Consider the following 57,671-nt stretch of genomic DNA (forward strand, 5'->3'; position numbering starts at 1 on the left):
ACTTCCGTCTTGAACCGCATCTCGATACGGGGGGCCAAATATTCGAAGATCGACTTCAGAATCTCCAGGTTCTGCTCGGTCCCGAGGTGGCGCACCTGGGCCCGCAGCAGCTTGAGTCCGGCCGCGTATCCCCGCTGTTCGATCTCCCGCACCTGTGCGGTTGTCGGGTCGGTCAGATCCGGCACCGCCCCATGCTGCAGGTTGATCTCATCGACATAGCGGATGAGCTCCAGCACCCGGGAAGGCTGCAGATAGTCGGTCATCCAGCCGCCGAACTCGGTGGTGATGTTGAATTTGCCGTCGCTGTAGGCGCCCGCACCGCCGAAGCCGCTCGTGATCGAGCAGGCCGGCAGGCAGCCGGAGAAGTCCTTTTTGCCCGCGGGAGGCGGACACAGCCGGATCTTCTCCTCGAGAATCGGGCAGCTCCGCTTGTAGATATCATGTCCTTTGTCCACGAGAAGCACCTTGGCTTCCGGACGCTTCAGCGTCATCTCATAGCATGCGAATATGCCGGCAGGTCCGGCGCCGACTACGATCAAATCATACCTTTGACTCACAACTGATCTCCGCCTTTATCATCGAAAATAAAAAATCCCAGCTTCGCCGGGTACCGCAAAAGAACCCGGTCGTAGCTGGGAAGTTAAGGCTCCCCGTAGAGACCTTCGGGCCAATTCCCGAAGATATACGACTGATCGATATGAAATCGTCACTTCAACCTTATAATAGTCGAACGTTACCTGGTCGTCAATAAGGAATGTTCGTTATTTTAAGGACAAGGGGAATAAAAAAAGGCTGCTGAAAATCAGCGGCCTTCTTTGCTGTCGTCTTCTACCGGCTCCGTTGAGAGCTTCATGCTCCCCGGTCCGTCGTGATCGAGCACGAGGTTGACTTCATGGGACTTGCCTGTCTTGGGGTCGACCGAGGTAATTCTTTCTTTCTGCTCATCCATGGGGATCACCTCCGCCTTATAGCATGGACTGGGAGAGGTCGAATTATCCATTAGATCCGGCAGGAGATGCCGGGGGCTCAGTCGTACAGGCGGAAGATGCCCCAGAAGCCCTCCGGGACCTGTTGGGGTCCCCGGAGGCCGGACTAGGTGGACGGACTGCGGTGGCTGCTCCGAAATGCCGGTGCTTGGAGTGGACGCCCCGCCCCCAGAAGTCGAACGGCCGGAATTACTGCGGAATATTGCCGCCCGCGATCCGGTCTCCGGAATTGCCGGACGGATCGGTCTTGTAGTCGTCCGCAGCGGCGTGAATGATCAGTGACTTGCCGAGCAGAGAATGCTCATCGCCGGCGGTCAAGGTGGCGCCTTCGACCAGAAGCTCGGCTTCGGCCGTGCCGTCCGCTTTCACTTCCAGGTTCACGAGGTCGCCGATATGTGCGCCTTCGGGGTTGTCGTGGCCGTGCTTTTTACCTTCGGGATTGAAGTGTCCTCCCGCTGTCTTGAAGTCGCTGCCCTGGATGGCCGACTCATGCACGTGAATGCCGTGGAGGCCCGGCGTCAGGCCGGAGACGCTCACTTTGACGGAGACGCCCTGCGGAGCGGCCGTCAGTACGGCGCTGCCGAGGCTCTTGCCCGCGGCGTCCGTCAGCAGCACGTGCGGCTGGCCGATGGAGACGGAGGACGTATTGCCGTCCCAGTAGACCGCTTCGGTCACCATCTGGCCGACCATGCGCAGCGGTACGTAGGTAGTGCCCTCATAGATCAGCGAGGAAGGAACCTTCGTGCCGTTGTTGTCGAATTCGGCGGCCGGCGTTTTGTCTTCGCCGTTCACGAAGAACTTCAGCTGCGGGAAGGAGACGTCGATGGACTGCGTCGCGGCATAGGATAAGCCGGAGAAAAAGAGCGTGCCGCACAGGAAGGCGGCGGCCAGGTGCTTCTTGCCGTACTTTCGGGACATGGGGAATCCTCCAATTCGCGGGAATATTTAGGAATCTTGTCGGAATCTATCCTACTATACGGGAGGGGGTGCGTTCAACTTTTGCTAGAGATGGGAGGGAGACTATCGTGAAGGTAACTAGGTTTCCCGGAGTTGCGTACTATCCGCGTTCCCAGTGGTAGGCTATAATAGCGCTGAAGTGCAGTGAAAGCGGTATCCAATGGAATGGGAAGTCTGCAAATCGGAAACGGGAAGCTGCAATCGGAGACGGGAAGTCCCCAAAAAATGATGAATGGAACGGGAGAGAGAGGAATGAAATACAGACGCGTAGGAAACAGCGGCATCCAGGTCAGCGAGATCGGGCTCGGAAGCTGGCTGACGTATGGCACGGCAGCCGAGCAGGAAGCGGCGGATGCCTGCATCCGGTCGGCTTTCGACCTCGGCATCAACTTCTTCGATACCGCCAATGCGTATAACCGGGGAGCCGGCGAGGAGGCGGTGGGGGCGGCCCTGAAGCCTTACCGGCGGTCGAGCTACGTGCTCTCGACGAAGGTCTACTTCCCCATGGACAGCGGTCCGAACGACCGGGGCCTGTCCCGCAAGCATATCATGGAGCAGTGCGAAGCCAGCCTGAAGCGCCTCGGCACCGATTATATCGATATCTACTTCTGCCACCGCTACGATGAAGGGACACCGCTGGAGGAGACCCTGCGGGCACTCGACGATCTGACCGCCCAGGGCAAAATCCTCTATGCGGCCGTCAGCGAGTGGAGCGGGCCTCAGATCGCGGAGGCGGCGGAGATCGGCCGGAGGCTGAACCTGCGTCCGCTGATCGCGAACCAGCCGATCTACAACATGTTCGAGCGCTACATTGAGAAGGACGTCATGGGGGTCAGCGCCAGAAACGGCATCGGCCAGGTCGTGTTCTCCCCGCTGGCGCAGGGCATTCTGACAGGCAAGTACAAGCCGGGGGCCGAGCTCCCGCAGGACAGCCGCGCGGCCAACGATCAGGTGAACGGTGTCATCCGCAGCTACCTGCAGGACCGGGTGCTCGAGTGCGTGCAGAAGCTCGAAGAGACGGCGGCCCGTGCGGGCCTGACGCTCTCCCAGCTCGCCCTTGCCTGGGTGCTGCGGCGTCCGGAAGTCAGCTCGGCCATCATCGGCGCGAGCCGGCCTTCCCAGATCGAGGAGAATGTCAAGGCGGTGGAGGCGCAGCTACCGGAGGAGATCCTGACCGAGATCGAAGCCGTTCTGCACGAAGTCCGCGATTTCGCTCCGGCGAGGTAGGACAGAGGCGGAGGCAAACGGGGGAGCTTGGCGTACACTGTGGAGAAAGGAGGCTGCGTATCAACGTGACCAGTCTGACTTACAACGACAAGTGGGGAAAGACCAAGTGGCTGCTGGGCAGCAAAGCGCTGAAGCCCCATGTTCCCGACACGAAGCCTTTTACCAGGAGCGGTCTGCAGACCATGCTGCAGCGCTACCCTTCGTCCGTGTATTTCAAGCCGACCCGTGGCTCCGGGGGGAACGGCATTGCGCGCATTGAGCGCCTGGCGTCCGGCAAGTATCTGCTGCACCATGGTGAGAAGAAGCGGGTGCTGACCTCCCTGGGGAGTCTCCATGCCGAACTGAAGCGGTTTGCCGGCCGGCGTCCCTACCTGCTGCAGCGAGGCATTCATTTGCTGAAGAGCCAAGGGAAGCCGTTCGATCTGCGTGTCATGGTGCAGAAAACGAGCCGGGGCAGGTGGCTGTCGACGGGGATTTTCGCGAAGCTCGGCAGGCCGGGCAAGGTGGTCAACAACTATCATCAGGGAGGCCGGATCGTGCTTCTGCCCACGGCGCTCAAAGGAGCGGGTATCTCCAAGGAGCGGCGGGACCGCATGAAATGGCAGCTGAAGCGGATGGGGACCCATGCCGGACGCTGCTTCGACCGGCACCGCAAAGGCTTCCGCGAGCTCGGGCTCGACGTGGCGATCGACCGCAGCCGGCGCATGTGGATCCTGGAGATCAATACACGCCCGCAGTTCTATCCGCTGAAAGCGCTCAAGGACAAAAGCATGTACCACCGGATCTGCCGGTACGCCAAGCAGTACGGAAGAACGAATGGCCGGTAGGCGGAACTTGTCGGGGCCTGGGGGCCAGTGATCCTATGCGCGCGGAGGGGGGATTCCGCCGGCACTAGAAAGAACGCGGCGGCCGTAGAGCCCTTGACCTACAAAAATTATTTTGCCGCAGGGGTCCGGAGCTTGTTTTCAAACGGCTTCAAACGTGTAATGATGAGTATAACCTCATTCAAAGGAGCCGCATCCATGAACAAAGTACGCCTTGTACTCTACGCGCTGATCCTATCCCTCCTTGTCCCTGCAGCTGCGCTCGCTTCGAGCGGCGGCTATGTCCCTGTCCCCCCAAGTCCTGACACGCATCCGGCTTACATTACCGGTTTGACCTACGGGCAGGATGGCGGTCTGAATCTTACGGCCGACTATATCCAGTGGTTTGAAGGAACCGAAGCCGACCGGGTCTTCGCGGAGAAAGAACCCGATTCGGGCCTGAGTGCGGCGCCGAACGGTTATTATATCGTCAATGAAAATCCGAAGCTGCGTACGCTCCCCGTCCATCCGGATGTGCAGGTGCTGATGCAGATCTACAACCGGACCGGCGAGCCGGGCGGTGCCGGCATCCAGTGGAACGAGGAGGTCTCCCTTCAGCGGTTCACCGAGATTCTGAAGGCCGAGCCTTACCTGCAGGAGTATCCATATCATCTCGTGGTCAAGAACGGTCAGGTGGTACGGATGATTCAGCAGTACATTCCATAAGAGCGGAATGGCCATAAAGTGCGAATGCAATACGCAGTCCAAGCGAGAGCTGCCGGAGAAGGGTCCGGCGGTTCTTTTTGTATGCCGAGGCGCTGGATTTGTCCCTGGGAAGCTTAGGATTGTGCAAATATGGCTTAGCTTTGTCTATGTTCCGGCCGCGGCCGTCCTTCTATAATGGAACCAGAGTCAAGGAGCCAGGAGCTCCGCCATCCGGGAGGGATCGAGATGAACAACGAACGGCAGCCTGTTTTACTTACCGATGAGCAGATGAGAACCTTTATTACGGAAGGGTTCCTCATCCTGAAGACGGATTTCCCTGAAGACTTTCACCGCAGTTTGCTGCAGCAGCTGACGCATGTCTACGAGAACGAGGGCAACCCGGGGAACAACCTGCTGCCGCGGATCCGCGAGGTGCAGATGATCTTCGACCACCCGGTCGTCACCGGTGCGCTGACGAGCGTGCTCGGCCCCGGCTACCTGATGCATACCCACCGGCACGGGCATTTCAACGCATCGCCGAAGGCCGGAGGCTGGCACAAGGACAGCTACTGGGGCTACAAGCGGATGCGCAACCACCACCCGTGGTGGGCGATGATCATGTACTTCCCGCAGGACACGCCGGTGGAGCTCGGACCGACAGGGATTATGCCGGGGACCCAGAACTATGAGTCACGGGTCTTCGAAGCGGATGAAGTGACGGGAGAAGCGCTCGCCAGCGGGGGAGCGGGGACCTTCGCGCTGATTCACTACGACATCTGGCACCGGTCGACAGCGAATATCCTCGGGCAGGAACGCTATATGCTCAAATTCGAGTTCATGCGGACGCAGGCGCCGTCGGCGCCCAGCTGGGACCACCGGGAAGCCGGCTGGAAACGGCCCGCCGCCTTCAGCACGGAGATCCACGAGCATGACCTCCTGTGGGAGGAGACCTGGAACTGGCTCTGCGGCCGGGTCGGCTCACTGGCCGGCACGCAGCCGGCGGATGCCGGCCGCGCGGCGGAGCTGGCGGCACGGCTGGAAGAGGCGTCCGAGCCCGAGGCGCTGAACGCGGCGTACACGCTGGCCGGCATGGGCGCACCGGGCGTGCAGGCGCTGCTCGCGGCGCTCGAGCGGGGCAGCGGGCACGCGTCGCGGCTGGCGACGTACGGCCTGTCGGCCGCCGGCGCCGAAGCCGTGGGCGGCTTGACCGCCGCGCTCGGCAGCCCGCAGCCGCTCACGGCCGAGTATGCCGTGTTCGCGCTCGGCGAGCTGCGGTACCTCGCCGCGGGCAGCGTGCCGGCGCTGAACCGGCTGCTCGAGGCGGGCGCGCCCGCCGAAGTGCGCCGTGCTGTCGCCGAAGCGCTCGGCCTCATCGGCACGCCGGCGGCGGAGGCGGTCGCCGGTCTGACCCGCTGCCTCGAGGACGCCGACGTGCAGGTGCGCTTCACCGCCGGCCTGTCGCTGGCGCGTCTCGGCGCCCCGGCCGAAGCGGCGGTGCCGCAGCTTGCGGCCGCGCTGGAGGACGAGAACCGCTATGTGCGGGGTCATGCCGCCGAAGCGCTGCACTACATCGGAACGGAGCAGGCGAAGGACACGCTGATCCGGTTCCTGATGAATTCGCGCTGGTGCCCGAGCACGACGCCGCAGAGCACGTTCTATCCGTAAGGGGAGCGGGAGCGGCGGGGGTGAGAGAGGGCTGGCCGGCGGCCTGTGCGCCGGTTTCCGCCGGCCCAGCGAACGGCCTGGCCTTGCCGGCAATCGATGCGGCCGTGCTTCAACCTGGCGTTACGATAGACGTGAGCCGCAGTTGTATGCAGGAGCGGTGGCCGGGAATTCATAGGGCAGCTGCCGTACCCTGCAACGAAAAAAACGGATCTCCGCGCTGAAGCGGAGGTCCGTTTTTATGTAACTATTCACCAGGCCCAGGGGTTCAGGCTCTTACAGGCTGTTGAAGGCTTCCGTCAGGACAGGCACAACCTGCGATTTGCGGGATACCACGCCTTTGAGGAGCGCTTTGTTGTTCTCGAGCGTTACGTTGTAAGCTTTCTCGACTGCGTTCGTCTTGCTTCCGAGTGCCAGAGCAACGGAATCGTTGTTGAGGATGTCCGTTACCACGAAGACGAACAGGTCCAGGCCCTTCTCGGAGATGACCGCGTTCAGAGCGGCTTCCAGCTCGTCCTGACGGGAGAGAACGTCGTTCACGTCAACCGCGTTGACTTGAGCGATCTCGACCTTGGAGGAGCCCATCGTGAATTCCTTGGAGTCGAGGGAGATCAGCTGGGCGATCGTCTTGTCGCTGAGGTCCGCGCCGGCTTTGAGCATCTCGAGGCCGTAGCTCTCGGCGTTCACGCCTGCGATTTCGGCCAGCTCGCGTGCTGCCGCAACGTCTTCTTCCGTGCAAGTCGGCGATTTGAAGAGGAGGGAGTCGGAGATGATGGCCGACAGCATCAGGCCTGCCACTTCCTTGCGGATCGATACGCCTTTCTCCTTGTAGATCTTGAGGAGGATGGTAGCCGTGCAGCCTACAGGCTCAGCGCGGTAGTAGAGCGGGTAGCTCGTCTCGAAGTTGGCGATCCGGTGGTGGTCGATAACTTCGAGCACGCGCACCTGGTCGATGTCGCTTACGCTTTGCTGGCGCTCGTTGTGGTCGACGAGGATGACGCTCTTCGTTTCGCCTGCAACGCTGTCTACCTGACGCGGCGCGTCTACGCCGAAGTGGTTCAGCGCGTACTGGGTTTCACCGTTTACGCTGCCGAGGCGTACGGCTTCCACGTTCTGGCCGAGCTCTTTCTTCAGCTCAGCATACGCGATGGCGGAGCAGATTGTGTCGGTATCCGGGTTCTTATGACCGAAAATCAGTGTTTTTTCCATGATCTTATCTCCCTTATTCGTCATTTTATCGTAGAAATTGTACCATAGATTCCAAACTCCTACTAGATTATATCCCTAAAACCTCCTTATTCCAATTCCAATACGCTGATTATACGCAAGTGTCAAAAAAAATTCAGAATCAGCCGCGGACCGGAACCAAGTGACCGCATACGTAATCCGCTACGCTGCAGTGGGGTGTGGGGCCGTAAGCCCAAGGAACATACCGTTTGGGAAGACTCGGCAGCCCTCTGCCGTCCCCGCCGAACAACAGTTCAAAAGCGGCCTCTCCCGATAGGAGGGCCGCTTTTTCGTCCGGCAATCGCCCAGCCGTCCTTAAGGACGGCGGAGCCGTTCATGCAAGTGGGGCGGGGCGCGGACGTGACGGAGAATCATCGTGCGCCCCTGACCGTTTGGCCCCGCCTGCCTCTGCCCGGAAGGTTACGGATTCACTTTGCCTACGCCGGCATATTGCGTGACCAGCGCTTTGACGTTATCCACGGCATCCGGCGTGTAGCTGTACGGCGGAGTAAACGTCGTGGTCGAGGTTGTCGGCTGGCTGCCGGTCGAACTGACGAACTTGTTGCCCACAACATGCCAGTAGCCGACCGCGTCGCTGTCGAGCGAGGTGATGGGGTTGTTCACTTTCTCGAAGTGATTGTGCTCGATGCGCAGCTTGGCGCCCATCCGGGAGTTGATGCCGCTCTCCAGCACGTTGTAGTAGTAGTCGTTGAAGACATGCCCGGTGCCGAAGCGGTAGCTCGGCGTACGGGAGTTGACGTTCTCCCACCGGTTGTGGTGGTACGTGATTTTGCGGTCATAGTTGTCGCTGTCGGAGGAGCCGACCAGCGAGGTTTTCCAGCTGTCGTGCAGGTAGTTCCAAGAGAATGTAATGTACTCCGCGCCGGTTCCCTTCGCATCCAGGAGGCCGTCGTAGTAGTCCTTGTTGACATTCAGGGAGTTGTAGAGCTCGTTATGGTCGACCCAGATGTTCTTGGCCGGCCCTTCGATCGAGATGGCGTCCTTGTCACCGATGTTGACGTGGTGAATCTTGAGGTTGCGTACGATGACGTTGTTGGCGCGCCAGATCTTGAGGCCGATGCCGTTGAACTCACCGGCCGTCCCCACCCCGTAGATCGAGACGTTATTGATGTCTTTGATATCGATCTTGGACAGGCCCGGGGAGTTCGCCGGAGTGATCGTACCGTTGACGTAGACCTTGAGCGGCTTACTCGGGTCCTTGGCCTTCAGGGCCGCCTGCAGGGCGGAGCCCGTGCTGACGGTCACGGTGACCGCGTTCGCGCCTTCGCCGCCGGTCGTTCCCCCGTTCAGGGTGGAGTAGCCGACCTGGCTGAAGTCAGGGGCGGCCTGGGCCGGAACCACCAGTACGGCAGCGGCGAGCAGGGCGGCGGTCAGGGAAGCGATTCCGGTTTTCTTCATGGTTTGATTGCGCATCATCATTCCTCCAATGGGTTGGTTTGGATTGGTTTGGCGTCACGGCTTCATGAACGCTTTACAGGCTTGCTTTTTCGGTGAACACCTCCTCATTGCTTGTTTGCAGGCAGGTCTGCCGAGGGGCTGGGGCGGCAGGCTTCCTGCCCTTACATCGTAGGCAAGCCGGGCGATTGCAGGCAATCCTCCGTTTTTAACTTCCTGTAATTCCCTTTTATAACAGGGGATGGACGAACCCGGGGTGCCGGATGTGAACTGGATCACAGTCCTTCCTCGGGGTTCACGGCCCGCCGCGGCCCCCAAAAAGCCAATGAAATGATTAGCCGTGCTCCTCGGCACGCGGCCATGCAAAAAAGAAACAGTTCGGCCATATGCATGTGATCTGCTTCACATCCCCTTACTGGAAAGCCATGGTACACTCTCTTCAACAGAAAAGCGGAAGGGGAGCTGGACATGGAAGACGGAGCACTGGCAAAGGTTGAGGAGCTGGCCTTGAAAAAATGGGGGATTCTCCGGGACAACCCGGTCCGGTTCATCCTCCGCTCCATGCTGGCTGCCATGTTCATCGGCTTCGGGGTCATTGTGGCGTTCAAGACCGGCAATTACTTCTATCTGGAGCACTCCCCTTTCGCATATCCGCTCGCCGCATTGACCTTCGGGGCCGCCATTATTCTGATCTACTACGGAGGGGGCGATCTCTTCACGGGCAATACGTTCTACTTCTCGCTGGCTTCCCTGAGGGGAAGCATCCCGTGGAAGGAGACGCTGCGGATCTGGGGGTTCAGCTACCTGGGGAATGCGCTGGGGGCGGGGGCTTTTGCCCTGCTGATTCTGGCCACCGGACTGTATCACGATGCTTCCGTGAACGGCTTTCTATTAAGCGTCGTGGACAAAAAGATGAATACGCCCGGGCTCGAGCTGTTCTTCCGTGCGATCCTGTGCAACTGGCTCGTCTGCATGGCCTTCTTCATCCCGATGAAGCTGCAGGGCGACGGGGCCAAGATGTTCGCGATGATGCTCTTCGTGTTCTGCTTCTTCATCTCGGGCTATGAGCACAGCATCGCCAACATGTGCACCTTCGCGATCGCGCTGGTGCTGAACCATCCGGGGACGATCTCGTGGGCGGGCGTCTTCCATAACCTCATCCCGGTCACGATCGGCAATATGATCGGCGGCGGCGTGATGATGGGCGTGCTTTACAGCTATTTGAACGGCGGGGCTTCCTCCGGGAAAGCCGGATAGTAAGCTGGGTTGCGGAACGATGGATGACCATGATACTTGAGGATAAAGGGGCAATCGGACATGAACAGAACACCATTTTCGAAAAAAACAAGAATCGTTGTCATCGGCACGGGCGCGGTGGGCTCGACTACTGCTTACACGCTGCTGCTTCGGGGGCGGATGGATGAGCTCGTGCTGATCGACGCCAACGCGGAGAAGGCGAAGGGTGACGCGCTCGACATGAACCACGGCATGCCGTTCCTCGGCAATACCGATGTGTGGGCGGGAACGTACGAGGACTGCCGCGATGCGGATATTGTGATCATTACGGCGGGGGCGGCCCAGAAGCCGGGCGAATCGCGGATCGACCTGCTGAAGCGCAATGCGGCGATTCTGGAGAGCATCACGGACGAGGTGCTGAAGTACAACAAGGACGGCATCCTGCTTGTTGCCTCGAACCCGGTGGACGTCATGAGCTACCTCACCTGGAGGAAGTCGGGCTGGCCGGCCCGCCGCGTTATCGGCTCGGGCACGCTGCTCGACAGCGCCCGCTTCCGCTACCTTATAGGCCAGGAGCTGCAGGTGGACCCGCGGAGCGTGCACGCCCACATCGTCGGCGAGCATGGGGATTCGGAGCTCCCGCTGTGGAGCCTCTCGAACATTGCGGGCGGCCAGCTCTCGCTCAACGAGGAGAAGAAGGCGGAGATCTTCGCCAATACGCGGGACGCCGCCTATCAGATCATCGAAGCCAAGGGTGCCACGTATTATGCGATCGCGCTGGCGCTTGACCGGATCTGCACGGCCATCCTCCGCAGCGAAGCGGCGGTGCTGAACGTGTCGACGCTGCTGAAGGACTACCATGGCATCTCGGACGTGTATCTCGGCGTGCCTTGTGTGGTCGACCGCACCGGAGTGCGCGAGGTGCTGGGCCTGCAGATCACGGAGGAAGAGCGGCAGCGTCTGCAGGCATCGGCCGACAAGCTCAAGGGCGTGATCGCTTCGATCGGGCTGTAGAAGTAAGTGTAGGGAAGCCTTTCGGCACCCGTTTCTGCCTTGGCAGAGGGGAGCGGGGGCTTCTTTTTTTGGCGGGAATTACCGAAGAGATCATGGATGAGGCAGTCCGAAGACTGCTGGTCGGCAAATAGATCGCGCAAAAGCCCCGACAACCCTGCTTCCACTAGGTGGAGTAAGGTGATCGGGGCTTTGTCTGCTGCGATAACAATGTGGTGCAGGCATCGGTGCTAAGCCCGGCGCTTCTGCCAAGCCTGAGCAGCCCGGCGCAGCAGCATGGCCGCACCGACCGAGCCGGCGGCACAGAGCAGGAAGGACAGCACCGACCGCACGATCACGGAGGCTGCCGGAGCGGTCAGGTCCGCGGCCCAAACGGCGGCTTGAAGTACCAGCGCATGAGCCAGATAGGCCGTGTAGGAGTAGGAGCCGGCCTGCTTGATCAGCCGCTTCAAGCGCGCCGGCGCAAGATTCCCGAAGCGAATGGACATGGCGTGCATGGCCAGCACGGAGACGATCAGGAACACCGCCATGTGAGGCTGGACCAGGAACGTGTCATTGTATCGCATGACGAGCTCCGGATGCAGTTCGAAGTGCGAGACGATCCGGTACAGCAGGTACAGATTGACGGCTGCATAGGCGGCGATGATGACATATTGCCAGCGCACAATCCACTTCTTCCAGCGGGGGAGGTACAGGCCGGCCGCGGCACCCAGCACGAAATAGTACAGGAAATACCAGCTGTTCCGGTCTCGGTACTCGCCGAACAAATCCGAGAGAACCGGGATCCGCAGCCCGATCATTGTCTCGTCGACAAGGCTGTGATGCCCGGCATACCAGACATAGAGCAGGCCGCCGAACACGAGGAGGGCGGCGCCGGAGCGGCCGGCCCGGCGGTCCAGCCACAGTACGGCTTTGCGCAGAAGCGGGAAGAGCAGGTAGAGCTGGAACGTCATGACGATGTACCAGAGGTGGTACGAAGCTTCCCCGGTGAAGAGGAGCCTCCCGAACTTCTGCAGCCCCTCCCAGGAGGAGAAGGCGGACCCTCCCATCACGATGAACGCGTACAGGACTGCCCAAGGGAGGTAGGGCAGCAGGATGTCCCTGCTCCGCTTGCGGAGGAAGGGGCCGTAGGCCACGCCCGAATCGTAATTGTAGAACAGGACCAGGCCTGTGATGAAAATAAACAGCGGTACGGCAAACTTCGCCAGCAGCAGCAGGATGCCGAGCAGGACACCGTCTGCCAGCTGCAGCTTCGGCTCGAAGGCGTAATGGCCGACGACATGCTGCATGACCACGGCGAGGAAAGCGAAGCCGCGGAGATAATCGATCTCTTCGATGACAGGCTTTCTGGGGCTCATAAGTTCTCCTTTATACCGGTAAGCATGCTTTTCATTATAGGCGGTACGGTGATTTTTTTCACCCCTGCAATTGGAAGGAGGCAGCGGGTCCCGGGGGGCGGCAGGTTCAGCTATAATGTAACAGGAGTGGAATGATTTCATTCGGAGGGCATATAGCTGTATTTCGGGCTGCATTCCGATCCGAATTTTTTAACCATTGGAGGCTTGACCGTTGATCCCACAGGTGAGAAAGTCGAATGAAGATATGACCCTGAAAACGAAATACCTGATGTACCCGTCTTCGCTGCTCTATGGCCTCTCGATTGCCTTCAGCGTTCCGTATATGTGGAGATATGCCCTGCTGGTCCTGCTGACCATTGCGCTCTCGTTTCTGATTGATGAACCGATCCGCGGGCGGGTCCGGAAGACGGTGACGGTTTTTCTGTTTCTGTTCTTCGTGGGGACCTTGATGGGGCTCGTACTTATGGTAGTGAAACTGCTCATCCTCCTCGTCTTCAGCGGACTGAAGCCTTGAGCGCAGATGGTTTGCAGCGTCACAGGCCTTCCTATAAAATAGGGTTATCATCCCAAAAAAGGTTCCATTTGAGGAGGCGGCGGTGGGAATGACCACATTGCGGGAAGCAAGGCAGGCGTTGTGGGAAAGCGTAGAAGGCTTGTCCGGTGATCAACTCGAGCAGCGGGTCGGAGAAAGCTGGTCGGTGCTCGGTAACATCGAACACCTGTACGCAATGGAGCTATTCGTGGCGGAGGCGCTGCGCGGAGTGCTTCAGGCTCCGGCGGGAGAGGCTGCGGCGCCGAAGGACCTTGGCAGTCTGCTGGACCGTTCCGTCAAGTACAATGCTCCGCCCTTCGGTCATCCGTCCGGAAAGATCGGCAGCCTGGAGGAAGCGAAGCAGCGGCTGGAGGAGTCACTGGTGCAGCTGGAGACGGTCTTCTCGTCCGTACCGGAATCGCAGGAGGGCAGCGGCTACTCGATGCCTCATCCCGTGTACGGGATTCTGAGTGCGGCACAGTGGGAAGAGCTGCTGGCCCTGCATATCCTGCGTCATTCGGCCCAGATTGAGGAGCTTCGGAGCGAACTGGCCTCTTAAACGGGGCGGCTTCGCGGTGATAGGGCACCTGGCACAGCATACGGAACCCCCGTTGGTTGTGGACGGGCCCCCGCAGCGGGCATCGCCTGCTGCGGCATGTCGTGGCGTAATTCTTCCACCAGGTCGTCCCTTCACCGGGCCATCGTTTGCCGGCTTGGCCGGCAAACGGCATCCTGCCGCCAATTGACCGTGTGAGCGCCTAAGGAACGTTGTTCTAACCTCTGGGCAGCTGGAGGCACAGGACCTGACCCATCGCTTCCCGTCGTACAGGCCGCGCATGACGCATCTGCTGAGGGAAGATGATCGAAGTCATTTTCACCGGGCGCTCGGTGAACGAAGAGGGGCGGCCTGGCTGCAATGCATAGGAAACAGGCGGAACGCAGATGCGTTCCGCCTGTTTCGGCATGCGCGGTGATTGCTCCCGGCTGAGAGAGGCTGCTTCCTGCTTATCTCCCGCCGGTACCGCCTCCGCCTCCCGCGCCGCCAGGACTGCCTGCACCGCCAAATCCGCCTCCCGCGCCGCCAAGTCCGCCTGCACCGCCAAATCCGCCACTCGTGCCGCCAAGTCCGCCTGCACCGCCAAATCCGCCACCCGTGCCGCCAAGTCCGCCTGCACCGTTGAATCCAGCCGTGCCGCCAGGACCGCCTGCACCGCCCAATCCGCCGGGAACACCGGCTCCGCCGAACCCTCCGCCGAACGAAGGGGCATACTGCAGCTCTTGATCGAAGGTCACGTAATCCAGGTTGACCATCAGAAGCAGATAGCGCATGCCCGTTGCCGGGTCGCTGATAATGATGTGGTCACGGCCGGCCGCTTCCAGTCTCCCCTTGAAGATTTTGGCATTCCACTGGGAGTTGTTCTCGTAGGTCATATACAGCGTAGCGATCTTGCCGAGGTTCAGCCGCAGAATGTTCTCGATGTATGATTGTTCGATCGGAAGCTGGCCCGGTATGGAAGGGCCGGTTGGAAGCGAGGGTGCTCCAGGCGCACCGGGCGGCAGGTATCCGGGCGGAAAGCCGGCCCCTGGCATGCCTTGGCCGGAAGGCTGGCCGCCTCCGGGCATGGAAGGATAGCCGGGGTACCCCGCAGGACCCGTGCCAATGGGATAAGGATTGTTGAACATGGTTCGTTGGAACCTCCTCAGGACTCGCAGCCCGAAAGCTGCTTAGTGGAATGGATGACACACGGCCGGGCAGGAATAGGAACAGAGCGGCCGCTTGGCTCAATTCTTCGGCAATTGCACGATGACTGACCGCGGTAGGCACACGATTCATTCTATGAGAAGCGCCCGGATTTCTTGACTGGGCGGCGTTGATTTTTTTGCCGGGCCTCTCAGGCGTTCTTCGCGGTACTAGGGGAAGTTAGTACTTACCGGGGCCTTCGATTTTCTTACAATAAAGATAAGAATGTCGAATGGAATGGTGAGAGATGCGGGCATTGGTGACCGGTGGAACCGGGTTTCTCGGAGGACAGCTGGCGAAGCGGCTGGCTATGCTGGGCTGGGATGTGACCGCGGCGGGGCGGCGGGAGGATAAAGGGCGCCGCCTGATGGAGCGGGGGATCCGTTTTTTGCGGGCGGATATGGGCGACAGGGAACGGATCGAGGCGGCATGCGCAGGCATGGATGCCGTGTTTCACTGCGCTGCGCTGACTTCACCGTGGGGGGATTACCGGGATTTATACGAAAGCAACGTGACGGGAACCCGGCATCTGCTCCTGGGCTGTCTTCGGCATGATGTGGGCCGGCTGGTGCATGTTTCTACGGCGGGGGTGTACTTTGATTATACGGACCGGATGGGGCTGACCGAGTGCGGCCCGCTGCCGGAGCGGATGGCGAACGCTTACCTGCAGACGAAACGGCTTGCGGAGCTGGAGGTGGAAGCGGCGGGCAGACTGGGCCTGCCCGTCGTGACCATCCGGCCGCAGATGATCGCCGGGGAAGGCGGGGGCTCCCTGCTGACGAGGCTGCTCCGGGCGAATGCCCGCCATGGGCTGCCGCTCATTGACGGCGGCCAGGCCGTGGTGGACTTCTCCTTCGTCGACAATGTGGTCGATGCGCTGCTCCTGTGTCAGGCGGCACCGGCTTCGGCGCTGGGCCAGGCATACAACATCTCGAACGGGGAGGCGGTCCGCCTGGCGCACCTGCTGCCCCGGTTGTTCGGCACCCTGGGTGAGAAACTCAACGCCAGACCCTTGTCCTACCGGGCGGCTTACGGGTGGGCCGCTGCCATGGAAGCGGCTTCGCGGCTGAGAGGCGGGCGGCCGGAGCCGCTGCTTACCCGGTATATGGTCGGAGTACTCGGGCGCAGCCAGACGCTGGACATCCGGGCCGCCCGGGATGGACTGGGCTATGAGCCGCGGATTGACGCTGCGGAGGGGCTGGCCCGGCTCGCAGCCGCCTGGCGGGTGCAGGAGAGGTGCGCAGGAGCCATGGAGTGACCGCGATCATCGGGCTCGCTGGATTCCGTTCCCCGCTTGTGACACAATACGTAGAGCAGGAATGAGAGCGGGAGGGAACAGCGGCATGAGAATCGGCAGCTCAGTACGGCGTGGAAGAGGCAGGCCGACGGCACTGGTGACCGGAGCTTCGAGCGGCTTGGGGCTGCGCATTGCAGCCGCCTTGGCGGCAGAAGGCTGGATGGTCGCTGCCGCGATGAGGGACCTCTCGAAGGGGGAGGCTCTGCTGGAGGCAGCCCGCCGGGCAGGAGCGGAGGAGCGAGTGGACTGTAGGAAGCTTGACGTCTGCGACGAAGAGGCGGTGCGGCATACCGTGCGGGAGGTGGCCGAAGACTACGGCCGAATCGACGTACTGGTGAATAACGCAGGCTACGCGGTTGGCGGCTATACGGAGGATATTCCGATGGAGGCCTGGCGCGCCCAGTTCGAGACGAACTTCTTCGGGCTCGTCGCCTTGACGCAGGCGGTGCTCCCGCTGATGAGGGAGCAGCGGCGGGGCCGCATCGTGAACATCTCCTCGATCAGCGGTCGGGCGGGCTTTCCGGGGTATGGGCCGTACGCCGCCTCAAAGTTCGCCGTCGAGGGCTTCAGCGAGGCGCTGAGGCTGGAAATGCAGCCTTATGGCGTCGATGTCGTGCTGATCGAACCGGGAGCGTACCGGACCGAGATCTGGCGCAAAGGCTTCGAAGGCATCCATGCCCCGGAAGGATCGCCCTACCGCCGCGAGCTCGAAGCGGTGCTGCGCTACTCGCAGCGGACCGCCGAGGCTGCGCCCGATCCGCAGGAGGTCGCGGATGCGGTGCTTCGCGTCCTCCGCGCCCCGCGGCCGAAACTGCGGTATCCGCTCGGCAGGGGCGTGGCCCTCTCACTGCTCGGGCGGTCGCTGCTGCCGTGGCGCTGGTACGAGCGCATCGTGCGGCGGATGCTGAAGTGAGAGCGGCGAAGGCAGCGGCAAGCGAAGCCGGCGGGTAAGCGGCCCGGCCAGGAGCATGGTGGTTAGACGGCGCGCCCGCTGCTGCCGTGGCGCCGGTACGAGCGCATCGTGCGGCGGATCCTGAAGTGAGGGCGGCGAAGGCTGCGGGCAAGCGAAGCCGGCGGGTAAGCGGCCCGGCCAGGCGCATGGTGGTTAGACGGTGCGCCCGCTGCTGCCGTGGCGCTGGTACGAGCGCATCGTGCGGCGGATGCTGAAGTGAGAGCGACGAAAGCAGCGGGCAAGCGAAGCCGGCGGGGCAAATTGGTTGCGCCGATCCGCCAATACATCGCCTAAGAGGAAGAGTGGAAATAACGGAACTCAAATGCGTTATGTCCGGCAATGGGAGGGTCATTTTTGAAATAGAGGAACGGAGGTTCGCTATTTCAGGGGATGACCCTGTTTTTTGATCGCACGGAGGCTGATAAGGCATCTGAGTTCCGTTATTTGTTGGGAAATGCCGGGAAATAAGCCGATAAGGCATCCTGGTTCCGCTATTTTATTTGAAGCTGCCCAGAGGATTGCTCCTTCCCGTTCCGCTCGCTTTCAGCATAGCGAAGATTGCCGCAGAGCGGAAGCGGGCCAGAAAAAGCGCCGTCTGTAAGTCCGCTTAAAGACAGTGTGCGGAGTAGGGGACGAGTGGACTTTTACGCTTCGGGCTTTGTGAAAGACAGGGGTTGGGGAGCAAACTCCGCTTCGAGCTATAGGGTGAAGCAGGGGAAGTCGAGCGAAAACTCCGCTTCGAAGGCTGTGACAAAGACGGAGGAGCGGAGCACGCCAAAGCGTCTCCAGCACAGTGGACTCATGTCCTAGCCACGCTTCGAGCGCTCTGGAGAGGCGGACGTGCCCAGCGCCCGGCCAATCAAACAAGCGCAAACCCTAGAGGGCTGCGCTTGTTCTTCTTCCCGGCAGTGAAGCCTGCACGGTCTATTGTCTAAACGTCGGATACCACCCGGTACCGAAAATGTACCTCACCCTCGCCGCTATGTACCCGCGTACATCAACAAGGGCTGGCCTCTTAGAAATTGAAGTTATCCGGATCCGGTCCGAAGCGCTTGTTCTGGTTCAGGCCGTCGATCCGGGTCATATCCTCGTCGGAGAGCTCGAAGTCGAAGATCGACGCGTTTTCTTCGATCCTGTGCTTCTTGACGGATTTCGGGATCGTGGCGATACCGTGCTGCAGATCCCAGCGGAGGACGACCTGGGCCGGCGTTTTGCCGTGCTTCTCGGCGATCTCGGCAAGCAGCGGCAGATCCAGGTTCCCCTGCATCAGCGGGCTCCAGGCCTGCAGCTGGATGTTGTGCTGGCGGCAGAAGGCGCGCAGCTCCGTCTGCTGGAGGAGCGGGTGGAACTCGACCTGGTTCACGGTCGGCACTACGCCGCTGTCGTCGATGATATCCTGCAGGTGATGCGGCTGGAAGTTGCTGACGCCGATGGAACGGACGTGCCCCTGCTTTTTCAGCTCGACGAGCGCTTTCCAGGTGTCTTTATATTTGCCTTTCACCGGCCAGTGGATCAGCAGCAGGTCGACGACTTCCAGGCCCAGCTTCTTGCGGCTCTCCTCGAAAGCCTGGAGCGTGGAGTCGTAGCCTTGATCCCCGTTCCAGATCTTGGTCGTTACGAACAGCAGGTCCCGCGGAATGCTGCTATCGCGGAGGGCCTGGCCTACGCCTTCCTCGTTCTTATAAGCTGCCGCCGTATCGATCAGACGGTAGCCGGTTTCGATTGCATTCGTGACCGACTGGACGACCTCGTCGCCCTTGGTTTGCCAGACGCCCAGTCCGAGCCAGGGCATATGTACGCCGTCATGCAGGAGCGTTCTATCACCGATTTGCTGATAGGTTGTCATGAATACTTGTCCCTCCCTGAGAATCGTATAAAGGTGCACAACGAACGTGTGCGGTTCCTTCACCCCTCATTTTATCACAGCGGGAGAAGGCTTTAAAAATCGCAGAACATCATATACCATTACCCGGCTTGAAACGTGCTGAATCAGCGGCAGCGTGGGGTGTACAGGATTCGCCGCCCAGAACCCTCGTCAACAAAAAAAGGCCCGCAGGGCCCAAAAGCCCTGCAGGTTCATACAGCCAGATGCCGGCGCACCTGGTCTTCGCTGAGATCGGCCGAGCTGCCCTCGGCTACGATCACGCCTTTGTCGAGCACATAGTAGTAGTCCGCGATCGAGGTGGCGAACGACAGGCTCTGCTCGATGAGCAGGACGGACATCGTCCGGCTCGCCTTGATCGACTCGATGACGCGCTCGATATCCATCACGATGGACGGCTGGATGCCTTCCATCGGCTCGTCGAGCAGGAGCAGCTTCGGCTCGGACACCAGCGCCCTTGCGATGGAGAGCTGCTGCTGCTGGCCGCCGCTGAGGTCGCCGCCCTTGCGATGGATCATCTCCTTCAGCACGGGGAACTTGTCGAACACGTGCTGCGGAATGCCCGCCCGTCGCAGCTTGGCGTCCGCCGCTTCCAGGCCGAGCAGCAGGTTCTCCTCCACCGTCAGCTGCGGGAAGACGTCCCGGCCCTGCGGCACGTAGCCGATGCCCGCCTTGGCCCGGCGGTCCGGCGGCTGCTTCGTGTAGTTCTGCCCGCCGTAAGCGATCGTGCCGCGCTTCGGCTTGATGAGGCCCATCACGGTTTTCATCAGCGTCGACTTGCCTACGCCGTTGCGCCCCATGAGGCAGACGACCTGGCCGGGCTTCACGGTCAGGGAGACGTCGCGCAGGATCATGCTCTCCCCGTACCCGGCTTCGAGGTGCTTCAGCTCCAGGCCCGCGCCCGAAGCCTGCCCCGCACCGGCCGTCTTTGGTGCTGTGTTCTCCATCATCATGTTCTCTGTCATCGTGTTCTCAGTCATTGCGCTCGCCCCGCCTTCCCAGGTACACTTCCGCCACGCGGTCGTCGTTCTGCACTTCCGCCATCGTTCCCTCGCACAGCACGGTGCCTTCGTGCATCACCGTCACGGTCTTCGCGAACTGACGAACAAAATCCATATCATGCTCCACCACCACCACAGTCTGCTTGTCGGAGATGCGGTGCAGCAGCTCGCCCGTCTTCTCGGTCTCGCTGTCGGTCATGCCGGCGGCCGGCTCGTCGAGCAGGAGCAGCTCCGGCTCCTGGATGAGCAGCATGCCGATCTCGAGCCACTGCTTCTCCCCGTGGGAGAGGGAGCCCGCTTTTTCTCTCGCCTTGTCGGTGAGTCCGATCATCTCGAGGTAGTGGTGCAGGCGCTCCCGCTGCTCCGGGGTCGTCTTGGCGACCAGCGTGCTGAGAAGACCGCGCTTCTGCCGCATGGAGAGGAGCAGGTTCTCCTGCACGGTCAGCGTGACGAAGATGGAAGGGGCCTGGAACTTGCGGCCGATGCCCAGCTGGGCAATCTGATGCTCCTGGTGCCGGGCGAGATCGGTCTGCCCCTTGAACAGCACCTTGCCCTGCGACGGTTTGACCTTGCCGCACAGGACATCAAGCAGCGTCGTCTTGCCTGCCCCGTTGGGTCCGATGAGAAAGCGGAGCTCGCCGGCCGAGAGGGCGAAATCAAGACCGCGGATGGCCTTGAAGCCGTCAAAATTCACCTCGAGCTTCTCTACGCGGACGATCGGCTCGGATACGTTTTTCCGTGGTGATGTTTCATTATAATGCATAGCCATCTGCCTTCCTCCTTTGTCGGGGTTCCCGGGGTTGGGGATTCGGTCTGTGAATCACGGCGCGGGTCAAAGCGGCTTGGCGGCTTCGGCTGCCTGCCGGGAAGGCGGGCGCCATTACTGCGGTTTGGACGGCTCGCTGTAGGCCAGCGCCTTGGATCCGAGCACTTGTGTGCTCCGGGTGCGGCCAGCGCGCCATTTGTCCGCGAGCTCCTGGAGCGTGCCGACAATGCCTTTGGGGAAAAAGAGCGTCACGACGACAAACAGCGCGCCCATCAGGAACGGCCAGAACTCGGGATACGCTTCGCTGAACGTCGTCTTCGCGGCGTTCGTGATGACGGTGCCGATGATGGCCCCGATGACGGTGGCCCGGCCGCCGATGGCGACCCACAGCACCATCTCGATCGACGGCACGATGCCCATCTGGGCGGGGGAGATGATCCCTTCCTGCAGGACGAACAAGATGCCGGCTATGCCGGCGAGCCCGGCGGATACGCAGTAGATGAACACTTTATAGGCTACCGGGTTGTAGCCGATGAAGCGGACACGGTTCTCCGCGTCGCGCACGGCAACCGGAATTTTGCCCAGCCGGCTCGAAGCGAGCCAGAGGGACAGCAGCAGGGTCAGGCCGACCGCTGCGATCGTGACGTAATAGAGCATGAGCTTCACGGAAGGATCGCCGAGCTTCAGCCCCAGGAACGTATCGAAGTTCGTCAGCCCGTTCGTCCCGCCGGTGTAGCCCTGCTGTCCGACGAAGAGCGTGACGGTGATGATCACGAGCGCCTGGGACAGGATGGAGAAAAAGGTGCCGCGGATCCGGTTGCGGAACGTCAGGTAGCCGAGGACGAACGCGACGATAACCGGAACGAGGACCGCGAGCAGCAGGGCCGCGCCGGCCGACTGGAACGGGGTCCAGAACCAGGGGAGCTGCTCCACGCCGCTCCACGACATGAAGTCGGGCAGGCCGTCCGGGGAGGCGGCGAGCTTCAGGTGCATCGCCATGCAGTAGGCGCCGAGTCCGAAGTAGACGCCGTGACCGAGGCTGAGGATGCCGGTATACCCCCAGATGAGATCGAGTCCCATGGCCAGCACGGCGAAGGCGAGGAACTTGCCGAGCAGGGAGAGCCGGAATTCGGACAACAGCATCGGAGCGAGCAGCATCAGGGCCAGCAGCACCAGGCTGAGAATGAGTTTGGTCTTGGTGCCGGAACTTTGCAGCATCATGAATCAGCACTCCTTCCTTTATCGAATGAGGGGTTCTTCATCTAATCGAGGGCACGCGATTTCATCGTAACAAGGCCTGCCGGACGCCATTGAAGGAAGGCAATGATCAGCGTGAAGACGATCACCTTGGCCAGCGTGGCGCTCGTCGTGTATTCGAAAGCGGTGCTGAGCACCCCGATCCCGAGCGCGCCGGCGACCGTGCCGATCAGCTTGCCGACGCCGCCGAGCACGACGACCATGAACGCGTCGACGATGTAATAGGTGCCGATCGAGGGACCGATCGGGCCGAGCAGCGTCAAGGCGCAGCCGGCGATGCCGGCCATCCCGGAGCCGAGCGCGAAGCCGAGTGCGTCGACGCGGCCGGTGGAGATGCCGAGGCAGGCGGCCATGCCGCGGTTCTGCATCACGGCCTGCATGCTGCGTCCGCCGCGCGTATGGTAGAGGTAGAGATAGATCGCGGTGATGCAGAAGATGACCAGCGCGATGATGAACAGCCGCTTATACGGCAGGGTCAGCTCGGCGGTGATCGCGAGCCCTCCCTCAAGCCATTCGGGCGCCTTCACGGCGACGTTCGGCGCACCGAAGATCGTGCGTGCCAGCTGCTGCAGCACCAGGGAGACGCCCCAGGTGGCGAGCAGGCTGTCGAGCGGCCGCCCGTAGAGGAAGCGGATCAGTGTCTTTTCGAGCAGCCAGCCGATGGCGGCGGCCACGAGGAAGGCCACCAGCAGCGAGAGGGCGAAATAGTAGCCGAACGCCGAAGCGGGCAGCATTTTTTGGAAGAGCCCCTGAATCATATAGGTCATGTAGGCGCCGATCATGATGAACTCGCCGTGCGCCATGTTGATCACGTTCATCAGGCCGAAGGTGATGGCAAGGCCCAGTGCGATCAAGAGCAGGATCGAGCTCAGCGAGATGCCATTGAACAGCTGGAGCAGAAGCAGGCTCATCATCAATGCCTCCTTAAGTAATCGAATCGATCCCCTCAGCAGAGGGGGGAAAACCGAGGGACTGCCCGGAGGCAGCCCCTGATCTCTCTTTACATAGCGGCTTTTGCTGCTGGCGGATCGTTTTTGCCCGGGGGCAAACCGTTACTTCTACTTCTTGGTGACTTCAGCGCCCCAAGGGTAGGTCTTCAGGAACGGATCCGGCTTCACCGGCTGCCCGGAATTCCATACTTCCTTGAACTGGCCGTCGGCCTGGACCTCACCGATGCGGACCGTTTTGTACACGTGCTGGTTCTCGCCGTCGATCTTGACCTTGCCGCCCGGCGCGTTCCATTCAATGCCCTTCGCCGCTTCCTTCACCTTGTCGACCTCGAAGGAGCCGGCCTTCTTGACCGCTTCCGCCCACAGGTAGACGCCGAAGTAGCCTGCTTCGATCGGATCGTCGGTGACGCGGTCCTTGCCGTACTTGGCCTTGTAGGCCTCAACGAACTTCTTGTTCTCCGGCGTGTCGGTCGTCTGGAAGTAGTTCCAGGCTGCGTAGTGGCCTTCGAGCACGGAAGCGCCGATGCCGCGGATTTCTTCCTCGGCCACCGATACGGAGAGGGTCGTGAGATCCTTGGAGGTGATTCCCGCGTCCTTCAGCTGCTTGAAGAACGCCACGTTGCTGTCGCCGTTCAGCGTGTTGAACACGACGTCCGGCTTCTCCTTCTTGATCTTCGAAATGATCGTATTGTAATCCGTGTGGCCGAGCGGCGTGTATTCTTCGGCAATCAGCGTGCCGCCTTCGGCCTTCAGCTGTTCTTTGATAATCTTGTTCGCCGTTCTCGGGAAGACGTAATCGGAGCCCAGGAGGAAGAACTTCTTACCCTTATTCTGGAGCAGCCAGGAGACGGCCGGAACGATCTGCTGGTTGGTCGTCGCGCCGGTGTAGAAGATGTTCGGCGAAGATTCCAGACCTTCATACTGCACCGGGTGAAAAAGAGGCCCTTGTTCTGCTCGACCACCGGGAGGACCGCCTTGCGGCTTGCGGACGTCCAGCCGCCGAAGATGACCACGGCTTTATCCTTCTGCAGCAGCTTCTTCGTCTTCTCGGCGAAGGTCGGCCAGTCCGAAGCGCCGTCCTCGACGATGGGCTTGAGCTGCTTGCCGAGCACGCCGCCCGCCTTGTTGATTTCCTCGATCGCCATGAGTGTGGCGTCACGCACGGATACCTCACTGATGGACATCGTTCCGGTCAGGGAGTGAAGCACGCCGACGGGTACGGTGTCTCCGCCTGCGGCAGCCGCGTCCGTCCTGGTTTCGGCAGCCGTGCCGGAACCGGTGGTGGCGGCAGGCTTGGTGGCGCAGCCGGCCAGCATGGCCGAGAGCGACAAGCTGACGGCCAGTAGTGCGGTGAGTCCTCTTTTTCTAGGTTTCATCGATTCCACTCCCCCATATTGTTTGGTGTCTCCATGTGAAGTCGCATGCCGTGATGTGGAAAACTTAGGAAGCCCTGCTTTTCACATGCCCTACTATAGGCGAATGAAACCTATGTGTCAATATAGTTGACACAAATTGTTTGTGATTCGTGAAATGCGGAATTTTGTTGTTCTTATTGAAATATGAACGGGGTGGATTACCAGAATACGGGATAAAAACGGATTTTATTCATTTTTTCGTGTAATAAAAAATTACATAAAAGGTTTACAGCGTTGAGAATCGCGAATATAATAGGGTTATTGAAACGTGAATATTCGTGTTTGAGATGGAAAACCCACGGAAGAAAACGAAGAGGCGGAGGTCTGACATGTACCTGACAGAGAGGGAGAAGGAGAAGCTGTTGATCACGGTGGCTGCCGATCTCGCCCGCCGCCGGCTGGCGCGGGGTGTGAAGCTGAACTACCCGGAGAGCGTGGCTCTGATCACTTCGGAGATTATGGAAGGGGCCCGCGACGGCCGGACGGTGGCGGAGCTGATGCAGTTCGGTACGACGGTGCTTACTGCCGAGCAGGTGATGGAAGGCGTGCCGGAGATGATTCATGAAGTGCAGGTGGAAGCGACGTTTCCCGACGGGACGAAGCTTGTGACCGTGCATCAGCCGATCCGTGCTGCAGCGGCGGCAGGCAGCGGCACGGCTGTAGAATAATGTATATGTCACTTTAGATAACATTAATACGATTCCGGGACTACCGGCACAGGAGGGAGCGGGCACTATGATTCCAGGAGAATACCGGGTAAGAGCAGGGAGCATTGAATTGAACGCAGGCAAGGAGAAGTCGGATCTCGTTATTGTGAATACGGGGGACCGTCCGGTTCAGGTAGGTTCACATTACCATTTATTTGAAACGAATCGGGCCCTGCAGTTCGACCGTTCGGAGGCGTTCGGCATGCGCCTCGACATTCCGGCGGGAACGGCCGTCCGCTTCGAGCCGGGCGAGGAGAAGCCGGTGAAGCTGGTGGAGCTTGGGGGCGACCGGCTGTCCTACGGACTCAACAACCTCTCCAAAGGCAAGGTGCGCCGGGGGCAGCTCAGTGAGCCGGTCCGCATCCGGCTGACGGAATGGGAGGAGGGCATGTAGGTGGCACACATGGACCGCAAGGCCTATGCCCTTACTTTCGGGCCGACGACGGGAGACGCTGTCCGTCTTGCCGATACCGAGCTGTGGGCGGAGATCGAGGAAGACCGCACCGTCTACGGGGATGAGTGCAAATTCGGCGGAGGCAAGGTCATTCGCGACGGGATGGGCCAATCCAGCCGGCATACCCGGGATCAAGGTGTGATCGACACCCTGATTACCAACGCGGTCATTATTGACCATAGTGGAATTATCAAGGCGGACATCGGGATCAAGGACGGGGTGATCGTCGGGATCGGCAAGGCGGGCAATCCCGATATTATGGACGGCGTGGACCCGAATATGGTGGTCGGCGCTTCAACCGAAGTCATTGCCGGGGAAGGCAAGATCATTACGGCCGGCGGGATCGACTCGCATATCCATTATATATGTCCGCAGCAGATCGAGACGGCGCTGTCCTCGGGAGTGACCACGATGATCGGCGGCGGTACGGGGCCGGCGGCCGGTACCAGCGCGACGACCTGCACGCCGGGAGCCTGGCACATGCGGCGCATGCTGGAGGCGGCCGAAGCGTTCCCGATGAATCTCGGCTTCACCGGCAAGGGGAATGCCGCGTTCCCGGGCCCGCTTGAGGAGCAGGTGGAAGCGGGGGCGATCGGCCTGAAGCTTCACGAAGACTGGGGGACGACGCCCGCTGCGATCGATACCTGCCTCGCGGTTGCTGACAAGTACGACGTGCAGGTGGCCATCCATACGGACACGCTGAACGAATCCGGCTTCGTGGAAGATACGATCCGGGCGATCGGCGGCCGGACGATTCATACATATCATACGGAGGGGGCCGGAGGCGGGCATGCGCCGGACATTATCCGGATCGCCTCGGAGCTCAATGTGCTTCCTTCCTCGACGAATCCGACGCGTCCCTATACGGTCAATACCGTAGAAGAACATCTCGACATGCTGATGGTCTGTCATCATCTCGACAGCCGGATTCCCGAGGACGTCGCCTTTGCGGATTCGCGGATCCGTCCGGAGACGATCGCTGCGGAGGACATCCTGCACGATCTGGGCGTGTTCTCCATGATCTCTTCGGACTCCCAGGCGATGGGCCGGGTCGGTGAAGTGATCACGAGGACGTGGCAGACGGCGGACAAGATGAAGAAGCAGCGCGGTTATCTGCCGGCTCCGGACGAGAGCCCGGAAGCGGCACACCCGGACAACGACAACTACCGGATCAAACGGTATGTGGCCAAATATACGATCAACCCGGCGATCACCCATGGCGTGGCCCACTTGGTGGGATCCGTCGAGGTCGGCAAGCTGGCGGACCTCGTCGTATGGACCCCTGCCTTCTTTGGCGTCAAGCCCGACATGGTGCTCAAGGGAGGGATCATCGCGTTCGCCCAGATGGGCGATCCGAACGCCTCCATCCCCACGCCGCAGCCGGTCTTCGGCCGCCCGATGTTCGGCGCCTTCGGCCGCGCGCTGAACCACTGCATTACCTTCGTGTCGCAGGCGGCTTACGACAAGGGAGTTCACCTCGAGCTAGGCCTGCAGAAGCGGATCGAGCCGGTGAAGGGCTGCCGGAGCGTCACGAAGAAGAATATGATCCATAACGGCGAAACCCCGTCGATCGAGGTGAACCCCGAAACCTATGAAGTGAAGGTGGACGGGAAGCCGGTTACCTGCGAGCCAGCCGACGTGCTGCCGATGGCACAGCGGTACTTTTTATTCTAATGGAAGAAGATCATGAAGAAGACAGAGGAGGCGGAGGCATGGGGCATCACGAAGGCTTCTCCTGGCTGGCCTATACGCAGCTTCTGGATTCGGCGCTGCCCATCGGCGGCTTCTCGCACTCGTTCGGACTAGAGACGCTCGTGCAGGAAGAGCGGCTCGAGCGGCCGGAGCAGCTTCGGGAGTATATTGAAGCGATGCTGGTCCACAGCTGGGCTCCGGTCGATGCGTTGGCGGTTAAGGCCGTCTACCGGTATGTCCCCGAGCAGCGCTGGGAGGACCTGTGGCAGGTGGACTGCACGCAGCATGTGCAGCGTTCGGCGAGCGAGACACGCGAAGGAGTGGCCAAGATGGGCCGGAGGCTGTATCAGCTCGCGAGGTCAGTATACCCGGACCTCGGCTGGGAACCCTTGGCCGGCGCGCTGGCGCGGAGGGAATGCATCGGCACGCACCCGCTCAATTCACGGCTGGCTCTCCTATGGGCTGGGCGTACCGCTGGCGCAGGCGGCCGAAGGGTACCTCGTACACCTGCACGATGACCTGCATCAACAGCGGCCTGAGGCTGATGTCGCTGGGGCAGACGGAAGGGCAGCGGCTGCTGGCCTCACTGCTTCCTTCCATCTCCGCCGCCTGGAAGGGGGCGGCGGAGCTCGATCCGCTCGAGGACGGCTATGCGAGCAATCCCCAAGCGGAGATTGCGATGATGCGGCATGAGGGGCTGTATTCGCGGCTGTTCATGTCCTGACGATGGGTTGGAATTCATCTTGATTTAATTACTTACTAAATTATAAATAGGGATCCTAAGGAGGACTTCACTATGTGCCAAGGCAGCAATCATCACCACCACGGTTGGGAAAAGCCGGAAGGTCGCCGGCTGGAGCGCCCGATGCGCATCGGGATCGGCGGACCGGTCGGCTCCGGGAAGACGGCTCTGGTGGAGCGTCTCGCCCGCAAGCTGAACGGCAAATACAGCATCGCGGTCATCACGAACGATATCTACACGAAGGAAGACGCCAACATCCTGATCCGCTCCGAAGCGCTTCCGGCGGACCGGATTATCGGCGTGGAGACGGGCGGCTGCCCGCATACGGCCATCCGCGAAGACGCTTCGATGAATTTTGAAGCGATCGAAGAGCTCGAGGGACGCTTCAGCAGCCTCGACATCATCTTCATCGAGAGCGGCGGCGACAACCTCGCGGCAGCGTTCAGCCCCGAGCTCGTGGACCGCTTCATCTATATTATCGATGTGGCGCAGGGGGAGAAGATTCCCCGGAAGGGCGGTCCGGGCATCATGCGCTCCGACATGCTCATCATCAACAAGATCGATCTGGCTCCGCACGTCGGCGCTTCCTTGAAGGTGATGGAAGAAGATACGGTGAAGATGAGGGGCAGCAAGCCGTTCGTATTCTCCAACCTGTTCGATGGCCAGGGACTGGATGACATCGTAAACTGGGTGGAACACGAATACAGTCATGCCTAAGGTCACAGGCTCCGTCGACGCCGCGCTCTCGCGTGCGGGCGGAGCCACGCAGCTGCTCTCCCATGCCCAGTCGTATCCGCTGAAGATCGCCAAGACCTTCCCTTTCCCCGATGACCTGCTGGGGGTATACGTCATGGATGCTTCGCCGGGGATCATGGCAGGGGATACCTACGAGCTGCAGTGGCGTTTTGCGGAGGGAACCCGCGCCTACATTACCAACCAGTCCTATACGAAGGTGCACCCTTCCCGCACGGCGCCGGATGAAGCTTGGCGGCCAAGCGCCCAGGTCCAGCGGCTCACGCTCGAAGCCGGCAGCTATGTCGAGTACATGCCGGAGCCTCTGATGCTCTATGCCGAGGCCGCCTTCGATGCCGAGACCAGCGTCAGGATGGAGCCGGGCTCTGCGCTGTTCCTGAGTGAGATCGTCTGTCCCGGCCGTCTGCACCGGGGCGAGTCTTTCCAGTATGAACGGTATGCCAGCCGGATGAGAGTGCATTACGGCGGGGAGCTGGTGTTCAGCGGACGGATGCGGGTGGAGCCGCGGGGGGCGGCTCCGGTGTCGGTCTCCCGGTGGGATGGGCACACGCACCTCGGGAGCCTGTATTTGTTCTCGGACCGTCTGGCTGCCGACCATGCCGAAGAACTGCGCCTCCTTCTGGAGGAGAAGTTCTCCGGTGTGCCCGGGCTGTACTTCGGCAGCTCACTTACCTATAAGCACGGTCTTGCTGTACAAGTGCTCGGGCGGCGGGTGTACGAGATGCAGGAGGTGCTTGACTGCGCCTGGGGATTTCTCCGCCGCGCCGTCTTCGGGCTCGAGCCCCTGCGGGTGCCGAAGTGACGCGGATTCGTGCCTTATTCCGGCTCCCAACCGAGAACAAATGAATTGTCATGCGAGAGAGACCGTCCGGGCAGCCGGGCGGTTTTGTTGCATTTTCAAAGAACCTGGATGCACCTCTTGGAAAAATAGAGGCTCTGTGTGCCCTTCGGATAAGAATCCCGACATATCGACAATATTTTGAACAGCCCCCCTCCTTTGTTGTCAAACGTTGCCCCGGTTGATATTATTAAGGGGATGTGCATGAAAAGAGTACTAAGGCTGAACGATTCCGACATACCTGTCTGATGATAGAAGCTTCACACAAGGAGGTAACACGAATTGAAGGATCAAGCTAGCCTCGATCTGGGGATCGAGACGGCGGCCGCTGCATCGGACCCGGCGGCAGGCACTTCGGCCGGCTGGAGGGACTTCGTACAGCTTGCGAAGCCGGGAATTTTGTTCTCCAACTCGATGACCGCGTTCGGCGGATTCTGGGTGGCGTCGGCTTGGAAGATCGATTGGGTGACGATGATATTCGCGCTGCTCGGAACCGTGCTCGTTATGGCTTCCGGGTGCGTGCTTAATAACTATTTGGACCGCGACATGGACAACAAGATGGAGCGGACGCAGAAGCGGGCGCTGGTGACGGGCACCATCTCTCCGCAAACCGTGCTCTGGTATGGATTTATCCTGGGCGTGCTGGGACTGGCCACCTTGTGGTTCGGAGCCAACCCGATATCGGCGCTGCTCGGATTGATCGGATTGTTCCTCTACGTGTGGATTTATACCGCCTGGTTCAAGCGTACTTCCGTATGGAGCACCTTCATGGGCAGCTTCTCCGGTGCGGTGCCTCCGATGATCGGTTACTGTGCGGTAACGCCGGAGCTCGACGCAGGGGCGTGGATCCTGTTCGGCATCATGTTCCTGTGGCAGCCCCCGCACTTCTGGGCGCTGGGCATCCGCCGTATGGAAGAGTACCGCGCCGCCGGGTTTCCGCTGCTGCCGGTCGTCCGGGGCACCTACGTCACGAAGATGAGCATGATCCGCTACATCGTCCTGCTCGTTCCGGTGTCGATGCTGCTGTATGTTTATGAATATGTCAATGTGTATTATTTCTTTGCCGCGGCGGCCATGGGTTTGTACTGGGCTTTCCTGTGCCTGAAGGGGTACAAAGTACAGGGAGAAGAAGAAGTACTGTGGGCGAAGAAGATGTTCATCTACTCCGTCAACTATCTCATGCTCCTGTTCATCATCATGATCGTCTGTACGACGAATGGCCCTCTCGGCTGAGGAGAGGAGACCGTGCCTCAGTTTCATATAGAGTCATAATCCCAAGGCCTAGTCCCTGGGATTTATTTTTTGAAGAAGGGGAGTAACAAACAGATGCAAAGCAGCGCATTTCGAATCGTCATCATCATCCTGCTGCTCGGGCTGATCGGGACCCTGGGCTATATGCTGTGGCAGGGGAATCAGAAGCAGATCGATGTCATTAAACCGGCCGCCGATTTCAAGCTGGAGAATGTGGACGGGCAGGAGGTTACGCTCTCCGGGACGCAGGGCAAGGCCAGATTGGTGTATTTCTTCTTTTCCACCTGCCCGGATGTCTGTCCGCCCACGACGTACAATCTCTCGAAGGTGCAGAATGTGCTGAAGGAGAAAGGGGTGTTCGGTACCAAAACGGCACTCATGTCGATCTCCTTCGATCCGACCAACGATACGAGGGAACGCTTGAAGGAGTTTGGGGACCGGTTCCAAGCCGACTATTCAGGCTGGTATTTCCTCCGCGGGGATGAAAAATATGTGATCGACCTGGCGAAGCAGTATGAGGTGCTGGTCGTGAAGAACCCGAAAGACGGAAGCTTCACCCACTCGAACCTGTGGCTCCTGGTGGACGCCAAGGGACAGATCCGTACGTATTACAAGGGGGATGCCGAGGATCTTGACATCGAGCAGGTAGCCAAGGATCTCATCCAAATCTCCAAAGATTAAACCTTCCGGGATCCGGCGGGGCACCCGCATGCAGCAAGAAGAACCCTGGAACCTGGAGGCCCGCTTATGACTTATCTTGTCCATATTCTGCTGAACAACGTCATCCCGCTGACGATCATGATTGTCGTGGGCGTTGTGCTGTACCGGGCGTTCAAGCTCGACATCAAGACGCTCTCGAAGCTGAATTTCTATTTGTTTTCGCCGGCATTGGTGTTCAAAATGCTCTATGAATCCCAGCTGTCGCTGAATCTGCTGGGGCAGACGCTCCTGTTCTTCTTCGTTTATTTCGCTGCGATGTACCTGCTGGTGGAGCTTGTGATCCGGGTCCGCCGCTATCAGGGCGGCATGGTGCCGGCGATGCGTAACAGCGTCATCTTTTACAACAGCGCCAATTATGCGATTCCGCTGAATCAGCTGGTGTTCGTAGGCGATGCGTTCACGCTATCGATCCAGATTATCATCATGATGATGCAGAGTCTCCTGCCGAATACATACGGCATCTATTCGGTCAATGCATCCAAGAAGAACGATATGAAGGATACGCTGCGTACGATCTTAACGCTGCCCGTCATCTATATTATCCCGGTGGCTTTCTTCATGAAAGGCTTCGACATCCCGGTGCCGGGGCCGATCTATGCGCCGATCAATTATGTATCGGACGCCTTTATCGCCACTGCTCTGGTTACCCTTGGTGTACAGCTCGGGAGTATGAAATGGCAGCTGAATTTCTCCGATGTCATGCTGTCGAATCTGCTGCGTCTCTGTATCGGGCCGGCTGTAGGTTTTGCCGTAGTGCTGCTGCTCGGGATTGAGGGAGTCATGGCGCAGGCGCTGGTGCTTTCCTGTGCGGTACCCACCTCCCTAAGTTCGGTGCTGATTGCCGTAGAGTACGACAATGAGCCTGAATTCTCGTCCCAGGTCGTGTTTTCCTCCACGATCTTCAGCATATTTACCGTCACCTTGGTCATTTATCTGATGAAATTTATTCCTTAGAACTTTTCGAAGGTCGGCAGAAGGGGAGGATACACGATGTATTCTTCCAGGCCGGCCTTTTCGAGCTGCTGAATCAGGTACTCATCGGGCGTGCCTTCCACACCGGCGTAGCCGCGGCGCGTGTAGATCTGCTCCGCATCCGGAAAGGTATCCCGGAGAATACCTCGGATCTTTTTGCCGGAGGAATCGTTGTCGGTAAAAAGAAACACTTCCCGCTCGCCGACCTTCTTCTTGAGATCTTCCAGCCGTGTGGTGTTCAGCGAGCCGTAGGTGCAGAGAATCAGAATGTCGTCGGTCAGCAGACGGCGGAGCCTGCTTTTGTCATTCTTTCCTTCCACAATGAGTGCGATGGACATGAAAGATCCCCCTTTACGCTGCAAGGTAGCTTGTATATGTAGTATAACCCCATTTCAGGCCTGCGCCCACTGCGCGAAGCACCGCATTTCCCAGGAAATGTCGAACGATGGGAAGCGCTTTATCTTCTGTGTGGCAATAAGAAAAAGACCTGACACGGGTGTCAGGTCTTTTTCTTGCGCAGTGCCGGTTTGACGCCGGCCTTGCGGATTAGTTGATGAATTTCGCTGTCGTCAGAAGACGCTTCAGCATCGTTGCCGCCTGTGCACGGGTAGCCGTGTCACGGGCACCCAGCGTGTCGTCGGTCAGGCCGTCGACGATACCGGATTTGATGGCTGTCGCTACTTCTTCTTCCGCCCATACGATCTCATCGGAGTCGGAGAATTTCGCCAGCAGGGAAGATTGCTCGGACGCGGTTACTTCAGGCTTGGCACCTGCGTAGTCCAGCGCGCGCACAACCATGGCTGCGAGTTCTTCGCGGTTGATCGTAGCGTTCGGACGGAACGTGCCGTCTTCGTAGCCGTCGATGATCTTAGCGTATACTGCGGAGTTCACCGTGCTGGAGAACCAGTCGGAGGATTCCACATCGCTGAAGGAAGAGCTGCCGGTCATCGGTGTAAGACCCAGGGAACGAACGACAAGAGCTGCGAACTCAGCGCGCGTGATGCTGCGCTCCGGTTCGAACGCCGTATCGGTTACGCCATCGACAACCAGCTTGTTCGCCAGCAGTTCGATGTTGTTCTGTGCCCAGTGGCCGCTTACGTCACCGAAGCTCTTGTCGAGCTTGATCACAGCGTATACGCTGTTGCCGTTGCGCTTCAGGTCGGCATACGTGGAGCTGAATACCGTAGGAACGAAGGACAGCTTGTTCGTCGTCGTGTCGATCAGTACGCCTGTTGCCGAATCCGCATCAACGGAAGCAGGCAGAGGCAGGTAGCGGGATACATAATTGCTGCCGAGGTTCACGGCAACGGAAGCATTGTTCTTGCCTACAGCCGTCAGGTTGAAGTCTACTGCTCCAGCAACGACTTCACCGCCCAGGGCTTTGGCCGAAGATGCCACGCTGTCCGCGATCGCCTGGCTAGCCTTGGCAACCGTTACCTTCACGTTCACATCGTCCGTCGTTGCGGACAGCTGGGAAGCCAGGTCCTTCACGTTCAGAACGCTGATCGGCAGCACATAGGAGCCGTTCGTGCTCTTGACAATGATGACTTTACCGCCGGAAGTGAAGCCCACAAGTGCCTTGGCAGGGATCAGTGCAAAGTCGCCTGTAATGTTGATCGTTACCGTGTTGTACTGGTTCAGCGAGCTGATGAGCTGGTCTGCGTTCACGGAACCGTCGGAGTTCGCGGAGATCTCACCGGCACCGGAAGTGCTGCCGCCGCCGGCCCAACCGCCGCCACCAGGACTGTTTTTAGAGCGGTAGACAGTCTGGTATACCGAGCTGTTTACATTGTTGGGGTCGTTAAACTTCAATTTCACGTAGTTGTAGGTTCCCACATCCGAAGTGAACTTGAAGTATACAGCGCCGTTAACGTCTTTGCTGCTGTATGTAACGTCGGCGACATCCAACAGAGTACCTTCCGGCGAGTAAGCATAGACGCTCGGATAGACGCTGTTATAAACATCGAGGTAGACTTGGCCGGTGACCGTGCCTTTCTTATAGCTCGTGCCGCTGCTGAATCCCGCCCCGAAAGCGAGCACCGGGAGCAGTACGGAGATGATCAGCATGAGAACAGTGACTTGCGCTGTCTTCTGAAGAACAGCAGGCTTCATTCGGGTTTCACTCCTATTCTGGTTTACAAATAATGAAGAAGAATCTGTGGAACGATGAACAAATTTCCTGGACAAATGCTTTTTCACCTCCTTCTTTTCCATAATCTTCTTTTAGATGACTTCGACTGGACACGCTAGTTTATGTCCGTCCTGCCATTTTTGCCCTGCGTTAATGAGGCAGTCTTAGGGGTATTACCCAAGCTCGTCCAGTACGAAACACCTCGGTTACCTAACGCAGGTTCATATTTAAAGGTTGCAGAATAGGAGGCCAAAACGGCCTTGGTCCTACATAAATAGGGAATACGTACCAATTTATCCAGGGTTGAGAATAGCAAAGAAAGCCGTCCTGAATGGGACGGCCTCGCTGCTTGTATAAATTGACCTTATTATGCGCCTGCCTTGGACCATAGAAAGGGGCTTTCTTGTTCGTCCTCGGAGGATCGGGGTTCACCTCAAAGCGGGTTCCAGCCGATTCGTCTTTTTGCCCCGTGCCTTCTGATACATGGTCGGCTGATTCTAGGCCTGTACAGGCGTCCGCGTGGCACGCAGGGGGAGCAGGGACAGGGCCACCATCAGGCATAAGAAGGCCAGGAAGTACGAGGAGACGTGCGTGCGCAGATGACCGGCCAGCATGGGACCGATGAAGGCGCCGATCGAGTAGGAGATGGAGAGCAGGGAGAACACACGGCCGTACCGTTGGGAGGTCGTGGATGCCGCCAGCAGGGAGGCGATGGCCGGGAAGATCACCCCTTTGGCCATGCCGATCAGGATCAGGGACGCATACATCGGCAGGGGCCACTTCACGGACATCCCGAAGAAAATGATCGCGAGCGCGAGAGCGCCGTAAGAAACCCGGATCAGCGGGGCGATCCGGCTGAGGAACAGCATGCTCAGCGTCACGAGCGCCCCGAGGCTGACCAGCGAGAAGAAGACGCCGGAGGTGAGGATGGAGCCGTGCGTCTCCTTCATGAGCGGCAGCTCGAAGAAGAGAATGCCCTGGGAGCAGGAGATCGACAAGGGCACGCTGAAGAACAGCCAGGGGATGGACGAGCCCCGTCCGCTTGCTGGACCTGGCAGGGCCGCGTCCCCGCTCCCGGAGGCTGGGGAAGCGAACAGCTCGGCCGCCGCCTTCTTGTACCGGCTCTCCTTCACGCCGAACCAGGCAAGCAGTCCGGTGACAATGAGTCCCCAGCCGAGGAAGGTGAAGGAGCGCTCGAAGCCGAACTGGGCGACAAGGTAAGCGCCGGCCGCCGGACTAAGCACCGACGCTATGGTGTGAACCATGCCGTTGCCGGCCATGAGCTTGCCCTGCTGCACCTGATCCGAGGCGAGCTTGGCCAGAAGCGAAAGGCATGCGGGCGAGAGAAACGCGAGCACGAAGCCGCTGATGGAGCGGATGTAGAGCAGATCCCAAGGGTCGCTGACCTTCGATTGGGCGAGCAGCACCAGGCCGGCAATCAGGAGGCTGAAGACGATGAAGGGCTTGCTGCCGTATTTGTCGACCCCGTATCCGGCCAAGAGATTGCCCGGAATATGGGTGATCGAGTAGACGCCGAGGATCAGCCCGATAAAGGACGGTGCCGCGCCGAGCGAGATGGCGAACGGGGAGAGGATCGGATATTGGGCGTGGAGATCGAAGAATGCGACGAACATGAACAAATAGAGCCATACGGCCGTTTTCACCTGAATCACCTCACAATCATTGGTTGTCCTTTAGGAGTCCTTCTCCATCTTACGTAGAGGGAGAGGCCGTTAGTACAAGGATTTGTCCTGGCTGAAACCGTACGCGCTTCCACGCGTTTTACTTAGGGAAGTCGGTGCGGAGTGCCCCTGATCTTTTCCAAAAAAAAGTAATGAAGAGTCCCCGGCGGCTGTTGTATGATGAGAAAGCGTGGAAGCAGGACAGGGAAGTGCAGCAGGCTAAAAGTGTAAGCGGAAAAGGGAGAGAGTCGAACGTGGAGTTCTTAACGGAGTTCATGGCGCAGCGCTGGTATGTCATTGCAGGCGCATTGGTCATACTGTTTCTAGTGATCAAACTGGTAAAAACCGTCATCAAGTGGGTCATTATTCTGGCCATTGTGGCGGCCGTCTATTTCTATGGAGCAAGCTATAAGGACCAGCTGCTGGAGTACGGATCCGCTCTCGGCACCAAGGTAGCGGCCGATGTGAAGAACCAGGCCCTAAAGACAGTCACCGAGGAAGCGAAGGAAGCGAAGTATACGCAGAACCCGGACGGCACCTTTACCGTCAAGACCAAGAGCGTCCGGATCGACGGCAAGCCGGGGGCGAGCGACGTGCAGGTGACCTTCATGAATCAGACGTTCACCCTCAAGGTGGATGATGTGCTGAAGCGGTTCATCGAGCAGGCCAAAACGGGAGCGGCAGGATAAGCCTGACTTTCGGCTGGATTGTAGGACGAAGCGGCCGGCGGCCGAACTCAGAGGTACGGAGGTGAAGACGGATGAACGTGTGGAGTTATGTGAGCGGGCTCAATCTGGTCACGGTGCTGATCGCCCTGGTCTTCGGAATCTCGGTGCTGCAGGGGCTGCTCCGAGGGGCAACTTCCTCGGCCAAACGGCTTGCGCTCATGGTCACGGAAGGGGCGGCCACACTGCTTGGCCTCTTCCTCTCCTGGGAGCTGACCGAATGGGCGTCTCCGCAGGTCCAGCTGTGGCTGGCCTCCCGGACTCTGTCCATACCACCCGCGGAACTGGGCTTCTGGGAGCAGCTGTACTATACGGGCGTGACGGGGCTGCGGGATTTTTCGCTCCTGCGCTTTGCCCTCCTGTTCGTTATCGGTTACGGCCTCATCAAGCAGCTGCTCTACCGGCTGATCGATCCGTTCGTGGACAGCTGGCTCTCCGAGCCGGCGCCGCCGGGGAGGCAGCGCACGGCCCCGTCCTTCCTGAGCTCGCTCGTCGGCGGAGTGATCGGAGCCGTCACGGGAGCAGGCCGCAGCCTTCTCATGATTGCGCTGCTCTTCATTCTGACGACGCTGCTGCCTCAGACGCCGTTGACCTCGTATATCGGCGCGTCGGAGCTGTACCGCAAAGGGGCGACGGAAGTGATCCGTCCGGTCACCGGGGACTTCATCGAACAGCGTCTTCCGGTGTTCACCCGGCAGGTCGAGGAGGAATTCGCCTCTATCCTTCAGCGCAAGTACGAATTGGTGGACGCCCATATCCCCGGCAATATTGCCGACGCTGCCAAGGAAATTGCGGCGAAGGGCAGGAATGACGAAGAGAAGGCGAAGCTTCTCTACCAATGGGTCGGCACCCGGGTGAAGTACGACTGGGAGAAGGTGCGGCTCTACGAGGAGCAGCGGATCTGGAAGGAGCAGACGCCGGAAGAGACCTTTGCCACCAAGGCGGGCGTGTGCATTGACTTCTCCCGCCTGTATGCGGTGATGGCAAGGTCCATCGGGCTGGATGTGAAGGTGGTGACCGGTCTCGGCTACGACGGGAGAGGCGGGTACGGGCCGCATGCGTGGAACGAGGTCTATCTTGCCGAGGACCAAAAGTGGGTTCCGCTGGATTCCACCTGGGTCGCTTCGGGCGGCAACTGGTTTAATCCTCCGAATTTTCAGGAGACGCATATCAAGGAAGTGTGAGGAAGTACAACCGATGCGGGACATACCGGGGAACCGGGGTGGCGTCAGGCCTGGAAGAAGCCCAGAGGGGCTCTCCTCCGGGTCTTTTTTAACCTGCCACGGATTTGTGGTACACTGAAACACGGCAGAAGGAAAGGTCAGGTGTGTTCGGTTGGCGCTAAGCAAACGATTGGATGAGTATAAAGCGGTCTTCTTTGACGTGGGCGATACGCTGCTGACGATTCCGGCGGCTCAGGTGATCATGGGGCGGTTTCTCGCCGCGCGTGATTTTCATCCGGACGAAGCCCGGATCGGCGAACTTTTTACGGAGGCCTTTCGTCTATTTTATTACGGAAAAGAAGTCGGGGCCTTCGAGGCGTGCACGCCGGAAACCGACCGGCAGTTCTGGATCCGGCTTTATGGCTATATTCTCGAGCATCTGGGCGTGGAAGAACAGAAGTGGACCCCGGAGCAGGTGCACGCCTGCTGCCATGAGCTCTATGATCTGTTTACCTCGCCGGAGCATTATTCTCTCTTTGCCGATGTGCAGGAGGTGCTGGCATCGCTTCAGGCCCGCGGGCTGCGGCTGGGCGTGATTTCGAACTTCGCTCCGACGCTGCCGGCCATACTGGAGAGCAAAGGAATTCTGCACTTTTTTGACCCTGTGGTGGTTTCGACGCTGGCGGGACTGGAGAAGCCGGACCCGGCAATCTTCACCCTGGCCTTGAAGGAGGCGGGACTTCACCCCTCCGACGTGCTCTATGTGGGAGACCATGACATCAACGACGTCTGGGCGCCGAACCAGGTGGGCATCGATGCCGTCAAAATCCTGAGATACGAGTATCATTCCGGGACGGGTATCCGTTCCCTGAGGGAGCTGCTGGACTCATAATTTTTTTAAAAAATTTATCCAACAAGAGGTTTATGAGCAGATGATGACATCATTCCGATCGAAGGAGCCGGGCAAGCGTCCGTGGGATTCACGTCGCGCGCGGGTGAATGTGCTGTTTTTTATCGTATTCGTGATGTTCTCGATCCTCGTCGTCCGGCTGGCGACACTGCAGTTTGTCCAGGGGGATGAGCTCAAGCAGGCGGAGACGGAGTTCACCGAGAGCTCAACGCCGATCGCCCCGATCCGCGGCAATATCTTCGACCGCAACGGGGCTCCGCTGGCTTACACGGTGTCGACGCAGTCGCTCTTTTTCCGCATTACCGAGGGCGATCTCTCCGAGCGGATGGACGAGATTATCGCGCTGGCGGGAGAGCTTGAGAAGATCTTCGCGAATTACGGCAACAAGAACTTGAAGCCGCTGACCGCAGCGGAGATCGTGGAGCGGATGGACGTCGGCTTTGACATCAACAAGCAGGAAACCAAGATTAACGGCTATTCCTACATGCCGCGGCGCATCAAGTCGGACTTGACCGCCGAGGAGATCGCGTATCTGCTGGAACACCGCGACGAGCTGAAGTGGCTTGAGGTCACAGAGGAAAGCGCCAGAGTGTACGATGAACGCAACCTGGCCGTGCATTTGATCGGGTATCTTCGGCCCTTCTCCGCCGCGGTGAATGTGGAGAACTCCTACCTGAGCACCTATCGGGACAAAAAGGACGAATACCTTGGGGATGAATACGTCGGGTATGACGGCTTGGAGTTCCTGTATCAGGAAGAGCTCAGGGGAGAGAACGGAACCAAGTCCTATCCGGTCAACGCCGCCCAGAAGATCACCGGTCCTTATACGCTCACACCGCCGATCAAAGGCAACAACCTGATCCTCTCGATGGACCGGGAGGTGCAGCAGGTGGCCGAGGATGCGGTGACAGAGCATCTGGCCGCAATGAAGAGAGCTTCAGGCGGCTCCGTTCTGGGCCAGGGCCGGGAAGCGGTGGCCGGCTATGCCGTAGCCATGGAGGTGGATACGGGCAAAGTCATGGCCATGGCCTCGATGCCGGATTACGATCCGAATATCTGGCATGGCGGGGTGTCGGGCGGGGAGTGGAACGAGATCCGCTGCCGGTACCTGAACGGGGCGATCCGGGAACGCTGCGCGGATGTGCCGGAGAAGGAGATCAGCAAGCATCCGCCTTCGCTGGTGCCGCTCGGCTCCACGATCAAACCGCTTACCGTGCTGCTCGGACTGAACGAGAAGCTGTTCGCTCCGTATGAGACGTACAATGACACGGGCACCTACACGTACGGCAAAGATAAGAGCCGGGTGAACAACTCGGGCTTCAAGTCATATGGGCCGATCAATGCATCAAAGGCCATCGAGGTGTCGTCGAATACCTTCATGGCGGCGATGATCGGCGAGAGGCTTTACAACCGCGGAGGCAGCCCGCTCGACGTATGGGATCAATACATGAAGAAGTTCGGTCTCGGCGTCCGGACCGGAAGCGATCTTCCAGGCGAGAGCCCGGGCGATATCTATTATTACGATACGGTCAAGCAGGCCAGTACGCAGGCGGCGCTTGTCCAGGCCTCCTTCGGCCAGCAGGGACGCTATACCGCCCTGCAGCTGGCCCAGTACACGGCGATGCTGGCCAATAAGGGCAAGCGGCTGAAGCCGCTGTTCGTGGACCGGATCGTCACGTACGACAACAAGCAGGTGGTCAAGGAAATCCAGCCGGAGGTCCTGGGCCAGGAGACGTACCCTGACACGTATTGGAACGTCATTCACCAGGGGATGCTCAAGGTGTCGAAGACCGGCTTCGAAGGCAGCGAGGCGGATTACACCGTCGCTGCGAAGACGGGGACCTCCCAGATGTCGGTGGCCGGCAAGAGCCTGGAGAACGCCGTATTCATCGCCTATGCCCCGGCGGAGAAGCCGAAGCTGGCTGTGGCGGTCGTCGTGCCCGAAGGCGGGTACGGGGCTTACGGCGCGGCGCCTATTGCCAGGAAGATTTTTGATGCTTACAATGAACGCATAGGGCTTTACGGCACGCCGAAGGTCCCTGCAGGAGAGGAGCCGCAGTAAGGATGAAAAAGCCGATCGAGATGGAAGATCCGACCAAACAGGAAACGTCGAAACGCCGCCATTTTACCATACGTATCAATTTGTTCTTCTTCTTTACCTTCTTCCTGTTCTCCGTCCTGATCGTGCGCCTTGCGATGCTCCAATTCGTCGAGGGGAAAGAACTGAAAGCGGAAAAAGAAGAGATCAACAAAGCGAACACGCCGATCGCTCCCATCCGCGGTAATATCTATGACCGGCAGAAGGTGCCGCTGGCTTATACGACATCCACGCAGTCGCTGTATTTTCGGATCGAGCAGAACCAGCCCAAGGATGAGGTCGTGGCTCTCGCACAGGAGCTGGCAAGAATCTTCTCCTTGTACGGGCGTTCAGGTGAGAAGCAGCCTACCGCTGAAGAAATCATTATCGAGATGGACGTCGGCTATGATCTCAACAAGCAGAAAACCAATGACGCGCCGAGTTATTACTCCGTTCCCCGTCGGCTCAAGACCGACCTCTCCAAGGAAGAGATCGCTTATCTGATGGAGCACCGGGATGAGCTGAAGTGGCTGGAGATCATGGAGGAGAGCATCCGGCAGTACGACTATGAGAACACGCCGGCTGTCCAGCTTATTGGATACATGCGGCAGTTCTCCAAAGCTCGTGCGTCCAACCTGAATCTGGATCTCTACAAAGACAAAACGAAGACCGAGGGATACCTTGATACAGAGTATGTTGGCTACGACGGGATCGAGTACATGTACCAGGAGGAGCTCCGGGGCAAGAACGGTTTCAAGACATATCCCGTGAACGCCGCCCATAAGATCATCGGCAAGGTGGATGTTACCGCTCCAACCAAGGGGAACAATCTGTACCTGACCATCGACCGGAACGTGCAGCTTGCTACCGAGAAGGCGATAACCGACCATTTGGCATGGTTAAAGGGGCCTGCGCGATCCAACCGGTATGCGGCCAAGGGCTCGAATGCGGTAGCCGGCTATGCGGTGGCCATTGAAGTCAAGACCGGCAAAGTCGTGACGATGGCGAGCATGCCGGATTATGACCCGAAGGTCTGGTCCGGACCGATCTCGAGTGAAAAGTATGCCGAGATCCAGTCGAAGATCAACAATGGAACGATCACAACGGCTTATCCGGACTATCCCGAAGACAAACTCAAATACCACCCGACGTCCATCGTATACATGGGCTCGGTCGTTAAGCCGCTGTCCGTGCTGATCGGGCTGAATGAAGGGCTGTTCACTACGAATACGGTCTATCAAGATACCGGGGTCTTCACGTACGGGAAGGACAACAATGCAAAGCTGTCTAACTCCGACGGTGCGGCCTGGGGGAAGATTAATGCCACAGATGCCATTTGGCACTCTTCCAACACCTTCATGTCGGCGATGATCGGCCACGAGCTGCACCGAAGGAAGGGCACGGAGGCTGTCACGATTTGGAAAGACTATCTGGCCAAATTCGGGCTGGGTGTGACTACGGGCAGCGGTTTGCACCGGGAGTACGCAGGACTCAGCGAATTCGAGACCAATACGAAGGAATCCGTCCAGCAGCGGATGGTCTTCGCGTCCTGGGGACAGAACGAGAAGTATACGACGCTGCAGCTGGCTCAATATGCGACAACGCTGGCTACGAAAGGGGAGCGGCTGAAGCCGCTGCTTGTAGACCGGATCGAGACATATGAGGGTCAGCTGATCAAGGAATTCAACGAGAAGGTTGTCCTCGATAAGACGGAATTCCCCAAAACGTATTGGGACGCGGTCATCAGAGGGATGGCTAAGGTCGGCGTGCAGGGCTTCGATGACTTCCCATATACGCTTGCCCGCAAAACAGGTACCTCCACCCAGCGCGTGGCCGGCGGCAAGGAGATCGACAACGCCGTCTTCATCGCCTTCGCTCCGATTGAGGATCCAAAGCTGGCCGTGGCGGTCGTTGTACCCGAAGGGGGCTTCGGCTCCTACGGTGCCGCTCCCATCGCGCGCAAAATCTTTGACGCCTACGACCAGTACTATGGTCTGGACGGCAAACCCAAAGGGCCCAAAACACCGGTCACCACTCCATAACGTTTGTCCGGAAGCCTTCCTCGACGGAAGGCTTTCTTTTTTTGAGATAATTGTTGCACAAGGGAAACATATTTGTATATAATAAAAATATAGTCGGGCGGGCAATAATCATTGTCCCGTACAACAATCGTTATCGTGTACAACAAAGAAGGACTGAGACAACTTTTTGGCACCATATACATGGAGGAATAATACTATGACTAAGATTGGAGCGAAGGCCGTGAAACCGAAGAAACCTATGCCGTCCTCATGGAAACGATTCATTATGACGATTTTGTTCCTTGGTTTGGCCGTAGGCCTTACCGCCTGCGGATCGGATGAACCGATACAAGCCGGGGTGTCCGGGAAATTAAAAATAACGGCGACGATCGGCATGATTGCGGATATCGCGCGCGAGGTCGGCGGAGATCACGTGGAAGTGACGGGGCTGATGAAAGCAGGGGTCGACCCCCATCTGTATAAGGCCTCGCAGGGGGATGTCAAGAAGCTGGAGCAGGCGGATCTTATTCTGTATAACGGGCTGCACCTGGAAGGGAAGATGGTCGAGATCTTCGAGAACATGCAGAAAACGAAGCCTACGGTGGCGGTCTCGAAGAACATTCCGGAATCGAAGCTGCGCAGCATGGATGACGGCACGGCCTCGCATGACCCGCATATCTGGTTCGATGTCAAGCATTGGATGACGGCGACGGAGACCGTCAGGGACGAACTCGTCAAGCTGGACGCCGCGCATGCGGAGGACTACAAGAAGAGTGCGGAAACGTATCTTGGCAAGCTGAAGGAGCTCGATGCCTACGCCAAGGAGCAGATCGCTTCGATTCCCGAGGGGCAGCGGGTTCTGGTGACGGCGCACGATGCCTTCGGATATTTCGGGGATGCCTACGGCATCAAGGTCATGGGCCTGCAGGGCATATCGACCGCATCGGAGCCGGGCTCCAAGGACGTCATCGATCTGAGGGACTATCTTGTGAAGAACAAGATCAAAGCGGTATTCGTCGAATCCAGCGTGCCCAAGAAATCCATCGAGGCGATGATTGAAGGGGCCAAGAAGCAGGGACATGACATTGTGATCGGCGGAGAGCTGTTCTCCGACGCAATGGGCGAAGAAGGAACGGCTGAGGGTACGTACTTAGGCATGGTGCGGCATAATGTCGACACGATCGTCAAAGCTTTGAAGTAACGTTGACGGCACACATATAGATACGGGCGTCTGGAGCCCGGCAGGAAGAGGAGTGAAGCGTTATGGGAGCGTCGTTGTCACCATTGTCGGTTAAAGGCTTGACGGTAGCCTATCAGAAGAAACCGGTGCTGCGGGATATCGGATTCGAGATTCCCGAAGGCAAATTGATCGGAATCGTAGGACCGAACGGAGCGGGCAAGTCGACCCTGATCAAAGCCGTTCTGGGACTGATCCCGCGAGCATCCGGCCAAGTCTCGATCTACGGCAGACCGTACACGGAGCAGAGAAAACTCATCGGCTATGTGCCCCAGCGCGAATCGGTGGATTGGGACTTTCCGACCTCGGCCCTGGACGTGGTCATGATGGGCCGCTACGGCCATCTTGGCTGGTTCAAGCGGCCCGGGGCGAAGGAGCGGGAACTCGCGATGGACTGCCTCGAGAAGGTCGGGATGGCCGACTTCGCGGGCCGGCAGATCTCGCAGCTCTCCGGCGGACAGCAGCAGCGGATCTTCCTTGCACGGGCACTAGCGCAGGATGCCAGGCTGTATTTTATGGATGAGCCCTTCGTCGGTGTGGATGCGGCTACGGAGAAAGCCATCATTACACTGCTCAATGAGCTCAAGAAGCAGGGCAAGACCGTTCTCGTCGTCCATCACGACCTGGCCACGGTCAAGGAATACTTTGACTGGATTCTGCTGCTGAACGTGGAGCTCATGGGCATTGGTCCGGTCGGCGAATGGTTCACCAAGGAGCATCTGCAGCGCACGTACGGCGGACGTCTCGCGCTGCTGGACAGGGACGATGACGCGGTCATCGTCTCGGCGAGGTGACGGCTATGCTGACACTGCTCTTCGAGATGTTCCGCGATCCCAACGCCCAGTGGATTCTCCTGGGCAGCATGCTGCTCGGCCTCAGCAGCGGCGTGCTCGGCAGCTTCGCTTACCTCCGCAAGCAGAGCCTTTGGGGGATGCGCTGGCCCACGCCGCCCTGCCGGGCGTATGCATCGCCTTCATGCTGACGGGCACGAAGTCGATCTTCTTCTTCCTGATCGGCGCGGTGATCGCCGGCTTGGCCGCCACCTTCGGCATCGGATATGTCACACGCCATACCCGGATCAAGCAGGATTCGGCCCTCGGCATCGTCCTCTCGGTCTTCTTCGGACTCGGCATCGTGCTGCTGACGAAGATCCAGCATGGGGGCAGCGGCAATCAAAGCGGGCTCGACAAGTTCCTGTTCGGGCAGGCGGCCTCCATGGTGCACAGGGACGTCGTCACGATGGCCATCGTCGCCGTGCTGCTCGTGCTGGTCTGCACGCTGCTCTTCAAGGAGTTCAAGCTGCTGAGCTTTGATCAGGGCTTTGCCAAAGGGATCGGACTGCCCGTCGCATTCCTCGACCAGTTCATGATGTTCCTGATCGTAGTGGCGGTGGTCGTCGGCATTCAGACCGTAGGCGTCGTGCTGATGTCCGCGCTGCTGATTACGCCGGCCGTATCGGCCCGCTATTGGACCGAGCGCCTTGGCGTCATGGTTGCCTTATCGGGCGCCTTCGGGGCGGTGAGCGGTTTCCTCGGCACCTGGATCAGCGGAGCGGCCAATAATCTGCCGACCGGCCCCCTCAGTGTGCTGTCGGCGACGGCGCTGTTCGTGGTGTCGGTGCTGTTCGCTCCCCGGCGAGGCCTTGTGGCCAAGCTGCTCGAGCGGGCTGCGGTAAAAAAGGAGATCGTGCGGGAATTGAGGCCCCAAGCGCAGCTGCACAGCGTGCAGCAGACGGCTTCGGCAGCAGGAGAGGAGAGAGGCTCATGAATGATTTCTGGATTATCCTGACGGCCTGCCTGGTCGCCTGCTCTTGCAGCATTCTTGGCTGCTTCCTCGTGCTTCGCCGCATGGCGATGATCGGAGACGCGATCTCGCACTCCGTCCTGCCGGGTATCGTCATCGCGTTCCTGCTCAGCGGCTCGCGAGATTCCCTGTTCATGATGCTGGGCGCTTCGGTCATCGGGCTCGTCACCGTGTTCCTCATCCAGTGGTTTCACCAGAGCGGCGTCCAGTCCGATGCCTCCATCGGCGTTGTCTTTACGGCCCTGTTCGCACTGGGCGTCCTGCTCGTCTCGCTGTATACGCGGCAGGTGGACCTTGATCTGGACTGCGTGCTCTACGGAGAGATCATCGCCGTCCCCTGGGAGACCCTGCAGGTGGGCGGCACGGATATCGGTCCCAAGGCGGTCTGGGCTCTGGGCCTCGTGCTCACTTTGAGCGTGGTGCTCATCAGCCTCTTCTACAAGCAGTTCAAAATCTGCGCGTTCGATCCGGCCATGGCCGCCGCTGTAGGCATTCCGGTAGCGCTGTTTCACTACCTGCTGATGGGCCTTGTCTCGGTAACGACGGTAGCCTCCTTCGAAAGCGTAGGCGCGATCCTCGTCGTAGGTATGCTCGTCGTCCCCGCGGCGACGGCTTACCTGCTGACCGAGGTGCTCAGCCGCATGATCATCTACAGCATGGGCATCGGCATCCTCAGCGCGGTCTCGGGATACTATGTCTCCGTGGTGCTGGACGCGTCCATCGCAGGCTGTATGATCACCATGGCCGGTGTCCTCTTCATCCTGGCCCTGCTCTTCTCCCCCTCGCACGGCGTCCTCGTCCGCAAGTGGCGGCAGAAGTGCGGCGCCGCCCGCACGGCCTGACAGAGGCCTGCGTATAGGCTCACAGCGCTAAAAAAGCTCCTTCCCGTACGATGGGAAGGAGCTTTTTACAGCCAAAGGGTGAGTACGTGGCGGCCTTGCTTTTCTTCCTGCCACCTGCTCACGAAATAGCGGAACAGGGGTATCTTATTCGGGTATTTCCCGTGATTTCCCGGCGGTTAACGGAACTCAGATGCCTTATGGGCTTCTGATTCGACGAAAAGCTTTTTTCTTCTGATTCTCCCCTTTCCTAAATCATTAGGAAAGGGGCTTTTCCTTTTGTGTTTTCTACTGCCCAGCGACGTATACCCTTTTTGAAAGTGACCTTTGAGCGAAGCTCAACGGAACGCAAAAAGGGTACTACGAGCATCTCCAAACCTTCACGAATCCTTCCCGCGACCGCGCGAGCAGCTCCTCCGCCGGCTCGGCCGGCGGCTGCGGCGTCAGGATCTCCTGCGCCACAACGCCCCGGTACCCAATCTCCTGCAGTCCCTGCAGGAAGGCCGCCAGATCGATCACGCCCTCGCCGGGGTACACGCGGTCATTATCGAGCACTTCGGAGACCGGCACATCCTTGGCATCGTTAATATGCACGTGCACAATCTGGTCCGCCCGCAGCTTCCGGATATCGTCGATGGTGCCGCCGGTCGTGTACCAATGATAGGCGTCGTACAGCAGGCCGACGTTGCTGCAGCCGATGGCATCGATCCAGTCGAGCGTCTCCTCTGGCGTCCAGATGAAAGGGTGCTTCCAGCGGGTACGCAGATGATGCGGGCCGACGAACTCGAGGCCGAGGCGGATGCCGTAAGCGCCCAGCATCTCGGCGCAGGTCCGCATCCGGCGGGTGGCCACCGCCATGAAGTGTGCCGACGGGTAGTCGGTCGATGGCAGCACATAGGTGCAGCAGCGCGTCACTCCGAGCTTGGCGGCCGCTTCCGCGTCCTTCACGAGACGGGGGAGACCGGCGCGGAACACCTCCTCCGACTGCCGCCATTCCGGAGACAGGCCGATGGAGCCGATGATCACGTCCTGCTCCTTCAGCACCTGCCGAACCCCTTCGGTTCCGGCGGCATCGATCCACGCTTCGAGCTCCGAGCCGCCGGCATCGACGGCACCGAACCCGTAGCGGGAAGCAAGCGAGACGAATTCCGGCAGGGGAGGGGTCTGGCCGAGTCCCGCCCGTGTAAGTCCTTTGATCATGAAGAACACGCTCCTTTTCACGTACGATAGATGGGGACAGCCCTGCAATAGGGAGCCCTTGGGCGCCTCCATTCTAACGAACGGGCGGCAGGCTGTCTACTCGGAAATCACGACATTCCCATGCAAAAGGGCGCCATTTCCTGAAAACGCTGCGAATATGCTATACTGTTGTATCGGACTATTACGTATGCGCTGACGGCGCGCCGCCTTGCGGACACCGCAGCTTGAGGAGGAAGAACACCATATGTGCGGGATCACCGGCGTGATGTATTTTGAGGACCGCGTACCGTCCCCGTCCCTGCTGAAGAGCATGACCGATTGTATTGAGCACCGGGGACCGGACGATATCGGATTTTGGAGCGAGAGCCGCATCGGGCTGGGATTTCGCCGCCTGTCCATCATCGACCTGAAAGAAGGCCACCAGCCGCTGGCCAATGAAGACGACACGGTATGGATCGCGTTCAACGGCGAGATCTATAACTATAAATACCTGCGCGACACGCTGCAGGCCAAAGGGCATCAGTTCAAGACGCACAGCGACACCGAGGTTATTGTACATATGTACGAAGAATACGGCGAGGACTGCGTGAAGCAGCTCCGCGGGATGTTCGGCTTCGTGATCTGGGACAAGCGCAAGCAGCGTCTGTTCGGTGCACGGGACCACTTCGGCATCAAGCCGTTCTATTACCGCAAGGACGGCAGCCGGTTCCTGTTCGGCTCGGAGATCAAGAGCATCCTGGCCGCCGGCGTGGAGCGCACGATTCACACGGAGAGCCTCCTCAACTATCTGACGTTCCAGTATGTGCCGGAGCCGACGACGATGTTCGAGGGCATCTTTAAGCTGCCGCCGGGACACAGCATCACGGTGACGGCAGACGGCCAAATGAATATCCGCCAGTATTGGGACTCCATGCTGGAGCCGCAGGAGCAGTCCCTGGAATCCTGCATCGAGCAGATCCGGGAGAAGCTGCAGGACTCCGTCGTCCACCACATGCAGAGTGACGTGGAGCGCGGCTGCTTCCTCTCCAGCGGGATCGACTCCACCGCGATTGCCGCCCACATGCGGCGCATCGAACCGATCCGCACCTTCTCGGTCGGCTTCGAAGGGGCGAACAACGAGACGATCATCGCCCGGCAGACGGCCCAGGCCCTCGGGACCGAGCACTACGAGAAGGTCATCACGCAGGAGGACTACTTTGCGACGCTGCCGAAGGCGGTATGGCATCAGGACGAGCCGGTAGCCGACCCGTCGGCGATTGCGCTCTACCACGTCGCACAGCTGGCACGCCAGCATGTGACGGTCGTCCTCTCCGGCGAGGGGGCGGACGAGCTGTTCGGCGGCTACCGCATCTACAACGAGCCGAACGCGCTGGCTCCGATTGAGCGGATGCCCTATCCGGTGAAGCGGATGCTGAACGCGCTGGCCCGTCTGCTGCCGGAAGGCGTCAAGGGACGCAACTACCTGCTGAGGGGGACGACACCGCTCGAGCAGCGATTCCTCGGCAACGCGAAGATTTTCAGCGAGGACATGAAGGCCGAGCTCGTGCGCGTCGACCGAGAGATGCTGCGCAGCTACAAGAATCCGGTGGAGATCGCCAAGAAGTTCTATGACAAGAGCGCTCACCTCGATCCGGTCTCCCGGATGCAGTACATCGATATGAACCTGTGGATGCCGGGAGACATTCTGATGAAGGCGGACAAAATGACGATGGCGCACTCGATCGAGCTCCGGGTGCCGTTCCTCGACGTGGAGCTGTACGAAGTGTCCCGCCGCATCCCGGCGAAGCACCGGATTGCCGGCGGCACCACGAAGTATGTGTTCCGCAAGGCGATGGAGGGCATCATTCCGGACAATATCCTGAACCGGCCGAAGCTCGGGTTCCCCGTACCGATGCGCGATTGGATGAAGGGCCCGCAGGGGAATGTCATCATGGAGCAGATCGCAGGCAGCGGCATTGAGGATTACATCCGCATGGACACCGTACGGAACATGCTGTCCGCGCACCGCAGCGGCCAGGGCGATTACGCCCGCCGCATCTGGACCGTCTATATGTTCGCGCTCTGGCACAGCACCTACATGGAGGAGCTGCCGAGCCCTTCGCTCGCGCACGCCCAGTAGGCCGCATCGGCAAGGGCCCTGGCCGGACAGAGTCGGCGGTTCGGCGCAGCACCTTCCTTGCATGCCGAAATATACCAGCAGGCACCACCCTGCAGCACCAACCAAAAACCACATGAAGTCCGCCGGGCAGGCAGAGGGGGACGGGATGGCATCCTGCCGGTAGCCTCTCCCGATATCCCTTACCTGCCAGCTGCCGGACTTCTCCGTATGGAGGAAACCCATGTCATCCTATAAACTCGTAGCACTTGATCTCGACGGCACGCTGCTGACGGACGACAAAGCGATCTCCGCAGAGAACCGTGCCGCTATCCTCGAAGCGACGGACCGCGGGGTGACGGTGGCTTTTTCCACCGGACGGGGCATTCAGAACGCGCTCCCCTATGTGGAGCAGCTTGGCCTGAAGTCGCCGATCGTCACCGTCAACGGAAGCGAGGTCTGGAAGGCGCCCGGCGTGCTCCATGAGCGCCATCTGCTCGACCGAGGGCTGCTGCGCCGGCTGCATGAGCTGTCGGTTCAGTATGATACGTGGTTCTGGGCCTACTGTGTCGGCGATATCTACAACAAAGACCGCTGGGCGACGGAGGCGGAGATCGAAGAGAATGAATGGCTCAAGTTCGGCTACTACGTCGAAAATACGGAAATCCTCGCCGCCATCCGCAAGGAGATCGAGAGCTGGGATCTGCTTGAGATCACCAATTCGCACCCGTTTAACATGGAGCTGAACCCCAAGGGCATCAGCAAAGCCAGCGGGCTTGAGCAGGTATGCGGCATGCTCGGGATTACGATGAAGGAAGTCATTGCCATGGGAGACAGCCTGAACGATGTCGCCATGATCCGCGCAGCGGGCCTCGGCGTCGCGATGGGCAACGCCCAGGAGGAAGTGAAGAAGCTGGCCGACCGGGTTACCGTTACGAATGAGGAGCACGGTGTGGCCAAGATCATCCGGGAGTATGTGCTGGACTAGAATGCCGGTGATATAGCAAAAGGGGGATACGCAGATGACGATTGCCGCTTGGACCATTATTGTACTGCTGTTCGCGGTAGGGATGGCGGGTGCCGTATACCCGATTCTCCCGGGAGCTCTGGCCATCTATGCCGCATTCTTCGTCTACGGCTTCATGATCGGCTGGGAACCGTTCGGGATGTGGTTCTGGATTGTGCAGACCACGCTGGTGGCGGTCCTGATGGTCGCCGATTATGCGGTCAATGCGCTCGGTGTGAAGAAGTTCGGCGGTAAAAAGGCCTCGGTCATCGGAAGCACGATCGGCCTTATCCTCGGACCGTTTCTCATCCCGGTAGTGGGCCTGCTCATCGGGCCGTTCCTCGGAGCGGTCATCGGAGAGCTCGTGACCGGCACGGAGCTGAGACAGGCGGTGCGGGCGGGTGTCGGCGCGCTGGTCGGGTTTTTCTCCGGCCTGGTGACGAAGGTGCTGCTGCAGGGCCTCATGATCGTCCTGTTCATTGCGTGGCTTGTTTTCTAAAATTAATCCGATAGGATCTGAATGCTCCGAAGTAAGCGGTCCGTGGGGAAGAAGGGAACCTTGTGTCGTCTAAAGATTCACTAGTCAAAGGAACGCTGATCCTGTCACTGGCTGCGCTGGTGGCCCGGGCGCTCGGCGTGATTCAGCGCATCCCGCTCGTGGCACTGCTGACCATGGCGGGGATGGCCCCTTACGGGGTCGCGTTCAACCTCTATTCCGTGCTGCTCGTCGTGGCCACCGCAGGCATTCCGAGCGCACTCAGCAAAATGATCTCCGAGCGCACCGCCCTTGGCCGGTACGCCGAAGCGGACCGCATCTACAAAGCGTCGCTGCAGTTTGCCGTAGGGGCGGGCATCGTCATGGCCCTGATCCTCTGGTTCGTGGCGCCGTCCTTCGCGGCAAGCAGCGAGCAGCCGAAGGCGGTCCTGGCGATCCGGGCGATCGCCCCGGCGCTGCTGCTGTTCCCGGTGATCGCCATCATGCGCGGCTACTTCCAGGGCCGCCGCATGATGGCGCCGAACGGGATCTCGCAGGTCATCGAGCAGATCTTCCGCGTGGTGACCTCGGTCGCGCTGGCTTATCTGCTGCTGGAGCGCGGTCTGGTCTACGCGGTAGCCGGGGCCTCGTTCGGCGGGGTGATCGGCGGCGTGGCCGCGCTCGCGGTCATGCTGTACTACGGCAGTAAGCTCCGCCGGCAGGACCAGCAGGAGCGGGGAACCATCCCGCCGGAGCAGAAGGCGGCCGCTGCGGCGCTCGGCGCCGGCACGATCTACAAGCAGCTGTTCCGCTTGTCCGTGCCGATCGTCATCTTCTCGGTCACCGTCACATTGGTGTACCTGATCGATTCGTGGCTCGCGACACCGCTGCTTAAGGGAGCGATGGGCGTAGAGGACGCCGGCCGTGTGCTCGGTATCCTGACCGGTCAGGCCCAGTCGCTGGCCGGCATCCCGATCATTCTGGCCGTGGCGCTCAGCCAATCGGTCGTGCCGATCATCTCCTCGGCCTATGCGCAGAACGACCTGAAGCAGGTGGCCGAGCAGACGGGCAAGGTGCTTCAGCTGTCGATACTGACCGGCCTGCCGGCCGTTCTCGTCATCGCGCTGGCCGCAAGGCCGTTGAACTTCTTCATCTTCGAGAACGAGGCGGGTACGCTGATCGACGACAGGTTCGCTCCCGGCGTCATTGCGGCCCTGACGGTGACCGCGATCTTCCAGATCGTGATGCAGACCTCCGGCGCCGTGCTGATGGGCATGGGCCGGATGAAGCCGCTCATGGCCGGCGTAGGCGTCGGGATCGCCGTCAAGCTTGCCGCTTCCTTCGCGCTGGTGCCGTTCTTCGGCATCTACGGCCTTGTCGCCGCTACCGCGCTGTGCTTCATCGTCATGGCGGCGATTAACCTCAGCGTGCTGCGCGGGGCGGTAGCCTACCGGGTGTTCGGCCTGCGCCGGTGGGCCGGCCTGGTCTTCTCCACGGCGGCGGTGACAGGCATCGGCATCGTGCTGGATGTGCTCTGCCGCGACGCCGTCAACCCGCTGGGCCACCTGCGGGCAGACAGCTTCCTGCAGGCTGTGATCATCTGCACCGTTACCGGCGCGGCCTACATCCTGCTCCTATTCCTGACGCGCGTAATGACGCTGCAGGACCTTGACCGGATGCCGGGACCGCTGCGGAAGCTGGCGAAGCCGCTGCAGCGCCGGCTCGGACGGCCCGGGCAGACCGGCTGACGGCTAACCGCGTCAAGGGCCGTACTGTGCGGCACGAGGCGAAATGCGGCTGCGGCCTCCTGCGCAGCTAGCGGGTCGCCGGCTTCGGCGGATACGCGGCCCTCTAGCGCTGCATCGATCAATGCTGCTGAGAGGACCCCCTTTACGCAGACACCAAAAGGCCCCGAACCGGCTCCTCTTAAAGAGGAGCCGGTTCGGGGCTGTTTGCATACTTCCGGGCCGGGGAGGCTCATTCCTGTACTGGAAGCTGCCGCCCAACCGCCGGTTTGATCCGTGCTGCCCTCCGGGGCGGGGATGGACCGGCCCAGGCTCATGGCATGCGCTTTGCTGCCGAATCACGGCCGGGGGCGCATCCCTTGATGGGCTGAGGCAGCCGCCTTTCTTATCCCGTGCTGCACCTTAGGAGCGATTCGCCTCTACTGGCGGATCCTTACGGCAGCGGCTCCGCAGGCACGTTGGCGATCGTCACCGCTTCGGTGAATTTCGCCGAGCCGTTCTGGCGCAGGCGCAGGTTGGCCGCACCCGAGACGTTCGGGTTGATCTGCACATTCACGATTTTCTCGGCATGGCCGCTGGAATCGGCCGTAAACGAGAAGGTGGAGCTGTAGCCGTAAGACGTCGGCCATGTGCCGCTGCTGTTCTGCACCTTGGCCACCTGGGTGCCCGAGCTGGTGTAGATGCCGAGATCATAGCCGGAGACCGTGCTGCCCGGCGTCAGGCCGTTCAGGACGATCTTGATCTGGAACACGGCATTGTTCGGCAGCTGCGCCTGATGCACGAAGCCGTACGGGTTCGTCGTGTTGCCGCCGCCGCCCGAGGTCGTACCGGCCCCATAGGAGCCCGCCTTGAACGTCGCAGGATCCCACCACTTGTAGCCTGCGGCCGGAGCGGCCCAAGGCTCGGCCTGAGGCTCCGTGGAAGCGGAAGGCTGTTCCCAGCTGTAGAGGGCCGTAGGCTGGTCGAGGGTCAGGCCCGGCACCTGGTTCAGCGCCGTGTAGCTCTCCTTGGCCGCCAGCCAGTTCACCATGTTCACGAGCAGTGTACCGTCGTTCTGCTCCTTGAACCCGTCGTATGTTCTCTTGGCTGTGCCGGTCTCCTCCCGCAGGTACTTCGGCGTAGCATCTTCCACCGGCGAAGAGTCGCCGATGAAGGCCGCCTTGCCGGCGCCTACCTTGGCTACAGCGGCATAAGGCCCTTCGGCTTTACCGCCGCCGTTATAGACGCCCTGATCCACAGCATTGCTCCACTTCGCCGTGGTTGCGGGGAGGTACACGATGCCCTTGGCTTTGTTCCCGTCGATAATCGCGAGGGTGGAGCCGGCATGCATGGCCACTGTAGAGACGCCGCTCGTGATACCGAACGCCTGGGAAGGGGCGACGATGCTGTTCGCCGTCACATCGCCGATCGCGTTATAGCGGAACCGCACGCCGAAGTTCGACGCGAGCCAGTCGGAGCTGGCGACGCCCTGCATGGCGGCCGAGGAGGCTTCCTCGGAGCTCATGCCCTTGGCCGGGTTCGTCCAGGCGCCGCGGCGGTAACCGTTGAACACTTCCGAAGAATCCCAGCGGTTCTTGTTGCGGTCGGCGTTATAGTGGTCTGCAATGAAGAAAAGCGAGCCGCCGCCCTGCACGTATTGCAGCAGTGCGGATTGTTCGGAGGTTTTGTAAGGAATGTTGGCTTCGCCGAGCACGACGACGTCGTAGCCCGACAGGTCGCTGAGTACGATCGGAGTGGACTTCCGGAGCTCCTTCACATAGTAGCCCTTGCCCGCCAGCGCGCCGGCAAAATCGGAGAAGGCTCCGTCGATCACCCAATCGGCGGCGCCGGCCGTCTGGCCGTGCGTGTTGTCGAAGAGCACCTTCTTGCCGTTCGGGGAGGCCGGGTTCAGCACCGGGGCCGGGTCGTTCGGACCTTCCGCAAGAGCTGCCGAAGGCAGTGAGATCGCAGCGGCGAGTCCGCCGGCCATCATCCAGCCGCCGAGCCTGCGCAGCAGCTTTTTCGTATGTTTCCACTTCAATTTCAACTTCATCTTCCTCCTAACGTTTCGCTCATTTGGATAATTACGGCAAATGCCTTGTCTTTGTCCATCGTACCATACGAAAGGAGGCTGTGGTTTTAATCTTTTATAAAGGTGGGGCAGGCCGCTCCGAACCTGTTCGTTATCCCGGGCACACTCACTCCAGCAGGTCCCCAGCGAGCACGGCCAGCTCGATTCGTCCAAGCCCGGCACCGTAGGCCTGGGTCATCTCGAAGGAGGCCGGCGGCTCGATCGTCCGGAAGAAGTCCAGCACCTCGGGACTCCGGAACCAGTCCCCGGGCTCCGGAGGGGCAACGGGCTGATCGTTCCAGGCAGCCTCCAGCGGCGGGCTGTACAAGGGCAGCGCCCCGGGACGCAGGCGGCAGCCGTCCAGGCGTTCCTTGAGCTCCCCCCGCGGCACCGGGGGGCTCAACCGGCGTGCGGAGAACAGATGGGGCCAGAAGTCGGCGCGTGAGCCCGTATGCGGCTTCCCGGAGGCGAAGCGGAGAATGCCCTGATGCACGGAAGGCAGGCCGAAGAGGATGCCGTACAGCTTTTTGCCGACCTCGATGCGTTCCTTCCTGCTGCTGAAGTCTTCCAGGATCAGGCCGCCGAGTCGGATCAGACGCCCTTCCTGGTAGGGGAAGACAACCTGATTCAGCTGGAGGACGGACTGGGTATGAAAGAATAGTGTGTCCAGTACGGTACGACGGAAATGGGGGTGGCGGACAACGCGGTCTTCGATATAATGCTGTTCGTTCACGATCAGTCCAATCGTCAGCATAATGGGGCTGCGCTCCTGCCAGAACTGCTCCCAGACCCCGCGCATGAACCGGGACACGCCGAGATGAGGCAGCAGGTGAAACAGCGGACGGCGCTGCCGGAGGCTCTCCTCGTAGAGCAGCAGCTGGGGATAAGCGTCGCCGAAGATCAGGGCGTTGGCGCGTTCGAGGAACGCGAATACATTGCGCCGCTGTTCTTCGCTGAGCAGGTAGGGAAGCAGCTCGCCCTGCAGATCCGTCATGCACCACCCGCCGTTGCGCGACACCATATGGGCGAGCAGCGCCCAATGCAGCTCCGGATGACGGCTGTACATCCGGCGGTAGGCTTCCGTACGCGTAACGTTATTGAGGTTCAGCCGGTCCGTCTCCCTGCGGATCCGCTCTACAAGTGTCCTGTCTGCGGGTCCCGCTGAGGCACCGATGGCCGCTGCCGGGGTTTGAAGCCGGCGGCGCAGGGTCTCAACAGAAGCGGCGTCTACCTCCAGCGGGCGGGAGGTGTGCAGCATGTGTTTCTCGTAATCTTCGGTATGCAGCTTGGCTTTCATCCACACGACGGCCTCTCCGGGCCACTCCACTAGCTTCTTCAGTAGGTCCTTTCCATTCCAACGGTGGTTGCCGGCAGTCACGTCGCTACCCCCCTACAGGTACCTCTCGATACAGTTTGTATACTTTTTTGTTCCAGAAGTGCAACGTTTTGGATTTTTGTGCGTACTAACAGGTATGAAAGAAATGCATTACTTTTTATTCTTATGATTCCAGGAGGTTTGTATGAAAAGGAAAAATTGGAGCATGAAGCTCAGTGCCGTCATGGCCGGTGCACTGCTTGTCCTTGCAGGCTGCCAGCCTGTTTCGAATGTCGATGTGAACAAGGTGATTAACGGTTCGTTCGCCGTGAAGTCGGGCGAAGGCCGTTCGACGGTGGCTCTCGAGCTTACGCCTTCCGCGTCGTCCACCCAAACGCCGGAAGAGAAGAAAGCATTCGAGCTGCTCAGCAAGCTGAAGCTCGACATTACCGAAGCGAAGACTCAAGACGCGCTGCATGCCTCCATCAAAGGGAACCTGGAATACTCCAAGGGCAAAATTCCATTCCACCTGGAAGTCTCCGAGACGGACTACATACTGTGGCTCGAGGGAGCCAAGAAGCCGATCGTGTTCAAAAGTAACGCGGCTGCCTTCCCGCAGGGCGCACCCGGCGGCGTTGAGCTGTCCGAGAAGCTGCAGAAGCAGATCGAGGAGCTTGCGAAGAAAGC

General features: G+C 59.8%; 52 protein-coding genes, 2 pseudogenes and 1 riboswitch (2 of these 55 only partly in view). Of the genes and pseudogenes, 34 read left to right on the forward strand and 20 right to left on the reverse strand.

Annotated features, from left to right (window positions below):
- The 3 genes from PM3016_RS05550 to PM3016_RS05555 form a co-directional block, all read right to left on the reverse strand.
- Window positions 1-557: the beginning of an NAD(P)/FAD-dependent oxidoreductase gene (locus tag PM3016_RS05550; RefSeq protein WP_014368698.1), read on the reverse strand. It extends 880 nt beyond the left edge of the window; only the first 557 of its 1,437 coding nucleotides appear in the window; the start codon lies at window positions 555-557; its stop codon lies off the left edge, out of view.
- Window positions 558-609: 52 nt separating this feature from the next.
- Window positions 610-708: riboswitch (purine riboswitch) on the reverse strand.
- Window positions 709-802: 94 nt separating this feature from the next.
- Window positions 803-949: a hypothetical protein gene (locus PM3016_RS38430; protein ID WP_013917365.1), complete on the reverse strand. Its 147-nt coding sequence runs from the start codon at window positions 947-949 to the stop codon at window positions 803-805.
- A gap of 226 nt (window positions 950-1,175) precedes the next feature.
- Window positions 1,176-1,904 (reverse strand): superoxide dismutase family protein, encoded by a 729-nt coding sequence (locus tag PM3016_RS05555; RefSeq protein WP_013917366.1) that lies wholly within the window; start codon window positions 1,902-1,904, stop codon window positions 1,176-1,178.
- Between the two features lie 291 nt (window positions 1,905-2,195).
- On the opposite strand from PM3016_RS05555, the gene PM3016_RS05560 reads away from it, so the two are divergent.
- From PM3016_RS05560 to PM3016_RS05575, 4 genes are all read left to right on the forward strand, one after another.
- Window positions 2,196-3,170 carry an aldo/keto reductase family protein gene (locus tag PM3016_RS05560; RefSeq protein ID WP_014368699.1) on the forward strand — a complete coding sequence of 325 codons (975 nt, stop codon included), beginning with the start codon at window positions 2,196-2,198 and terminating at the stop codon, window positions 3,168-3,170.
- Window positions 3,171-3,235: 65 nt separating this feature from the next.
- On the forward strand, window positions 3,236-3,997 hold the full coding sequence (locus PM3016_RS05565) for a YheC/YheD family protein (RefSeq protein WP_013917368.1): 762 nt from the start codon (window positions 3,236-3,238) through the stop codon (window positions 3,995-3,997).
- A 195-nt stretch (window positions 3,998-4,192) separates the two neighbouring features.
- Entirely contained in the window at window positions 4,193-4,699 is a 507-nt protein-coding gene (locus PM3016_RS05570) for a hypothetical protein (RefSeq protein WP_014368700.1), read from the forward strand.
- Window positions 4,700-4,924: 225 nt separating this feature from the next.
- The gene (locus PM3016_RS05575; RefSeq protein WP_014368701.1) at window positions 4,925-6,343 is read left to right on the forward strand and encodes a HEAT repeat domain-containing protein; all 1,419 of its coding nucleotides are present in this window, start codon (window positions 4,925-4,927) and stop codon (window positions 6,341-6,343) included.
- A 273-nt stretch (window positions 6,344-6,616) separates the two neighbouring features.
- Here PM3016_RS05575 and PM3016_RS05580 read toward each other — a convergent pair whose 3' ends face one another.
- The 3 genes from PM3016_RS05580 to PM3016_RS05585 form a co-directional block, all read right to left on the reverse strand.
- A complete protein-coding gene (locus PM3016_RS05580; RefSeq protein WP_014368702.1) occupies window positions 6,617-7,549 on the reverse strand; it encodes a manganese-dependent inorganic pyrophosphatase in 933 nt (310 codons plus the stop codon).
- Between the two features lie 139 nt (window positions 7,550-7,688).
- Window positions 7,689-7,868, reverse strand: coding sequence for a hypothetical protein (locus PM3016_RS38010; protein WP_013917373.1), 180 nt, complete (start codon window positions 7,866-7,868; stop codon window positions 7,689-7,691).
- A gap of 119 nt (window positions 7,869-7,987) precedes the next feature.
- The gene (locus PM3016_RS05585) at window positions 7,988-9,001 is read right to left on the reverse strand and encodes a pectate lyase family protein (RefSeq protein WP_014368703.1); all 1,014 of its coding nucleotides are present in this window, start codon (window positions 8,999-9,001) and stop codon (window positions 7,988-7,990) included.
- Window positions 9,002-9,451: 450 nt separating this feature from the next.
- On the opposite strand from PM3016_RS05585, the gene PM3016_RS05590 reads away from it, so the two are divergent.
- The gene (locus PM3016_RS05590; RefSeq protein WP_014368704.1) at window positions 9,452-10,240 is read left to right on the forward strand and encodes a formate/nitrite transporter family protein; all 789 of its coding nucleotides are present in this window, start codon (window positions 9,452-9,454) and stop codon (window positions 10,238-10,240) included.
- Between the two features lie 60 nt (window positions 10,241-10,300).
- The gene (locus PM3016_RS05595; protein ID WP_014368705.1) at window positions 10,301-11,233 is read left to right on the forward strand and encodes an L-lactate dehydrogenase; all 933 of its coding nucleotides are present in this window, start codon (window positions 10,301-10,303) and stop codon (window positions 11,231-11,233) included.
- 227 nt (window positions 11,234-11,460) lie between these two features.
- On the opposite strand, the gene PM3016_RS05600 is transcribed toward PM3016_RS05595, so the two are convergent.
- Window positions 11,461-12,588: an acyltransferase gene (locus PM3016_RS05600; protein WP_014368706.1), complete on the reverse strand. Its 1,128-nt coding sequence runs from the start codon at window positions 12,586-12,588 to the stop codon at window positions 11,461-11,463.
- A gap of 211 nt (window positions 12,589-12,799) precedes the next feature.
- On the opposite strand from PM3016_RS05600, the gene PM3016_RS05605 reads away from it, so the two are divergent.
- Both PM3016_RS05605 and PM3016_RS05610 read left to right on the forward strand, forming a co-directional pair.
- Window positions 12,800-13,102, forward strand: coding sequence for a hypothetical protein (locus PM3016_RS05605; RefSeq protein WP_014368707.1), 303 nt, complete (start codon window positions 12,800-12,802; stop codon window positions 13,100-13,102).
- An 88-nt stretch (window positions 13,103-13,190) separates the two neighbouring features.
- Entirely contained in the window at window positions 13,191-13,679 is a 489-nt protein-coding gene (locus PM3016_RS05610) for a DinB family protein (RefSeq protein WP_014368708.1), read from the forward strand.
- Window positions 13,680-14,125: 446 nt separating this feature from the next.
- Here the strand turns inward: PM3016_RS05610 and gerQ are convergent, their stop codons facing one another.
- Window positions 14,126-14,803, reverse strand: a complete 678-nt coding sequence (gene gerQ, locus PM3016_RS41305; protein ID WP_014368709.1) for a spore coat protein GerQ — start codon at window positions 14,801-14,803, stop codon at window positions 14,126-14,128.
- A gap of 305 nt (window positions 14,804-15,108) precedes the next feature.
- Between gerQ and PM3016_RS05620 the strand changes: the two genes are divergently transcribed.
- Together PM3016_RS05620 and PM3016_RS05625 are read left to right on the forward strand one after the other, a co-directional pair.
- On the forward strand, window positions 15,109-16,119 hold the full coding sequence (locus PM3016_RS05620; RefSeq protein ID WP_014368710.1) for an NAD-dependent epimerase/dehydratase family protein: 1,011 nt from the start codon (window positions 15,109-15,111) through the stop codon (window positions 16,117-16,119).
- Window positions 16,120-16,204: 85 nt separating this feature from the next.
- Complete coding sequence (locus PM3016_RS05625) at window positions 16,205-17,071, forward strand: SDR family oxidoreductase (RefSeq protein ID WP_014368711.1); 867 nt, start codon at window positions 16,205-16,207, stop codon at window positions 17,069-17,071.
- A gap of 1,054 nt (window positions 17,072-18,125) precedes the next feature.
- Here the strand turns inward: PM3016_RS05625 and PM3016_RS05630 are convergent.
- The 6 genes and pseudogenes from PM3016_RS05630 to urtA all read right to left on the reverse strand — a co-directional run bounded on the left by PM3016_RS05630 (window position 18,126) and on the right by urtA (window position 24,342).
- Entirely contained in the window at window positions 18,126-18,956 is an 831-nt protein-coding gene (locus PM3016_RS05630; protein ID WP_014368712.1) for an aldo/keto reductase, read from the reverse strand.
- Window positions 18,957-19,186: 230 nt separating this feature from the next.
- Entirely contained in the window at window positions 19,187-19,972 is a 786-nt protein-coding gene (gene urtE / locus PM3016_RS05635; protein WP_014368713.1) for an urea ABC transporter ATP-binding subunit UrtE, read from the reverse strand.
- Window positions 19,965-20,762, reverse strand: coding sequence for an urea ABC transporter ATP-binding protein UrtD (urtD, locus tag PM3016_RS05640; protein WP_013917386.1), 798 nt, complete (start codon window positions 20,760-20,762; stop codon window positions 19,965-19,967). Before urtD ends, urtE begins: the two co-directional genes overlap by 8 nt.
- A 111-nt stretch (window positions 20,763-20,873) precedes the next feature.
- The gene (urtC, locus tag PM3016_RS05645) at window positions 20,874-21,980 is read right to left on the reverse strand and encodes an urea ABC transporter permease subunit UrtC (RefSeq protein ID WP_014368714.1); all 1,107 of its coding nucleotides are present in this window, start codon (window positions 21,978-21,980) and stop codon (window positions 20,874-20,876) included.
- Between the two features lie 41 nt (window positions 21,981-22,021).
- Window positions 22,022-22,927: an urea ABC transporter permease subunit UrtB gene (gene urtB, locus PM3016_RS05650; RefSeq protein WP_014368715.1), complete on the reverse strand. Its 906-nt coding sequence runs from the start codon at window positions 22,925-22,927 to the stop codon at window positions 22,022-22,024.
- A gap of 147 nt (window positions 22,928-23,074) precedes the next feature.
- Window positions 23,075-24,342 (reverse strand): annotated as a pseudogene (gene urtA, locus PM3016_RS05655) (urea ABC transporter substrate-binding protein).
- 368 nt (window positions 24,343-24,710) lie between these two features.
- Here urtA and PM3016_RS05660 point away from each other — a divergent pair.
- The 10 genes from PM3016_RS05660 (at window position 24,711) to PM3016_RS05700 (ending at window position 32,492) form a co-directional block, all read left to right on the forward strand.
- Window positions 24,711-25,049, forward strand: a complete 339-nt coding sequence (locus tag PM3016_RS05660) for an urease subunit gamma (protein ID WP_013917390.1) — start codon at window positions 24,711-24,713, stop codon at window positions 25,047-25,049.
- A 67-nt stretch (window positions 25,050-25,116) separates the two neighbouring features.
- Window positions 25,117-25,482: an urease subunit beta gene (locus PM3016_RS05665; protein ID WP_014368718.1), complete on the forward strand. Its 366-nt coding sequence runs from the start codon at window positions 25,117-25,119 to the stop codon at window positions 25,480-25,482.
- Between the two features lie 9 nt (window positions 25,483-25,491).
- Window positions 25,492-27,216, forward strand: coding sequence for an urease subunit alpha (ureC, locus tag PM3016_RS05670; protein ID WP_014368719.1), 1,725 nt, complete (start codon window positions 25,492-25,494; stop codon window positions 27,214-27,216).
- Between the two features lie 38 nt (window positions 27,217-27,254).
- Window positions 27,255-27,752, forward strand: a complete 498-nt coding sequence (locus PM3016_RS05675) for an urease accessory protein UreF (RefSeq protein WP_238540447.1) — start codon at window positions 27,255-27,257, stop codon at window positions 27,750-27,752.
- A complete protein-coding gene (locus PM3016_RS39375; RefSeq protein WP_238540448.1) occupies window positions 27,749-27,958 on the forward strand; it encodes an urease accessory UreF family protein in 210 nt (69 codons plus the stop codon). Before PM3016_RS05675 ends, PM3016_RS39375 begins: the two co-directional genes overlap by 4 nt.
- A 72-nt stretch (window positions 27,959-28,030) precedes the next feature.
- Window positions 28,031-28,693, forward strand: coding sequence for an urease accessory protein UreG (ureG, locus tag PM3016_RS05680; RefSeq protein ID WP_014368720.1), 663 nt, complete (start codon window positions 28,031-28,033; stop codon window positions 28,691-28,693).
- Entirely contained in the window at window positions 28,686-29,531 is an 846-nt protein-coding gene (locus PM3016_RS05685) for an urease accessory protein UreD (RefSeq protein ID WP_014368721.1), read from the forward strand. The genes ureG and PM3016_RS05685 overlap by 8 nt, the downstream gene beginning before the upstream one ends.
- 318 nt (window positions 29,532-29,849) lie before the next feature.
- A complete protein-coding gene (gene cyoE, locus PM3016_RS05690; protein ID WP_013917396.1) occupies window positions 29,850-30,800 on the forward strand; it encodes a heme o synthase in 951 nt (316 codons plus the stop codon).
- A 93-nt stretch (window positions 30,801-30,893) separates the two neighbouring features.
- Window positions 30,894-31,499, forward strand: a complete 606-nt coding sequence (locus PM3016_RS05695) for an SCO family protein (RefSeq protein WP_014368722.1) — start codon at window positions 30,894-30,896, stop codon at window positions 31,497-31,499.
- A gap of 66 nt (window positions 31,500-31,565) precedes the next feature.
- Window positions 31,566-32,492 carry an AEC family transporter gene (locus tag PM3016_RS05700; RefSeq protein ID WP_013917398.1) on the forward strand — a complete coding sequence of 309 codons (927 nt, stop codon included), beginning with the start codon at window positions 31,566-31,568 and terminating at the stop codon, window positions 32,490-32,492.
- Here PM3016_RS05700 and PM3016_RS05705 read toward each other — a convergent pair.
- The 3 genes from PM3016_RS05705 to PM3016_RS05715 all read right to left on the reverse strand — a co-directional run bounded on the left by PM3016_RS05705 (window position 32,489) and on the right by PM3016_RS05715 (window position 36,305).
- On the reverse strand, window positions 32,489-32,848 hold the full coding sequence (locus PM3016_RS05705) for a toprim domain-containing protein (protein WP_013917399.1): 360 nt from the start codon (window positions 32,846-32,848) through the stop codon (window positions 32,489-32,491). The genes PM3016_RS05700 and PM3016_RS05705 overlap by 4 nt on opposite strands.
- Window positions 32,849-33,056: 208 nt before the next feature.
- A complete protein-coding gene (locus PM3016_RS05710) occupies window positions 33,057-34,622 on the reverse strand; it encodes an S-layer homology domain-containing protein (RefSeq protein ID WP_014368723.1) in 1,566 nt (521 codons plus the stop codon).
- Window positions 34,623-35,138: 516 nt separating this feature from the next.
- Window positions 35,139-36,305 (reverse strand): MFS transporter, encoded by a 1,167-nt coding sequence (locus PM3016_RS05715; protein ID WP_013917402.1) that lies wholly within the window; start codon window positions 36,303-36,305, stop codon window positions 35,139-35,141.
- Between the two features lie 272 nt (window positions 36,306-36,577).
- Here PM3016_RS05715 and PM3016_RS05720 point away from each other — a divergent pair, with 272 nt between their 5' ends.
- The 9 genes and pseudogenes from PM3016_RS05720 to PM3016_RS05760 all read left to right on the forward strand — a co-directional run bounded on the left by PM3016_RS05720 (window position 36,578) and on the right by PM3016_RS05760 (window position 47,101).
- Window positions 36,578-37,012 carry a hypothetical protein gene (locus PM3016_RS05720; protein ID WP_238540449.1) on the forward strand — a complete coding sequence of 145 codons (435 nt, stop codon included), beginning with the start codon at window positions 36,578-36,580 and terminating at the stop codon, window positions 37,010-37,012.
- 71 nt (window positions 37,013-37,083) lie between these two features.
- Window positions 37,084-38,232, forward strand: coding sequence for a transglutaminase domain-containing protein (locus PM3016_RS05725; protein WP_014368725.1), 1,149 nt, complete (start codon window positions 37,084-37,086; stop codon window positions 38,230-38,232).
- A 151-nt stretch (window positions 38,233-38,383) separates the two neighbouring features.
- Window positions 38,384-39,103: an HAD-IA family hydrolase gene (locus tag PM3016_RS05730; protein WP_014368726.1), complete on the forward strand. Its 720-nt coding sequence runs from the start codon at window positions 38,384-38,386 to the stop codon at window positions 39,101-39,103.
- A gap of 40 nt (window positions 39,104-39,143) precedes the next feature.
- Entirely contained in the window at window positions 39,144-41,183 is a 2,040-nt protein-coding gene (locus tag PM3016_RS05735; RefSeq protein ID WP_014368727.1) for a peptidoglycan D,D-transpeptidase FtsI family protein, read from the forward strand.
- A gap of 2 nt (window positions 41,184-41,185) precedes the next feature.
- Window positions 41,186-43,240, forward strand: a complete 2,055-nt coding sequence (locus PM3016_RS05740; RefSeq protein ID WP_014368728.1) for a peptidoglycan D,D-transpeptidase FtsI family protein — start codon at window positions 41,186-41,188, stop codon at window positions 43,238-43,240.
- A gap of 196 nt (window positions 43,241-43,436) precedes the next feature.
- A complete protein-coding gene (locus PM3016_RS05745; protein WP_013917409.1) occupies window positions 43,437-44,420 on the forward strand; it encodes a metal ABC transporter solute-binding protein, Zn/Mn family in 984 nt (327 codons plus the stop codon).
- 62 nt (window positions 44,421-44,482) lie between these two features.
- Entirely contained in the window at window positions 44,483-45,250 is a 768-nt protein-coding gene (locus tag PM3016_RS05750) for a metal ABC transporter ATP-binding protein (RefSeq protein WP_014368729.1), read from the forward strand.
- 5 nt (window positions 45,251-45,255) lie between these two features.
- Window positions 45,256-46,223 (forward strand): annotated as a pseudogene (locus PM3016_RS05755) (metal ABC transporter permease).
- Window positions 46,220-47,101, forward strand: a complete 882-nt coding sequence (locus PM3016_RS05760; protein ID WP_014368730.1) for a metal ABC transporter permease — start codon at window positions 46,220-46,222, stop codon at window positions 47,099-47,101. Before PM3016_RS05755 ends, PM3016_RS05760 begins: the two are co-directional and overlap by 4 nt.
- 357 nt (window positions 47,102-47,458) lie before the next feature.
- Here the strand turns inward: PM3016_RS05760 and PM3016_RS05765 are convergent, their stop codons facing one another.
- On the reverse strand, window positions 47,459-48,298 hold the full coding sequence (locus PM3016_RS05765; RefSeq protein WP_014368731.1) for a sugar phosphate isomerase/epimerase family protein: 840 nt from the start codon (window positions 48,296-48,298) through the stop codon (window positions 47,459-47,461).
- Between the two features lie 244 nt (window positions 48,299-48,542).
- On the opposite strand from PM3016_RS05765, the gene asnB reads away from it, so the two are divergent.
- From asnB to PM3016_RS05785, 4 genes are all read left to right on the forward strand, one after another.
- A complete protein-coding gene (asnB, locus tag PM3016_RS05770) occupies window positions 48,543-50,417 on the forward strand; it encodes an asparagine synthase (glutamine-hydrolyzing) (protein ID WP_014368732.1) in 1,875 nt (624 codons plus the stop codon).
- Between the two features lie 220 nt (window positions 50,418-50,637).
- Window positions 50,638-51,381: a Cof-type HAD-IIB family hydrolase gene (locus tag PM3016_RS05775; RefSeq protein ID WP_013917415.1), complete on the forward strand. Its 744-nt coding sequence runs from the start codon at window positions 50,638-50,640 to the stop codon at window positions 51,379-51,381.
- Window positions 51,382-51,415: 34 nt separating this feature from the next.
- Entirely contained in the window at window positions 51,416-51,898 is a 483-nt protein-coding gene (locus PM3016_RS05780; protein WP_013917416.1) for a DUF456 domain-containing protein, read from the forward strand.
- A 62-nt stretch (window positions 51,899-51,960) separates the two neighbouring features.
- Entirely contained in the window at window positions 51,961-53,622 is a 1,662-nt protein-coding gene (locus tag PM3016_RS05785) for a putative polysaccharide biosynthesis protein (protein ID WP_014368733.1), read from the forward strand.
- Between the two features lie 430 nt (window positions 53,623-54,052).
- On the opposite strand, the gene PM3016_RS05790 is transcribed toward PM3016_RS05785, so the two are convergent.
- Both PM3016_RS05790 and PM3016_RS05795 read right to left on the reverse strand, forming a co-directional pair.
- Entirely contained in the window at window positions 54,053-55,651 is a 1,599-nt protein-coding gene (locus tag PM3016_RS05790; RefSeq protein ID WP_013917418.1) for a motility-associated ABC transporter substrate-binding family protein, read from the reverse strand.
- A 145-nt stretch (window positions 55,652-55,796) separates the two neighbouring features.
- Window positions 55,797-57,047: a DUF2515 domain-containing protein gene (locus PM3016_RS05795; protein WP_013917419.1), complete on the reverse strand. Its 1,251-nt coding sequence runs from the start codon at window positions 57,045-57,047 to the stop codon at window positions 55,797-55,799.
- Between the two features lie 142 nt (window positions 57,048-57,189).
- On the opposite strand from PM3016_RS05795, the gene PM3016_RS05800 reads away from it, so the two are divergent.
- Window positions 57,190-57,671, forward strand: partial view of a copper amine oxidase N-terminal domain-containing protein gene (locus tag PM3016_RS05800; protein WP_013917420.1) — the start only. The gene runs 1,111 nt beyond the window's last position; the window shows 482 of its 1,593 coding nt (coding positions 1-482); its start codon is at window positions 57,190-57,192; the stop codon falls past the right edge of the window.

This window comes from Paenibacillus mucilaginosus 3016 (assembly GCF_000250655.1).
GTDB classification, from domain to species: Bacteria; Bacillota; Bacilli; order Paenibacillales; family NBRC-103111; genus Paenibacillus_G; species Paenibacillus_G mucilaginosus.

Bases quoted from the DNA above. Each gene is read 5' to 3' on its own strand.
- asnB (WP_014368732.1), top strand. From the start codon at position 48,543: ATGTGCGGGATCACCGGCGTGATGTATTTTGAGGACCGCGTACCGTCC.
- PM3016_RS05750 (WP_014368729.1), top strand. From the start codon at position 44,483: ATGGGAGCGTCGTTGTCACCATTGTCGGTTAAAGGCTTGACGGTAGCC.
- PM3016_RS05735 (WP_014368727.1), top strand. From the start codon at position 39,144: ATGATGACATCATTCCGATCGAAGGAGCCGGGCAAGCGTCCGTGGGAT.
- PM3016_RS05725 (WP_014368725.1), top strand. From the start codon at position 37,084: ATGAACGTGTGGAGTTATGTGAGCGGGCTCAATCTGGTCACGGTGCTG.
- PM3016_RS05790 (WP_013917418.1), bottom strand. From the start codon at position 55,651: ATGAAGTTGAAATTGAAGTGGAAACATACGAAAAAGCTGCTGCGCAGG.
- PM3016_RS05585 (WP_014368703.1), bottom strand. From the start codon at position 9,001: ATGCGCAATCAAACCATGAAGAAAACCGGAATCGCTTCCCTGACCGCC.
- PM3016_RS05620 (WP_014368710.1), top strand. From the start codon at position 15,109: ATGCGGGCATTGGTGACCGGTGGAACCGGGTTTCTCGGAGGACAGCTG.
- PM3016_RS05595 (WP_014368705.1), top strand. From the start codon at position 10,301: ATGAACAGAACACCATTTTCGAAAAAAACAAGAATCGTTGTCATCGGC.
- PM3016_RS05675 (WP_238540447.1), top strand. From the start codon at position 27,255: ATGGGGCATCACGAAGGCTTCTCCTGGCTGGCCTATACGCAGCTTCTG.
- PM3016_RS05780 (WP_013917416.1), top strand. From the start codon at position 51,416: ATGACGATTGCCGCTTGGACCATTATTGTACTGCTGTTCGCGGTAGGG.
- ureG (WP_014368720.1), top strand. From the start codon at position 28,031: ATGTGCCAAGGCAGCAATCATCACCACCACGGTTGGGAAAAGCCGGAA.
- PM3016_RS05665 (WP_014368718.1), top strand. From the start codon at position 25,117: ATGATTCCAGGAGAATACCGGGTAAGAGCAGGGAGCATTGAATTGAAC.
- PM3016_RS05695 (WP_014368722.1), top strand. From the start codon at position 30,894: ATGCAAAGCAGCGCATTTCGAATCGTCATCATCATCCTGCTGCTCGGG.
- PM3016_RS38430 (WP_013917365.1), bottom strand. From the start codon at position 949: ATGGATGAGCAGAAAGAAAGAATTACCTCGGTCGACCCCAAGACAGGC.
- PM3016_RS05625 (WP_014368711.1), top strand. From the start codon at position 16,205: ATGAGAATCGGCAGCTCAGTACGGCGTGGAAGAGGCAGGCCGACGGCA.
- ureC (WP_014368719.1), top strand. From the start codon at position 25,492: ATGGACCGCAAGGCCTATGCCCTTACTTTCGGGCCGACGACGGGAGAC.
- PM3016_RS05765 (WP_014368731.1), bottom strand. From the start codon at position 48,298: ATGATCAAAGGACTTACACGGGCGGGACTCGGCCAGACCCCTCCCCTG.
- PM3016_RS05590 (WP_014368704.1), top strand. From the start codon at position 9,452: ATGGAAGACGGAGCACTGGCAAAGGTTGAGGAGCTGGCCTTGAAAAAA.
- PM3016_RS05745 (WP_013917409.1), top strand. From the start codon at position 43,437: ATGACTAAGATTGGAGCGAAGGCCGTGAAACCGAAGAAACCTATGCCG.
- PM3016_RS05560 (WP_014368699.1), top strand. From the start codon at position 2,196: ATGAAATACAGACGCGTAGGAAACAGCGGCATCCAGGTCAGCGAGATC.
- PM3016_RS05710 (WP_014368723.1), bottom strand. From the start codon at position 34,622: ATGAAGCCTGCTGTTCTTCAGAAGACAGCGCAAGTCACTGTTCTCATG.
- gerQ (WP_014368709.1), bottom strand. From the start codon at position 14,803: ATGTTCAACAATCCTTATCCCATTGGCACGGGTCCTGCGGGGTACCCC.
- PM3016_RS05580 (WP_014368702.1), bottom strand. From the start codon at position 7,549: ATGGAAAAAACACTGATTTTCGGTCATAAGAACCCGGATACCGACACA.
- PM3016_RS05575 (WP_014368701.1), top strand. From the start codon at position 4,925: ATGAACAACGAACGGCAGCCTGTTTTACTTACCGATGAGCAGATGAGA.
- PM3016_RS05740 (WP_014368728.1), top strand. From the start codon at position 41,186: ATGAAAAAGCCGATCGAGATGGAAGATCCGACCAAACAGGAAACGTCG.
- PM3016_RS05660 (WP_013917390.1), top strand. From the start codon at position 24,711: ATGTACCTGACAGAGAGGGAGAAGGAGAAGCTGTTGATCACGGTGGCT.
- PM3016_RS05555 (WP_013917366.1), bottom strand. From the start codon at position 1,904: ATGTCCCGAAAGTACGGCAAGAAGCACCTGGCCGCCGCCTTCCTGTGC.
- PM3016_RS05630 (WP_014368712.1), bottom strand. From the start codon at position 18,956: ATGACAACCTATCAGCAAATCGGTGATAGAACGCTCCTGCATGACGGC.
- PM3016_RS39375 (WP_238540448.1), top strand. From the start codon at position 27,749: ATGACCTGCATCAACAGCGGCCTGAGGCTGATGTCGCTGGGGCAGACG.
- PM3016_RS05775 (WP_013917415.1), top strand. From the start codon at position 50,638: ATGTCATCCTATAAACTCGTAGCACTTGATCTCGACGGCACGCTGCTG.
- PM3016_RS05570 (WP_014368700.1), top strand. From the start codon at position 4,193: ATGAACAAAGTACGCCTTGTACTCTACGCGCTGATCCTATCCCTCCTT.
- urtE (WP_014368713.1), bottom strand. From the start codon at position 19,972: ATGACTGAGAACACGATGACAGAGAACATGATGATGGAGAACACAGCA.
- PM3016_RS05760 (WP_014368730.1), top strand. From the start codon at position 46,220: ATGAATGATTTCTGGATTATCCTGACGGCCTGCCTGGTCGCCTGCTCT.
- PM3016_RS05705 (WP_013917399.1), bottom strand. From the start codon at position 32,848: ATGTCCATCGCACTCATTGTGGAAGGAAAGAATGACAAAAGCAGGCTC.
- urtB (WP_014368715.1), bottom strand. From the start codon at position 22,927: ATGAGCCTGCTTCTGCTCCAGCTGTTCAATGGCATCTCGCTGAGCTCG.
- PM3016_RS05685 (WP_014368721.1), top strand. From the start codon at position 28,686: ATGCCTAAGGTCACAGGCTCCGTCGACGCCGCGCTCTCGCGTGCGGGC.
- urtC (WP_014368714.1), bottom strand. From the start codon at position 21,980: ATGATGCTGCAAAGTTCCGGCACCAAGACCAAACTCATTCTCAGCCTG.
- urtD (WP_013917386.1), bottom strand. From the start codon at position 20,762: ATGGCTATGCATTATAATGAAACATCACCACGGAAAAACGTATCCGAG.
- PM3016_RS05610 (WP_014368708.1), top strand. From the start codon at position 13,191: ATGACCACATTGCGGGAAGCAAGGCAGGCGTTGTGGGAAAGCGTAGAA.
- PM3016_RS05700 (WP_013917398.1), top strand. From the start codon at position 31,566: ATGACTTATCTTGTCCATATTCTGCTGAACAACGTCATCCCGCTGACG.
- PM3016_RS05600 (WP_014368706.1), bottom strand. From the start codon at position 12,588: ATGAGCCCCAGAAAGCCTGTCATCGAAGAGATCGATTATCTCCGCGGC.